The 57,671-nt window shown below is 65.4% G+C and carries 50 protein-coding genes and 1 pseudogene (2 of these 51 only partly in view); 27 read left to right on the top strand and 24 right to left on the bottom strand.

The features are described 5' to 3' along the window. From B0E47_RS03815 to B0E47_RS03795, 5 genes are all read right to left on the bottom strand, one after another. On the bottom strand, positions 1–5,422 hold the 5' portion of the coding sequence (locus B0E47_RS03815; protein WP_077512674.1) for an Hpt domain-containing protein. It extends 515 nt beyond the left edge of the window; only the first 5,422 of its 5,937 coding nucleotides appear in the window; it begins with the start codon at positions 5,420–5,422; its stop codon lies off the left edge, out of view. A gap of 103 nt (positions 5,423–5,525) precedes the next feature. Then, positions 5,526–7,556: a methyl-accepting chemotaxis protein gene (locus B0E47_RS03810; protein ID WP_077512712.1), complete on the bottom strand. Its 2,031-nt coding sequence runs from the start codon at positions 7,554–7,556 to the stop codon at positions 5,526–5,528. Between the two features lie 145 nt (positions 7,557–7,701). Then, positions 7,702–8,241, bottom strand: a complete 540-nt coding sequence (locus B0E47_RS03805) for a chemotaxis protein CheW (RefSeq protein ID WP_077512673.1) — start codon at positions 8,239–8,241, stop codon at positions 7,702–7,704. Beyond that, a complete protein-coding gene (locus B0E47_RS03800; RefSeq protein WP_077512672.1) occupies positions 8,238–8,609 on the bottom strand; it encodes a response regulator in 372 nt (123 codons plus the stop codon). The genes B0E47_RS03805 and B0E47_RS03800 overlap by 4 nt, the downstream gene beginning before the upstream one ends. 22 nt (positions 8,610–8,631) lie before the next feature. Next, the gene (locus tag B0E47_RS03795) at positions 8,632–9,042 is read right to left on the bottom strand and encodes a response regulator (RefSeq protein WP_217318892.1); all 411 of its coding nucleotides are present in this window, start codon (positions 9,040–9,042) and stop codon (positions 8,632–8,634) included. Between the two features lie 367 nt (positions 9,043–9,409). On the opposite strand from B0E47_RS03795, the gene gshB reads away from it, so the two are divergent. From gshB to B0E47_RS03760, 7 genes are all read left to right on the top strand, one after another. Beyond that, entirely contained in the window at positions 9,410–10,387 is a 978-nt protein-coding gene (gene gshB, locus B0E47_RS03790; protein WP_077512671.1) for a glutathione synthase, read from the top strand. Further along, complete coding sequence (locus B0E47_RS03785; protein ID WP_077512670.1) at positions 10,384–11,253, top strand: energy transducer TonB; 870 nt, start codon at positions 10,384–10,386, stop codon at positions 11,251–11,253. Before gshB ends, B0E47_RS03785 begins: the two co-directional genes overlap by 4 nt. Positions 11,254–11,292: 39 nt before the next feature. Further along, complete coding sequence (locus B0E47_RS03780; RefSeq protein ID WP_077512669.1) at positions 11,293–11,862, top strand: YqgE/AlgH family protein; 570 nt, start codon at positions 11,293–11,295, stop codon at positions 11,860–11,862. Next, positions 11,859–12,308: a Holliday junction resolvase RuvX gene (gene ruvX / locus B0E47_RS03775; RefSeq protein ID WP_077512668.1), complete on the top strand. Its 450-nt coding sequence runs from the start codon at positions 11,859–11,861 to the stop codon at positions 12,306–12,308. The genes B0E47_RS03780 and ruvX overlap by 4 nt, the downstream gene beginning before the upstream one ends. A gap of 43 nt (positions 12,309–12,351) precedes the next feature. Further along, complete coding sequence (locus B0E47_RS03770) at positions 12,352–13,278, top strand: aspartate carbamoyltransferase catalytic subunit (protein ID WP_077512667.1); 927 nt, start codon at positions 12,352–12,354, stop codon at positions 13,276–13,278. Positions 13,279–13,393: 115 nt separating this feature from the next. After that, positions 13,394–15,184: a hypothetical protein gene (locus B0E47_RS03765; protein ID WP_254422787.1), complete on the top strand. Its 1,791-nt coding sequence runs from the start codon at positions 13,394–13,396 to the stop codon at positions 15,182–15,184. Between the two features lie 238 nt (positions 15,185–15,422). Next, positions 15,423–15,842 carry a BON domain-containing protein gene (locus B0E47_RS03760; RefSeq protein WP_077512665.1) on the top strand — a complete coding sequence of 140 codons (420 nt, stop codon included), beginning with the start codon at positions 15,423–15,425 and terminating at the stop codon, positions 15,840–15,842. An 80-nt stretch (positions 15,843–15,922) separates the two neighbouring features. On the opposite strand, the gene B0E47_RS03755 is transcribed toward B0E47_RS03760, so the two are convergent. Together B0E47_RS03755 and B0E47_RS03750 are read right to left on the bottom strand one after the other, a co-directional pair. Continuing rightward, positions 15,923–17,092, bottom strand: a complete 1,170-nt coding sequence (locus B0E47_RS03755) for a PilT/PilU family type 4a pilus ATPase (protein ID WP_077512664.1) — start codon at positions 17,090–17,092, stop codon at positions 15,923–15,925. 143 nt (positions 17,093–17,235) lie between these two features. After that, positions 17,236–18,273 carry a type IV pilus twitching motility protein PilT gene (locus B0E47_RS03750; protein ID WP_077512663.1) on the bottom strand — a complete coding sequence of 346 codons (1,038 nt, stop codon included), beginning with the start codon at positions 18,271–18,273 and terminating at the stop codon, positions 17,236–17,238. A gap of 368 nt (positions 18,274–18,641) precedes the next feature. Here B0E47_RS03750 and proC point away from each other — a divergent pair, with 368 nt between their 5' ends. The 5 genes and pseudogenes from proC (at position 18,642) to B0E47_RS03730 (ending at position 23,955) form a co-directional block, all read left to right on the top strand. Next, positions 18,642–19,466, top strand: a complete 825-nt coding sequence (proC, locus tag B0E47_RS03745; protein ID WP_077512662.1) for a pyrroline-5-carboxylate reductase — start codon at positions 18,642–18,644, stop codon at positions 19,464–19,466. After that, positions 19,463–20,038, top strand: coding sequence for a YggT family protein (locus B0E47_RS03740; RefSeq protein ID WP_077512661.1), 576 nt, complete (start codon positions 19,463–19,465; stop codon positions 20,036–20,038). The genes proC and B0E47_RS03740 overlap by 4 nt, the downstream gene beginning before the upstream one ends. A gap of 88 nt (positions 20,039–20,126) precedes the next feature. Beyond that, positions 20,127–20,255: pseudogene (locus B0E47_RS16695) on the top strand (uroporphyrinogen decarboxylase family protein); the annotation flags it as partial. 23 nt (positions 20,256–20,278) lie between these two features. Then, on the top strand, positions 20,279–20,629 hold the full coding sequence (locus B0E47_RS03735; RefSeq protein WP_077512660.1) for a DUF3147 family protein: 351 nt from the start codon (positions 20,279–20,281) through the stop codon (positions 20,627–20,629). A 305-nt stretch (positions 20,630–20,934) separates the two neighbouring features. After that, a complete protein-coding gene (locus tag B0E47_RS03730) occupies positions 20,935–23,955 on the top strand; it encodes a valine--tRNA ligase (RefSeq protein WP_077512659.1) in 3,021 nt (1,006 codons plus the stop codon). A 76-nt stretch (positions 23,956–24,031) separates the two neighbouring features. Here B0E47_RS03730 and rimI read toward each other — a convergent pair whose 3' ends face one another. Genes rimI through pssA form a run of 3 tightly spaced genes read right to left on the bottom strand, consistent with a single transcriptional unit; the run spans position 24,032 to position 25,779 of the window. Further along, positions 24,032–24,514: a ribosomal protein S18-alanine N-acetyltransferase gene (gene rimI, locus B0E47_RS03725; protein ID WP_077512658.1), complete on the bottom strand. Its 483-nt coding sequence runs from the start codon at positions 24,512–24,514 to the stop codon at positions 24,032–24,034. A 3-nt stretch (positions 24,515–24,517) separates the two neighbouring features. After that, positions 24,518–25,000, bottom strand: a complete 483-nt coding sequence (locus B0E47_RS03720) for a hypothetical protein (RefSeq protein WP_077512656.1) — start codon at positions 24,998–25,000, stop codon at positions 24,518–24,520. Next, positions 24,997–25,779, bottom strand: a complete 783-nt coding sequence (pssA, locus tag B0E47_RS03715; RefSeq protein WP_077512654.1) for a CDP-diacylglycerol--serine O-phosphatidyltransferase — start codon at positions 25,777–25,779, stop codon at positions 24,997–24,999. Before pssA ends, B0E47_RS03720 begins: the two co-directional genes overlap by 4 nt. Before the next feature lie 110 nt (positions 25,780–25,889). Between pssA and B0E47_RS03710 the strand changes: the two genes are divergently transcribed. From B0E47_RS03710 to B0E47_RS03700, 3 genes are all read left to right on the top strand, one after another. Beyond that, positions 25,890–26,321 carry a DUF4124 domain-containing protein gene (locus B0E47_RS03710; protein WP_077512652.1) on the top strand — a complete coding sequence of 144 codons (432 nt, stop codon included), beginning with the start codon at positions 25,890–25,892 and terminating at the stop codon, positions 26,319–26,321. Between the two features lie 76 nt (positions 26,322–26,397). Then, a complete protein-coding gene (locus B0E47_RS03705) occupies positions 26,398–28,098 on the top strand; it encodes a proline--tRNA ligase (RefSeq protein WP_077512650.1) in 1,701 nt (566 codons plus the stop codon). A gap of 216 nt (positions 28,099–28,314) precedes the next feature. Continuing rightward, the gene (locus B0E47_RS03700) at positions 28,315–28,635 is read left to right on the top strand and encodes an H-NS histone family protein (RefSeq protein WP_077512649.1); all 321 of its coding nucleotides are present in this window, start codon (positions 28,315–28,317) and stop codon (positions 28,633–28,635) included. A 104-nt stretch (positions 28,636–28,739) separates the two neighbouring features. Here the strand turns inward: B0E47_RS03700 and B0E47_RS03695 are convergent, their stop codons facing one another. The 3 genes from B0E47_RS03695 to B0E47_RS03685 are packed head-to-tail and all read right to left on the bottom strand — an operon-like array spanning position 28,740 to position 31,434. Next, entirely contained in the window at positions 28,740–30,008 is a 1,269-nt protein-coding gene (locus B0E47_RS03695; RefSeq protein ID WP_077512647.1) for a threonine/serine exporter family protein, read from the bottom strand. Beyond that, complete coding sequence (locus tag B0E47_RS03690) at positions 30,005–30,451, bottom strand: NfeD family protein (RefSeq protein ID WP_077512645.1); 447 nt, start codon at positions 30,449–30,451, stop codon at positions 30,005–30,007. Before B0E47_RS03690 ends, B0E47_RS03695 begins: the two co-directional genes overlap by 4 nt. A gap of 17 nt (positions 30,452–30,468) precedes the next feature. Beyond that, positions 30,469–31,434, bottom strand: a complete 966-nt coding sequence (locus B0E47_RS03685) for an SPFH domain-containing protein (RefSeq protein ID WP_077512643.1) — start codon at positions 31,432–31,434, stop codon at positions 30,469–30,471. 188 nt (positions 31,435–31,622) lie between these two features. Here B0E47_RS03685 and phoB point away from each other — a divergent pair, with 188 nt between their 5' ends. From phoB to ppk1, 5 genes are all read left to right on the top strand, one after another. Continuing rightward, the gene (gene phoB, locus B0E47_RS03680) at positions 31,623–32,327 is read left to right on the top strand and encodes a phosphate regulon transcriptional regulator PhoB (protein ID WP_077512641.1); all 705 of its coding nucleotides are present in this window, start codon (positions 31,623–31,625) and stop codon (positions 32,325–32,327) included. Positions 32,328–32,504: 177 nt separating this feature from the next. Further along, complete coding sequence (phoR, locus tag B0E47_RS03675) at positions 32,505–33,626, top strand: phosphate regulon sensor histidine kinase PhoR (RefSeq protein WP_254422791.1); 1,122 nt, start codon at positions 32,505–32,507, stop codon at positions 33,624–33,626. A gap of 300 nt (positions 33,627–33,926) precedes the next feature. Then, a complete protein-coding gene (locus B0E47_RS03670) occupies positions 33,927–35,072 on the top strand; it encodes a glycosyltransferase family 1 protein (RefSeq protein ID WP_077512637.1) in 1,146 nt (381 codons plus the stop codon). Beyond that, the gene (locus B0E47_RS03665) at positions 35,047–35,613 is read left to right on the top strand and encodes a phosphatase PAP2 family protein (protein ID WP_077512635.1); all 567 of its coding nucleotides are present in this window, start codon (positions 35,047–35,049) and stop codon (positions 35,611–35,613) included. The genes B0E47_RS03670 and B0E47_RS03665 overlap by 26 nt, the downstream gene beginning before the upstream one ends. Before the next feature lie 136 nt (positions 35,614–35,749). Next, positions 35,750–37,861, top strand: coding sequence for a polyphosphate kinase 1 (gene ppk1, locus B0E47_RS03660; RefSeq protein WP_077512633.1), 2,112 nt, complete (start codon positions 35,750–35,752; stop codon positions 37,859–37,861). Between the two features lie 335 nt (positions 37,862–38,196). Here the strand turns inward: ppk1 and B0E47_RS03655 are convergent, their stop codons facing one another. Next, positions 38,197–39,444 (bottom strand): porin, encoded by a 1,248-nt coding sequence (locus B0E47_RS03655; RefSeq protein WP_077512710.1) that lies wholly within the window; start codon positions 39,442–39,444, stop codon positions 38,197–38,199. A gap of 609 nt (positions 39,445–40,053) precedes the next feature. Here B0E47_RS03655 and pstS point away from each other — a divergent pair. The 5 genes from pstS (at position 40,054) to phoU (ending at position 44,851) form a co-directional block, all read left to right on the top strand. Then, a complete protein-coding gene (pstS, locus tag B0E47_RS03645; RefSeq protein ID WP_174566946.1) occupies positions 40,054–41,085 on the top strand; it encodes a phosphate ABC transporter substrate-binding protein PstS in 1,032 nt (343 codons plus the stop codon). A 149-nt stretch (positions 41,086–41,234) separates the two neighbouring features. Next, the gene (pstC, locus tag B0E47_RS03640) at positions 41,235–42,242 is read left to right on the top strand and encodes a phosphate ABC transporter permease subunit PstC (RefSeq protein WP_077512629.1); all 1,008 of its coding nucleotides are present in this window, start codon (positions 41,235–41,237) and stop codon (positions 42,240–42,242) included. A gap of 142 nt (positions 42,243–42,384) precedes the next feature. Further along, entirely contained in the window at positions 42,385–43,251 is an 867-nt protein-coding gene (gene pstA / locus B0E47_RS03635) for a phosphate ABC transporter permease PstA (protein WP_077512627.1), read from the top strand. After that, complete coding sequence (gene pstB, locus B0E47_RS03630; protein ID WP_077512625.1) at positions 43,244–44,053, top strand: phosphate ABC transporter ATP-binding protein PstB; 810 nt, start codon at positions 43,244–43,246, stop codon at positions 44,051–44,053. Before pstA ends, pstB begins: the two co-directional genes overlap by 8 nt. Before the next feature lie 60 nt (positions 44,054–44,113). After that, on the top strand, positions 44,114–44,851 hold the full coding sequence (gene phoU / locus B0E47_RS03625; RefSeq protein ID WP_077512623.1) for a phosphate signaling complex protein PhoU: 738 nt from the start codon (positions 44,114–44,116) through the stop codon (positions 44,849–44,851). Here phoU and B0E47_RS03620 read toward each other — a convergent pair whose 3' ends face one another. The 6 genes from B0E47_RS03620 to B0E47_RS03595 all read right to left on the bottom strand — a co-directional run bounded on the left by B0E47_RS03620 (position 44,852) and on the right by B0E47_RS03595 (position 52,652). Then, positions 44,852–46,273 (bottom strand): ATP-binding protein, encoded by a 1,422-nt coding sequence (locus B0E47_RS03620; RefSeq protein WP_077512621.1) that lies wholly within the window; start codon positions 46,271–46,273, stop codon positions 44,852–44,854. It lies immediately after the preceding gene. Positions 46,274–46,304: 31 nt separating this feature from the next. Further along, a complete protein-coding gene (locus tag B0E47_RS03615) occupies positions 46,305–46,646 on the bottom strand; it encodes a hypothetical protein (protein WP_077512619.1) in 342 nt (113 codons plus the stop codon). A 66-nt stretch (positions 46,647–46,712) separates the two neighbouring features. Then, entirely contained in the window at positions 46,713–48,056 is a 1,344-nt protein-coding gene (locus B0E47_RS03610) for a sigma-54 dependent transcriptional regulator (protein WP_077512617.1), read from the bottom strand. A 126-nt stretch (positions 48,057–48,182) separates the two neighbouring features. Then, the gene (locus B0E47_RS03605) at positions 48,183–50,012 is read right to left on the bottom strand and encodes a DUF885 family protein (protein WP_077512709.1); all 1,830 of its coding nucleotides are present in this window, start codon (positions 50,010–50,012) and stop codon (positions 48,183–48,185) included. 91 nt (positions 50,013–50,103) lie between these two features. Next, positions 50,104–51,318, bottom strand: a complete 1,215-nt coding sequence (locus B0E47_RS03600) for an FtsX-like permease family protein (protein WP_077512615.1) — start codon at positions 51,316–51,318, stop codon at positions 50,104–50,106. Between the two features lie 11 nt (positions 51,319–51,329). Next, complete coding sequence (locus tag B0E47_RS03595; protein ID WP_077512613.1) at positions 51,330–52,652, bottom strand: ABC transporter permease; 1,323 nt, start codon at positions 52,650–52,652, stop codon at positions 51,330–51,332. A gap of 143 nt (positions 52,653–52,795) precedes the next feature. On the opposite strand from B0E47_RS03595, the gene B0E47_RS03590 reads away from it, so the two are divergent. Next, on the top strand, positions 52,796–53,029 hold the full coding sequence (locus B0E47_RS03590) for an addiction module protein (protein WP_077512611.1): 234 nt from the start codon (positions 52,796–52,798) through the stop codon (positions 53,027–53,029). Next, positions 53,026–53,328 carry a type II toxin-antitoxin system RelE/ParE family toxin gene (locus B0E47_RS03585; RefSeq protein ID WP_077512609.1) on the top strand — a complete coding sequence of 101 codons (303 nt, stop codon included), beginning with the start codon at positions 53,026–53,028 and terminating at the stop codon, positions 53,326–53,328. Before B0E47_RS03590 ends, B0E47_RS03585 begins: the two co-directional genes overlap by 4 nt. 74 nt (positions 53,329–53,402) lie before the next feature. Here B0E47_RS03585 and B0E47_RS03580 read toward each other — a convergent pair whose 3' ends face one another. The 4 genes from B0E47_RS03580 to B0E47_RS03565 all read right to left on the bottom strand — a co-directional run. Next, positions 53,403–54,635: an FtsX-like permease family protein gene (locus tag B0E47_RS03580; RefSeq protein ID WP_077512607.1), complete on the bottom strand. Its 1,233-nt coding sequence runs from the start codon at positions 54,633–54,635 to the stop codon at positions 53,403–53,405. 82 nt (positions 54,636–54,717) lie between these two features. Next, on the bottom strand, positions 54,718–56,016 hold the full coding sequence (locus tag B0E47_RS03575; protein ID WP_077512605.1) for an ABC transporter permease: 1,299 nt from the start codon (positions 56,014–56,016) through the stop codon (positions 54,718–54,720). Positions 56,017–56,152: 136 nt separating this feature from the next. After that, entirely contained in the window at positions 56,153–57,385 is a 1,233-nt protein-coding gene (locus B0E47_RS03570; protein ID WP_077512603.1) for an FtsX-like permease family protein, read from the bottom strand. A gap of 7 nt (positions 57,386–57,392) precedes the next feature. Beyond that, a protein-coding gene (locus B0E47_RS03565) for an ABC transporter permease (RefSeq protein ID WP_077512601.1) crosses the window boundary here: on the bottom strand, positions 57,393–57,671 show its final stretch. 1,029 nt of this gene lie beyond the right edge of the window; the window shows 279 of its 1,308 coding nt (coding positions 1,030–1,308); the start codon falls outside the window, past its right edge — the gene reads right to left on this strand; the stop codon is at positions 57,393–57,395.

Below are 57,671 nucleotides of genomic sequence, written 5' to 3'. Positions count from 1 at the left end.
CGCCCATGATCGTGGCGCCGAGCAGACCGGGCACCGAACTGATCTGCGGACCCACCGACTTGACCACGATCTCGCGTGAGCCAAGCACCGCGTCGATGCGGATTGCCGCGCGCAGATCGCCCGCACGGGTCAGCAGCAACGGCTGTTGTTCGTCCTCGGTCGGAAGACCGGGCGGCAACCCGAGCAGCTCAGCCAGGTCATGAATGCCGTAATCCTCGTTGCCGTACCGGAACGAGGGCTCGTCCTCGGCCAGCAGCGCGGCCAGATCGTCCGGGTTGACCCGCGCCACGCCCTGCACCGAGGTCATCGGGATCGCGAAGGTGGCTTCACCGATGCGCACCAGGATGGCCTGGGTCACTGCGAGGGTGAACGGCAGACGCAGCACGAAGGTACTGCCCTGGCCCTCCTCGGACTCGATCGACAGCGAACCACCGAGCTGCTTGATCTCGTTCGCCACCACGTCCATGCCGACGCCGCGGCCGGCCAGCTGGGTCACCTTGCTGGCGGTGGAGAAGCCCGGCTGGGTGATCAGCGAGAGCAGCTGGTTGTCGGTGGGCTTGGTCTCGGCGCGCAGCAGCCCGCGCTCGATGCCGCGCTTGCGGATCGCCTCGCGGTTGAGTCCACGGCCATCGTCGCTGACCCGGATCACCACCTCGGTCGCCTCGCGCGCGACCTTGATATGCACCGAACCCTCGGCCGGCTTGCCGGCCTTGCGGCGTTCCGCCGGGCTCTCGACGCCGTGCGCGATCGCATTGCGCAGCATGTGCTCGAACGGCGCCTTGATGCGGTCGAGCAGGTTGCGGTCCATTTCGCCGTGCGCACCGTCCACGTAGAGCTGGGCGTGCTTGCCCTGTTCCTGGGCGGCCTGGCGCAGGGTACGGCGCAGGTTCGGCACCATGGTGTCGAACGGCAGCATGCGCGTGCGCAACAAGCCGTCCTGCAGCTCGGTACTGACACGCGACTGCTGGATCAGCAGGGTCTCGGCCTGGCGGGTCAGCTCATCCAGCATGTTCTGGATCGACACCAGATCGGATACCGACTCGGCCAGCGCACGCGAGTACTGCTGCAATTGGGAATAACGATCGAGCTCGAGCGGATCGAATACCGTCAGGCCCGCCTCGCGGTGCTCGCGCTGGAAGCGCGCGATGATCTGTGCCTCGGTTTCGATTTCCAGCATGCGCAGCTGGCTGCGCAGGCGAGCCACGGTCTGTTCCAGCTCGACCAGGTTGAACCGATACCCGGCCACCTGCTGTTCCAACCGCGAACGATAGATGGCCACTTCGCCAGCGTGGTTGACCAGGCTGTCGAGCAGGTCGGCGCGGACGCGGATCTGCTCCTGCGGCGAATGGACTTCCTGCTCCATTTCCGGCAGCAGCTCGGGCAGATCACTAGCATCGACGGCGACGGGCGTCGCCAGCCGCGGGACATCCTCGAGCGGAGTCGGGGCCGCAACGAATGCCACCTCGGTGTCGTCGCTCAGAGCGGTTTCGCCGGCCATGCCAAGCAGGCGGTCGATCATCGCCTGCGGATATTCCAGTATCTGGCCTTGTGACACCCGCTGCACCAGGGCGTGCAACCGGTCAAAACTCGCCTCCAGCGTGCCAATCAACGCACCGGTCCTGCTGGCATCGCGAATCGGCTTTTCAAGCACGGTCTCGATCGCATGGGCGAGATCGCCCAGCGGTACCAGACCCGCGATCCTGGCGCCGCCCTTCAGGGTATGCAGGTCGCGTTGCAACTCACCCACGCTGGACAGTTCGGTGGGTTCGGCATGCCATTGAGCCAGCACGCCATCGGCATGGTCGAGAATCTCGCGCGCCTCGTCGACGAAGACTTCCAGCAGATCCGCATCGATCTGGCCACTTCCGGCCAGCGCGAAGGCGTGCTCCGGCGTTTCCTCCGACACATCCTGATCGGCCGCAGCTTGCTCAGCGGCGGCTCGCTCTGCTGCTGCGTGCTCTGCTGCTGCGTGCTCTGCAGCGGCGTGCTCCGCCGCCGCACGCTCAGCGGCAGCGCGCTCGGCAGCCGCCTGTTCAGCCGCTGCGCGCTCCGCGGCAGCCCGCTCGGCCGCTGCATGCTCCGCGGCAGCTTGCTCGACTGCAGCCTGCTCGGCCGCTGCATGCTCCGCGGCAGCTTGCTCGGCGGCGGCCCGCTCCGCCGCAGCACGCTCGGCGGCGGCGTGATCGCTGGCGCTATCGACTGGCTCGAACGCACTCAGCGCCGCGGCCATCTCGGCAGCGACGTCAGCATGCCGGTCATCGACCGGAGTGATCGTCGTGTCGATCGGCTCGTGCTCGCCAGATCGCGTCGAAGCGGTCATCCCCTCATCGTCGACGAGGTGCTCCTCTTCCCGGACCGGCTCATCATGCACATCGCCATGCCCGGGCGATTCGTACACCACGTGCGCCACCTGGGATTCCGGATACTCGTCCCGCATCTCGATGATCTGCGCAGTCAGCGCGCTGGCATCCGGCAACCGCGGCTCCACCGCATCGAACTGGCTCATGACGCGATCGACCACATCGACCGACTGGCCGAGCAGGCGTACGCCCACCGCCGAGAGTGACTGGCCGGACGCACGCAGACGCTTGAACAAACCCTCCAGCGGTGACAACAACTGGGTCAGCAACGGGATGTCGACCATCGCGATCGCGCCGTGCAAGGTATGCACCGCGCGCAACAATTCCTCGCTGATCGGCAGTTCGGTGTCGCTACGCTGGATCGCGGCACGAATGGTCTGCAGGTATTGCGCCACTTCGCTGCGCAGGATCTCCAGCAGCACCGGGTCCACCGGCGGCATCACCGGCAGCGCGATCCCCGGCTCATGCATCTCCGGCGCGGGCGCCGCGGCTGCGGTCGCCGCATCGGTGAGGCCAGCCTGCGGCACCGCTTCCGCTTCGACGCTGGCGCGCGGCACACGCCGGACTACCGTGCGCGTGACCGTCTCCGTGGCACGCGGCGCCTGGTCTTCCAGACGCGCCGGGTGGCCCGCCGCAAGTTGCTCGGCGGTGTGCATTATCGCGCTGAGCGGCGCGTCCGGAGTGGCCTCGCCCTTGAGCGCGGCCAGCAACTGCGGCAGTGCATCGATGGCATGACGTATCAGGTCCTGCACGTTCTGATTCGGCTCGATCGTGTTGTCGAGCACGCGATTCAGCATGTCCTCGACTTTCCAGGCGAACTCGCCCAGTACGCCAGCACCCACCAGGCGACCGGAACCCTTCAAGGTGTGGAACGAACGGCGGATGCCGACCAGCGAAGAGGTCTGCGTCGGATCGGCCAGCCATGCTTTTTCCGCATTCGCGAGGTTGTCGATTTCCTCCTGCATTTCTTCCAGGAAGATCTCGCGGATGTCGTCGTCGATACCCTCGGCATTGGCATTGAAACGGGTATTCGCAGCGAGCGCGTCGCGAACGGGGGCCTGCTCGACCACCTCTTCCTCGACCTCGATCCAGTCCTCGTCCGGATGCGTCGCCGTGGCTCCCTCGAGAGCCGCCGGTCCGGTTGATTCGGTCTCGGCCAGGCGGAGCCCGTCGAGGTCATGCGGATGTTCGGCCGAGGGCTGCGACTCGCCGATGAACAGCTTGCCCAGATCCTCGCCCGGCAACAGGCTGACCGACTCGGTCAGCTCGGGATGCTGTTCGTGCTCCATGCCGGCGCCGGCATGCGTCGGACCGGGCGCCGGTTGCGCCGGGGATTCCGGTGCGGCGCGCATGGCTGGCAGCGGCCAGTAGCCCAGTTGGCCGAGGCTGTGTTCGGCCACGTCGAGGATGTGCTCCAGGCCGCCGCGGTGTTCGCGTGCCGCCTCGAGGTAATACTCCAGCGCCGCCAGCGCATCGGCCAGGTGATCCATCTGCGCGCCGCTGGGCACGCGACGATCCTGCAACAATTCATTGTCGATGAACCGGCCCACGCCCTGGGCGAGTTCGGCCGGGCGCGGCGACGACAGCATGCGCATGGCGCCGGCCACTTCATCCATCAGCAACGGGGCGCCGGCAAGACGGTCGTGCTCCCAGCCGGATTCCACGAAGGCCACGATGGCATCCTTCACGCCGCCGGTATTCCCGATCGCCTCCTGCATCAAGGTGGACACGACACCCAGCGCCTCGCTGCGCGGCAGGCCCTGCATGGCCTCGTTGGTGGGCTGTTCGTCTTCCGAACCCAGACTCTCGATATGGTCGTCCAGCGAGGCCTCGACGTAGAGCAAGGCGCCAGCCACGTCCAGCAGCGTTTCCTCGTCGGCAGGCCGCAGACGATTGGAGATTTCGTCAAGCACCCGACGCTGTTCGGTAACCACCCGACGCGGGACGGCCAGCGCCAGCATGCCCAGCGTGTCGCCCACCCGCTCAAGCACTTCGCCCTGCGCAGCCAGTTGCGCCGGGTCACCATCCTGCTGGCGCAGGAACAGATCCAGAGCTTCCTTCACGCGCAGCAAGTCATCCTTCAGCGCACGCGACACCGAGTCGAGCAAGGCACGGTTGTGCCCGGCCATCGAGCCGCGCGCATGCTCCAGCTCGCCGGCGTCCGGCAGCAGGTTGTCCAGCCCGTAGGTGATGCGCAACTGCTCCATCTGCGGGCTGCGCTGCTTGGCCTGCGCCACGATGTAGAGCAGCTTGCAGGCCACCTCGTCGGCATCGCCGGCGCGCAGGCTGCCTTCGCCATGCTCGATCAACAGGCGGATGTTGCGGTCGACCTTGCCGATCAGCTGGCGCACTTCGGCGCCTTGGCCCTTGAGCATCCCCTGCTCGAGACCTTCCAGTACACCGGCGGCAATCCACCACAGACGGCGGCCATGCACGTGGTAGCAGCGTGCGGTGATCGCCAGCAGGGTCTTGCGCATGCCGACTAGTTGTTGCGCGGTATCCTGCCCGCGGAACCAGGCCAGCAGCTGATGCTGGAAGCGCAGCCGCAGGCCCGACAACTCACCACGATGGGAGGCGGCATACGTCTCGCTCATTGCGGCGGGCGCCTGCTCGGGCAGGAACGCGTCCAGGTTGGGATGGAACATCGCCGATTCGGGCAGCGGTTCTTCCCCGCGCGTGGCGCGCAGATCGTTGAGCAACGGCAGCAGCACCACCGGCACATCGCGATGGCCGCTGGACAATCGTTCCAGGTAATCCGGCAATTGCATCAGGCCGCGCATGAGGGCGGCGTAGGCCTCCTCGCGCTGGGTGACCCTGTCGTCCAGCAAGGCGCCGACCAGGGTCTCCATTTCCGCGGTGACCGTCGCCGCGCCATACAGCTCGACCATCTTCAGCGTGCCATGCACCTGATGCAGATGATCCGCGCAAGTGCGCATGAAATCGCGCTTGTCGGGATTGTCGACGTAGGACTCCAGTGCCTCGCGGGCGATCGACAAGGTATCGTCGAGCTCCGGCTTGACCCACTGCAGCGTAGTGAAATCGATGTGGTCTTGAAGTCTCATGCGCCTCTCTCAACGGTCGCGCCATGCAGGCATGGCGAAACCAGCGAGACTGCCCCCCGTTTTGTGCTTGTGTTCATCCGGCTGGTATCCGCTCCGACCGACATCATCCCGGCAGCTTGAAGTGCGCCACCGAGCGCCGCAGATCGCTCGCCAGCTGCGCCAGCGTACCGATCGAGTCGGCGGTCTGGCTGGCGCCCTGCGAGGTCTGCGAGGTAATTTCCTGAATCGCGTTCATCGAATGCGAAACATCCGTCGCCGCCGCAGACTGCTCGCGTGCTGCGGTGGAGATGTTCTGAATCAGCGCGGACAGATCGTGCGAGACGCGCTCGATGTCACCCAGCGCGCTGCCGGCATCCTCGGCCAGACGGGCACCGGCCACCACCTCGGCGGTGGTCTGTTCCATCGAGTTCACCGCTTCGTTGGTATCGGACTGAATCGTCTGCACCAGGGTCTCGATACGCTTGGTGGCGCTGGTGGAACGTTCCGCCAGTCGCTGCACTTCGTCCGCAACCACCGCGAAGCCGCGACCCGCCTCACCGGCGGAGGCGGCCTGGATCGCCGCGTTCAAGGCGAGGATGTTGGTCTGCTCGGCAATGTCGTTGATCAGTTCCACGATCGAGCCGATCTCCTGCGAGGATTCGCCCAGACGCTTGATGCGCTTGGAAGTCTCCTGGATCTGGTCACGGATCGAGTCCATGCCGGAGATCGTTTCGCGCACCACTTCGGCGCCGCGCGAGGCGATCTTCACCGAGCGCTCGGCCACGTCGGCCGACTCCGCGGAGTCCTTCGATACCACGTCCATCGAACTCACGATCTGGTTGATCGCGGAGGTCGCCGAACTGATCTGCTGCGCCTGCTGCTCGGCCGCATCGGCCAGGTGGCGGGCGGTGGTCTGGGTTTCCTGCGCCGACGACGAGACCTGTTCGGAGGTCTCGTTGATGGTGGTCACCAACGATCGCAGCTCGTCGATGGCGTAATTCACCGAGTCGGCAATGGCGCCGGTGATGTCCTCGGACACCGTGGTCTTCACGGTGAGGTCGCCCTCGGCGAGCGAACCCATTTCGTCCAGCAGGCGCATGATCGCCTCCTGGTTGCGCTGGTTAAGCTCGGTACTGCTGGCGAAGCGGCGGCGCTGATCGCCGACCAGGGCGATGACCAGCAGCAGCGCGAAGGCCACCGCGGCGATCGCACCGAACAGGCCCCACCAGACATTCGGGAACAGCCGGCGCAGCGGCAGCTTGCCGATCTGGTCGGACAGGTCGTTCGCGCGCAGCAGCACCGTCTGCGAATCCAGCGAGGCCTGGTTGCCGGCGCGCTTCACATCCGCGATGTTGCTGGCGGCCGAGACCAGCTTGGCCACGGGATCTGCCAGCTTGGCCCAGTTGGCGTCCATGTCGGTGAGGATCTTGCGCGCATTCGCGTCGGCGATCGGCCTGACGCCACTGTCGGAATTGCCTTCGATCAGCCCCTTCAGCACGTTGCCGTAGAGCTGCGCATCGCGCGACAGGCCATCGGCGGCCGACTGGGCGTTGTCGCCGCCCTGCAGCACTTCCTGCACGCGGCGGATGATGCGGTCGGCCGACAGCATCTGGCGCGAGGTACCGAGCATCTGCTCGGAGCTGCCATTGCGTTGCTGCAGGATGTTGACCACCTGCTCCATGCTGGAGTTGAGCAAGGGCATCTGCTGCGACAGCGTGGCGGCGCGCTGGCCGGAATCGAGCACGACGGCCTTGTTCGACAGGATCTTGCCGATATCCGCATCCAGCTGCGCCCACGAAGCATCGAGGGCGCTGGCGGCGCGTCCCGCCGGCGTGGCGTTGTTGTCGGCATAGGGTTTCATGCCGCTGGACGGATCGCCCTTGTTCAGTCGCTTCACGGCCGAGTCGATGGCATTGCGGGTGCCTTCGAGCTCCTTGAAGGATTCGACGTTGCCGTCGGCGGATTCCAGCGCGAATTTCGCCGTCTGCTGCGACAGCACCTGGATTTGCGTGGTCAGCGCGCTCGCCTGACGATCCTCGCCGTTCTTCTGGTTGAGCATGAAGAAGTCGAGTGCCGCAAAGCCGATCGCGATCAGCAGCAGGACAATGAGTGCGGTATATCCGCGTTCCCGGCTGACGCCCCCTGTAGTGCTCATGTTCACCTCATCGGTCTAACTGTTATATGCCGCTATGCATCGCCGTTGCCGCATCGCCTGAGGCGGCTACTGGCCAGGGCTGTTCTTCCAAATTTCCGACCCGCACCGGCGCCGGCCCCCTTCACCTGCCGGAGTTACCCTGCCATCACGCCGCGGCCTGACGGAAATCCGGGGCACGCACCAGCCGGCCCATGCTGAAAATCGCCAGTTGCTGCTCGCCCACCCTGCTGTCCACGAAACGGACCAGCCGCGGGTCGTCCTCGTCCCGGGTGTGTTGTCGCTGCTCCTCGTCCACCGTGCGCTGGCCGAATACTTCATCCACCAGCAGTGCCACGTTGCCGCTGCCCTGGCGCACCACCAGCAGGCGGCTGCGATCGGAATGCTGCGTGCGCTCGCCAAACAGGAAGCGCGCAAAATCGACCACCGGCACCAGGTTGCCGCGGACATTGGCCACGCCAAGCAGCCACGGCTGGGTTCCAGGCACCGGCGTGAGCACCGGCACGGCAAGCAGCTCGTTGATCTCGTCGATACCGCTCACCAGCGTCCGCGAACCGACGCGGAAACCGATGCCACGCCACAATCCGGGCGCCTCGAACTTGTCCTGCGTGTCGGAGGCATGCGCCAGCGATAGCCGCTCGTAGCGGGCCAGAATCTCGAACGGGGTACGGTTGACGGACTGGTTCATGTTCCACTCGACAGCAAATCGTTGATGCAGGCCAGCAATTCCTTCTCGTTCACCGGCTTGGTGATGAACGCGCGAGCCCCTTGGCGCATGCCCCAGACCCGATCGGTTTCCATCGACTTGGTAGTGATCATCACCACCGGAACATGCTGGGTTTTCGGGTCGCGTGTAAGCGTGCGCGTCGCCTGGAAACCATTCATCCCAGGCATGATGACGTCCATGATGACCAGGTCCGGCAACGCGGCGCGCACCCGTTCGATGCCTTCCTCGGCGGTGCTCACTGCAGCAACCTGATGTCCGGCCCGCTCCAGCAACGTGGTGAACACGCGTACGTCGGTCGGTGAATCGTCGATGATGAGTATGTTGGCCACAGGTCCCCCTCAGAATCTGCAGTCAGTGGCTCGCAGCAATGCTGACATGGCGATGGATCGCGCCGAGCAACTCGTCGCGCGTGAATGGCTTGGTCAGGTACTGCTCGGCGCCCACGATGCGGCCGCGTGCCTTGTCGAACAGACCGTCCTTCGAACTGAGCATGATCACCGGCGTGGCGCGAAACTGGGGGTTGTTCTTGATCAACGCGCAGGTCTGGTAGCCGTCGAGCCGCGGCATCATGATGTCGACGAAAATGATCGCCGGCTTCTGGTCGGAGATCTTGGCCAGGGCCTCGAAGCCGTCGACCGCAGTCAACACCTCGCAGCCCTCTTTCTTCAGCAGGGTCTCCGCGGTACGGCGAATGGTCTTGGAGTCATCGATCACCAAGACCTTGAGGCCCGCCAAGTCACTAGCACTCACGTTCAAATTCACTTACTCCCCCCTGCGGCCCGCCACGAGCTCAGGACAAGTACCATGGCATGCAACTGTCATGCCGCATGGTACACATATGGAAATTCCGTTGGCCAAACCGTTCGAAACCCGCTTCGTGGCGGTGCCTCCGAAGCTTTGCTGTTTACTGCCTGCCCGGCGAAACTGTCAAGCAATAATCACCCGCACTGCCCGCCGACCGCACAAGTTGACGCATATTGGTACCCCGCCTGTCCGTCGCAACCACGGCCCCATGTCGCCAACGCGCCGGTGCGCCGCCGAACCATCGATCCGCCGTTAGTATAGCCACCTGTCAGCTTGTGCCTGCTGGCGCCAGCGCACAAACCCGGCAACCCACGGAGAAACCGCGATGACCCTCTCGGTCGCCGTGCTGATGGACCCCATCGGTGCGATAAAAGTGGCAAAGGACACCAGCCTGGCGATGCTGCTGGAAGCCGGGCGACGCGGCCACGCGCTGCACTACCTCGAGCAAGGTGACCTGGCGCTGCGCGATGGCGTGCCATGGGCGCGCCTTGCCAAGCTGAGCGTCCGCGACGACCCGCACAGCTGGTACACGCTGGGCCAGCCGCAATGGCGCGACTTGCGCGAACTCGACGTGGTGCTGATGCGCAAGGATCCGCCGGTCGACGCGCAGTTCATCTACGACAGCATGGTGCTGGAAGTGGCCCAGCGTGCCGGCGTGATGGTGGTCAACGACCCGCAGGCGCTGCGCGACTGCAACGAGAAGCTGTTCGCGCTGGCGTTCCCGCAGTGCATCGCGCCAACCCTGGTCGCGCGCGACCCGGCCGAATTGCGCCGGTTCGCCGCCGAGCACGACGAAATCGTGCTGAAACCGCTGGACGGCATGGGCGGCCGCGGCATCTTTCGCGTCCGCCATGGCGACAGCAACCTCAACTCGATGCTGGAAACCCTGCTGGGTGGCGACAGCCATGGAACAGGCCGGCAAATGGCGATCGCCCAGAAATACATTCCCGAGATCAGCGCCGGGGACAAGCGCATCCTGGTGGTCGAAGGCGAGCCGGTGCCGTACGCGCTCGCACGCATCCCGCAAGGCGATGAGTTCCGCGGCAACCTCGCTGCCGGTGGCCGTGGCGAGGGCGTGCCGTTGTCCGAACGGGATCGCTGGATCGTGGCGCAAGTGGCGCCGGAACTGCGTCGCCGCAGGCTGCTGTTCGTCGGCCTCGACGTGATCGGCGACTACCTGACCGAGATCAACGTCACATCCCCGACCTGCGTACGCGAGCTGGACAGCCAGTTCGGGCTTAATATCGCAGGCCAGCTGTTCGACGTCATCGAACGGCACGCCCGTGGAAACCGTACTGCGTGAGTGCAACTGCAACCGTCGTCACCCGCCCCGATCCGATCGGCGCCACCCTGCTGTTCTCGCTGCTCCTGCACGGCGTGCTGCTGCTGGGCATCACCTTTCATTTCGCCAAGCCCACGCCGAGCCTGCCCACGCTGGACGTGGCCCTGGTCAATGTCGCCAACCAGGAGACGCCGGACAAGGCGGATTTCCTGGCCCAGGCCAACAACCGGGGCGGCGGCCAGGGCGATCATGCCGCGCGCCCCTCGCAAGAGTTTTCCGGCGCGTTGCCGCGCCCCGATCCGGGTGTCGCCGCCCAGCCGATGGCGAACACCACGCCGCCGCCGCGCAGCGCCACGCCGACCCGGATGGTCACCACCACCAGCCGCAGCGATTTCAGCGTCAGCAGCGATACCGCGCAAACCGAGGTCGATCCGCAACAGGCCACGCCGACCGCCGCCGACCTGCAGCGCCAGGAGGCGATCGCCCAACTGGCTGCCGAGGTGCGTCGCAAGAAGATGGAGTACGCCAAGCGCCCGAAGGTCAAGTACCTCACCGCGAATACCCGGGAATACGCCTATGCCGCCTACATGCGCGGCTGGTCCGACCGGGTCGAGCGGGTGGGCAACCTGAACTACCCGGAGGAGGCGCGCCGGCGCGGCCTGCACGGCAACGTGCTGCTCACCGTGGTGCTCAACCTCGACGGCAGCATCAAGAGCATCGATGTGATCCAGAGTTCGGGCTACAAGACCCTGGACGACGCCGCGAAACTCATCGTGCGCCTGGCCGCGCCATTTCCGCCGGCTCCCCACAGTGGCGATCACATCGATGAACTCAACATCACCCGTACCTGGCAGTTCCAGCCGAACAACGTGCTGCAGACCCGCTGAGGCCCTGCGCTTGAAGGCGGCTGCGACTACAATGAGCGCATGGCTGCCATGCAACCCTCGACCCTCACCGGGCACTTCCTGATCGCCATGCCGGGCCTGGCCGACCCGCCGTTCTCGCGCGGCGTCGCCTTGCTCTGCCAGCACGACGAGGATGGTGCCGTCGGCCTGCTGGTGAACCAGTTGTCCGAATACCGCTTCGGCGACGTGCTGGCCCAGATGAAGCTGGAGTGCGCAGACAACGAACTGGTCGACGCGCCGGTGCTGATCGGCGGCCCGGTCCAGCAGGAACGCGGCTTCGTGCTGCACCGCGAAGCCGGCGAGTGGGAATCGAGCTATCGCATCAACGGGGACTGGTCGGTAACCACCTCGCGCGACATCCTGGTGGCGATGGCCGCCGGCGATGGCCCGCGCCAGGCGATCATGGTGCTCGGCTATGCCGGCTGGGATGCCGGCCAGCTGGAGCAGGAGCTGATGGCGAATGCATGGCTGACCGCCGAAGCCTGCAGCCGGGTGGTGTTCGACACGCCGCTGGAGGAACGCTGGAGCGCCGCCGCCGGCCTGGTCGGGGTCGACCCGCGCCAGCTGTCCGGCTATGCGGGCCACGCATGAGTTGTGTGCTCGGCTTCGATGTCGGCAGCCGCCTGACCGGTGTGGCGATTGGCAACCGCCTCACCGCCACCGCCCGCGCGCTGACCACCGTGCCGGTGCATGACGACAGACCCGACTGGGCTCGCCTCGACACACTGCGCCGGGAGTGGCAACCCGACATTCTGGTGGTCGGGCTGCCGCTGACGCTCGAGGGTGCCGAACAACCCGCCAGTCGGCGTGCGCGGGATTTCGGCGCACGCCTGCAGCAGCGTTACCGCCTGCCCGTGATCTTCGTCGACGAGCGCCACAGTTCGCAGGAAGCCGCACGGCGGTTTGCCGCCGGACGTGCCGCCGGACTCAGGCGTCGCCGCGACGCGGCTAGCATCGACGCCGAAGCCGCCGCCGTCATCCTCGAACACTGGCTGGCCGAAGCGGCGGTTCCCGCGGACAACCAAAGCCCGGATTGAACGCACACTCCATCCATCCCATCGACCCCAGCGAACCCCGTCCATGAGCCCTCGCCTGCGCCACCTGACCACGCTTGAAAACCTGCCGCGCGAGACGATCGTGCGCCTGCTCGATCGTGCCGAGGCGCTGCGCGACGCCTGCGCGCACGGCACGCGCAAGCTCGGGATCCTGGCCGGGCGCACCGTGCTGAACCTGTTTTTCGAGCCCTCCACGCGCACCCGCACCTCGTTCGAGCTGGCCGCACGCCGACTCGGCGCCGACGTGATCAATTTCGACCTCGGCGCGTCGTCCACCAGCAAGGGCGAGGAGCTGTTCGACACCTTGCACACGCTGGAGGCGATGCATCTGGACGCGATCATCGTGCGCCACAAGCAGTCCGGCACGCCGGATGAACTGGTGCGTCATGCGATGAGCGGCGTGTCGGTGATCAACGCCGGCGACGGCAACCACGCGCATCCCACCCAGGGCCTGCTGGACGCGCTGACGATCCGCCAGCACCGGCCGGACTTCGAGAATCTGAAGGTGGTGATCTGCGGCGACATCAAGCACTCGCGCGTGGCCCGCTCGGATATCCATGCATTCACCGCACTGGGCGTGAAGGAAATCCGCCTGTGCGCGCCAGCCGAATTGATGCCGGATACGGTCGAGGTTCCCGCCGGGCAGCGCCATCACGATTTCGACCAGGCGATCGAAGGTGCTGACGCCGTGTTGATGCTGCGCCTGCAGAAGGAACGCATGGCCTCGATCGACCTGCCCGACGAAGCGGCCTATTTCGCCCATTACGGGCTGGACCAGCGGCGCCTTGCACGCGCCGCCAAAGGTTGCCTGGTGATGCATCCCGGGCCGATCAATCGCGGTATCGAGATTGCCTCCGACGTGGCCGATGGCGCCCAGTCGCGCATCCTCGAACAGGTCGGCAACGGCGTCTTCGTGCGGATGGCCGTCCTGAACGAACTGCTCGCGCGCTGAACCGCCTTCCGCGGCATCCCCACAGGAACCGGACCTTGCCAACCGCCCGCCTCGGCATCGCCTTTGCCAAGCGGGCATAATGGCGCCTGCAGCACTCACTACATCGGGGATCACCATGCGATCGACGACGCGCTATCTCGCGATGGGCCTGGCCAGCGTCATGCTGGCCGCCTGTTCGCACAAGGACAAGGATGCACCGCTGGCGTTCGTGCCGGCCGACACGCCTTACGTGGTGGCCAACCTGGAGATCATGGATGACAGCACCCAAAAAGCGCTGCTCGCCCAGGCCGATGCCCAGTTGCCATCCCAACTGGCCCAGATGGACGCCGCGGCGGACCGCCTGGCGACCAGGGACCCCGATGCTGCGCGCCTGCTGCGCGCGCTGCGCGCCGAATTCAACGGCAAGACGGTCGAAAGCTTCGCCCAGTCCGCCGGACTGGACCTGAAAGGCCATTCCGCGTTCTATGGCCTGGGCCTGGCGCCGGTGTTGCGTTTCCAGCTGAGCGATCCGGCTGCCTTCGAGGCTTTCGTTGGCCGGCTCGAGATCGCCTATGGCAAGAAGCTCGACGTGGCCAGCGAGGGCAAGCAGAGCTATCGCAAGTACGTATCCGCCGCATCGGGCACCGAGCTGATCCTGGCTACGGTCGACAAGCAGGCCGTCGCGGCGCTGCTGCCTGCCAACCCGACACAGGCCATGCTGCGTGAAGCGCTCGGCCTGGACCGGCCGCAGAAGAGCCTGCAGGACGACGGCCGCCTCGCCACCCTGGCCAAGGCCAAGGGCTACAACAAGTGGCTGGTCGGCGAACTGGACCTGACCCGCGCCCTACCGCTGGCGTTTGGCGGCAAGGATGCGCTGGTCGGCGCGATCATGAAGGCGCACGCCGTGGCGGAATCGGCCAAGACCGGCGAACCGGTGGCCAACCAGTTGCAGACCTCGCCAGCCTGCAGCACCGATGCCGCGCGCATCGCGGCGCGGGTGCCGACGATCAGCTTCGGTTACACCCGGCTCGACGCCAAACACCAGGATGGCCGCATGGACATCGCCCTGGCGGACGACATCAGCAAGGCCTTCGTCGGCCTCAAGGTCGATCTCCCCGGACTGGGCAACACCGGCACGGCGCCGTTCGATCTGAGCCTGGCCCTGCCGGTTTCCAACCTGCGCACGTTCTGGCTGGCACAGGCAGACGCGGTGGCGGCCAAGCCGTTCGCCTGCCCGGCCCTGACCGATCTCAACGACGGCTTCGCCAAGCTCGGTCCGGCCATGCAGAAAGCGGCGATCCCGCCGTTCGGAGACCTGCTCGGCGTGCGCATCGCGATGGATTCGCTGTCGCCGAACGCAAACTCCAGCCTGCCGAGCTTCAGCGGCCGGCTGGTGCTGGCCACCAGCAATCCGTCCGGCCTGCTCGCCATGGGCCAGATGATGGTGCCGGCGTTGGCCCAGCTGAAACCGTCGAACGATGGCAAGCCGGTGGCGCTGCCGCAACAGATGGCCGGCATGCTGGGACAGCCTGCCTGGGCAGCGATGGGCGACAAGGCGCTCGCGCTCGGCGTGGGCGCCGGCGAAGATGCCAAGCTGGCCGATACGCTGAAGGAACCCGGCGGCAGCGCCGGCCAGATGAGCCGGATGCACCTGAGCGGCGCCATGTACCTGGAGTGGGTGCAACTGATGGCGCAGAAGGTCGACAGCCTGACCGCCGCCGCGAACGCCATGAGCAAGAGCGACGAAACGGCCACCGACAAGACCGACAGCGACGACAGCACCAGGCAGGCTGCCGCCATGGCGGCGCGTTCCAAGGCGCAGTTTGCCGCCATGAAGCTGCAGGCCGAGCGCATCGACAGCATTGATGCGGAGATGCACGTCGACGGCAGCGGCATGGTGATCACCAGCCAGACGGTGCTGAAGTAATCCGATGGTTCATGAAAAAGCCGGGGCGCTGCGGCGCCCCGGCTTTTTCATGCGCGCACGGAACGCTCCGACAACATTGTCCTGACGCCCTCTTCGCAAACCCCGTTGCCGGCTGAATCGGCATGGCTGCCGCCGACACCAGGTTCACGCGGCACCTGTTGCCATCGCGTCACGGACACCGGAGTCAACCCGTCCCGGCTGTCTTCATGACAGCCCTCTTTCCCACAAGGAGATCGCCATGCACAAGCATTCCCCGATTCGCCGCAGCATGATCGCCGCCGGCATGATTCTCGCCTTCGCCGCCGTGCCCTTCAGTCAGGCCATGGCTTCGCAGAGCGGCGAAGCCATGCAGAAATCGTCGGACAACCAGACCGTGCCGGACAAGGCCGCCGATGCCTGGATCACCACCAAGGTGAAAAGCGAATTCGGCACCACCAAGGGCGTGCACGCCACCGAAATCTCGGTCAGTACCAGCGATGGCGTGGTGACCCTGAGCGGCACGGTAGGCAGCGCAAGGGAGAAGATGCATGCCGTCCGGGTGGCGAAGAAGGTCAAGGGCGTGAAGAGCGTCGATGCCTCGGGCCTGGCCGTGGACACGATGAAATCGCACGACATGAAGTCGGACAGCATGCCCTCGTCCAGCATGAGCAGCCACTGAGCCGCAAGCGCGGCAGATGCCGACGCACACGAGAAAAAAGGAGCCTCACGGCTCCTTTTCTCTCGTGTGCGACATCGACTTCAGCGATTCAGCAGATTGCTGCCGCCGAAGTTCTGCGAGTCGCGGGTTTCCTCGAGCTCCACCCCGTCCAGGCCCTGCGACAGGGTGTGCGCATCACCGCCCTGGGCCAGCTTGATGCGCAGGCGTACCTCGTTGGAACTGTCGGCGTAACGCAAGGCGTCCTCGTAGCTGATCTCGCCGGCGTGATATAGCTCGACCAGCGCCTGGTCGAACGTCTTCATGCCGAGCAGGGTGGATTCCTTCATCAGTTCCTTCAGCTTGTGGATCTCGCCCTGGCGGATGTAGTCCTGCGCCAGCGGCGTGCCCAGCAGCACTTCCACCGCGACCCGGCGCGCCTTGCCATCGGGGGTGGGAATCAGCATCTGCGCCACGATGCCCTTCAGGTTCAGCGACAGATCCATCAGCAGTTGCTGGCGGCGATCCTCCGGGAAGAAGTGCAGGATGCGGTCCATCGCCTGGTTGGCATTGTTCGCATGCAGCGTGCACAGCACCAGATGGCCGGTTTCGGCGAACGCAATCGCATGATCCATGCCTTCGCGGGTACGCACCTCGCCGATCATGATCACGTCCGGCGCCTGGCGCAGGGTGTTCTTCAGCGCGTTGTCCCAGCTGTCGGTGTCGATGCCGACTTCGCGCTGGGTGATGATGCAGCCCTCGTGCTTGTGCACGTATTCGATCGGATCCTCGATGGTGATGATGTGGCCGGTCGAATTGAGGTTGCGGTAGCCCACCATCGCCGCCAGCGAGGTGGATTTGCCCGAGCCGGTGGCGCCGACGAAGATGATGATGCCGCGCTTGGTCATCGCCAGTTGCTTGATCACCGGCGGAAGGTTCAGTTCCTCGGTGGTGGGGATCCTCGACTCGATCCGGCGCAGCACCATGCCGACGCAGTTGCGCTGGTAAAAGCACGAGACGCGGAAACGGCCAACGCCCTGGGCGGAGATCGCGAACTGGCACTCGTGGGTCTTCTCGAACTCCTCGCGCTGGCCCGGCGTCATCACGTTGAGCACCATGTCGCGCGACTGCTGCACGCTGAGCGGGCTCTGCGTGATCGGCACGATGCGGCCCTGCACCTTCATCGATGGCGCCACGCCGGCCGTGATGAACAGATCGGATGCCTTCTTGTGCACCATCAGTTTCAGGAACGATGTGAAATCGAAGTCGCTCATGGCGTTACCTCAGGGATTCGGAATGACCAGACATTCGTCTGTTGAAGACCGGGATGCGGGACTCGTCGAAAAGGCTGCTGTCGGAAACCGAACCCGGGCTTTGGCACTTGCCAATCCCGAATCCCGACTCCCCAACCCCGGCTTCACTTGAAGCTGTCCTTGTTCTTGGCGTAGCTGGACGCCTGCTGGCGCGTGACCAGGCCGCGCTTGACCAGGTCCTGCAGGCACTGGTCCAGCGTCTGCATGCCGAACTGCTGGCCGGTCTGGATCGACGAGTACATCTGCGCCACCTTGTCCTCGCGGATCAGGTTGCGGATGGCCGGGATGCCGACCATGATCTCGTGCGCCGCGATGCGGCCGCCACCCACCTTCTTCAGCAACGACTGCGACACCACCGCACGCAACGACTCGGACAGCATCGAGCGCACCATCGGCTTCTCGCCGGCGGGGAACACGTCGATGATGCGGTCGATGGTCTTGGCCGCCGAGCTGGTATGCACGGTGGCGAACACCAGATGGCCGGTTTCCGCCGCGGTCAGCGCCAGCCGGATCGTCTCCAGGTCGCGCAACTCGCCAACCAGGATGAAGTCAGGATCTTCGCGCAACGCCGAGCGCAAGGCTTCGTTGAAGCCATGCGTATCACGATGCACCTCGCGCTGGTTGACCAGGCACTTCTGCGAGGTGTGCACGAACTCGATCGGATCCTCGATCGTCAGCATGTGACCGTATTCGTTCTTGTTGATGTGATCGACCATCGCCGCCAGCGTGGTGGACTTGCCCGAACCGGTCGGGCCAGTCACCAGGATCAGACCCTGCGGCTGCTCGATCAACTCCTTGAAGATGCGCGGGCAACCCAGATCTTCCAGCGTCAGCACTTCGGACGGAATGGTCCGGAACACCGCACCGGCACCGCGGTTCTGCGTGAACGCGTTGACGCGGAAGCGGGCAAGGCCGGGAATCTCGAACGAGAAGTCGGTCTCCAGAAACTCCTCGTAGTCGCGCCGCTGCTTGTCCGACATGATGTCGTAGACCAGCGAATGCACCTGCTTGTGTTCCAGCGCGGGGATGTTTATCCGACGGACATCGCCGTCGACGCGGATCATCGGCGGCAGCCCGGCCGACAAGTGCAGGTCGGAGGCCTTGTTCTTCACCGAGAAGGCAAGCAGTTCGGCAATGTCCATGAAGTCGTTCCCCTCAACCGATCGTCTGGATGGCATGAATTTGGATGCCACATCCGGGGTTCGGCGCCGTTGCCTCCGGCCGGCGCCAGGCGACGCCTGATCGGCGCGCCACGGCCCCCGGACAAGCAACCCGAATCCCCCTGCAGCGACGTCGATACTACTCGGGCAACTGGCTGTGCGGCCAGTCTTTCCCGCTCATCATGCCGAAACTGTCGATCCGGTTTGTGCGTCCGGTCGAAAATCATGCAACCCACGCTGGCCAGCGATCGTCGGGAGCTCGCGGGAGCACCGCGAACATCGCAAGCGCGTCTGCGCCACCGGGCGGGATTCCGGTAAGGTACGCGGCTGGAACCATCGAGGATCCCCGCATGACACGACTAGCCTTCATCGGCGGCGGCAACATGGCACGCAGCCTGATCGGCGGCCTGCTGAAAACCGGGATTGCCCCCGCCACGGTCAGCGTCGCCGAACCCAATGCCGAGGGGCGCCAGGCACTGGGGCGCGATTTCGGCGTGGCCTGCTATGCCGACAACCGGGTGGCGGTGGCCGAAGCCGAGGTCATCGTACTGGCGGTCAAGCCGCAGGTGATGCCGGCCATCCACGGCGAACTGCACGACATCCTGCATCGCAACCGGCCGCTGCTGATCTCGATCGCCGCCGGAGTTCGGCTGGACCAACTGGAACGCTGGTTCGGCAGCACCCTGCCGATCGTGCGCTGCATGCCGAACACGCCGGCGCTGATCGGCAGCGGCGCCACCGGCCTGTGCGCGAACAACCGGGTCAGCCCGGCGCAGAAAGCGCAGGCCCAGCACATCCTCGACGCCGCCGGCCTCACCCGCTGGATCGACAACGAGGCCCTGATGGATACCGTGACCGCGATTTCGGGTTCGGGACCCGCATACTTTTTCGCCCTGGTCGAGGCGCTGGAGGATGCCGCCGTGGCGCAAGGCCTGCCCCGCGACAGCGCCCGGGCGCTTGCCGCGCAGACCTGCTTCGGCGCCGGGCGCATGCTGATCGACAGCGGCGAGGATCCCGCCGTGCTGCGCCAGCGTGTCACCTCACCGCATGGCACCACCCAGGCGGCGCTGGAGAGCTTCGGCGCCGACGGGCTGCCGCGCATCGTGGCCCGCGCAGTCGCTGCCGCCACCCGACGCGGCGCGGAACTGGCCGCTGAACTGGACAGGCAGTCGTGAGTTATCTGCTGCAGGCATTGTCCTTGCTGATCGACCTGGCCTTCGATGCCGTGGTCGTCATCCTGCTGCTGCGCGTGCTGGCCGAGGCCTGCCGCGCGGACTTCAACAATCCACTGAGCCAGTTCCTCTACCGCACCACCAACCCGGTGCTGGCGCCGATCCGGCGCGTGCTGCCGAACTGGCGCCGGATCAACCTGGCCGGCCTGCTGCTGGCGTGGCTGGCGATGCTGCTCAAGCGCCTGCTGCTGTTTGCGCTGGTCGGGATGCTGCCGAGCCTGCCGGGGCTGCTGGTGTTGTCGCTGGCCGAACTGCTCGATTTCACCCTGCTGTTCTACATCGTGGTGATCTTCGGCTGGTCGCTGCTCAGCATGTTCGCGGTGGATCGCCGCCAACCGGTGCTGCGGCTGGCCGGCAGCATCGTCGCCCCGCTGCTGCGGCCGCTCGACGGCAAGCTGGTGTTCGGCCAGATCGACTTCGGCCCGATGGCGGTGATGATCGTGCTGCTGCTGGCGCGCATCCTGATCGCGGCACCGCTGCTGGATCTCGGGGCGAAGCTGGCGCTCGGGGCCTGAGTTTTCTCTTGGGGTGGCCGCTTTGGCCGATACCCTTTTTTGGAGCAATATCTCAAGAGATTTCGTGCGCCTTCGGTGCCCAGGGCACAGCTACGGCAACCATCCGGGCCACCTGTTCAACCTCGCCCACGGCATCACCCCGGAAGTCGATCCGGTGCATGCGAAAGTGTTGATGGACGAAGCACACGTGTACGGACGCATTCCGTACGGCAATTAAGCGACGCTCCAGGGAGTCGACCGATGGGATGGCTCGTCACCAAGTACCTGATCACCGCGGCCGTCGTCGTGCTCGTCTCCGAGGCCGCCAAACGCAGTGACCGACTCGGCGGCCTGCTCGCCGCGTTGCCATTGGTCACCGTGCTGGCACTGATCTGGCTGTACGTCGAACGCCAGCCGCAATCGAAAATCGCCAACCACGCCTGGTACACGTTCTGGTACGTGGTGCCGACCCTGCCGATGTTCCTGGCCTTTCCCCTGCTGCTGCCACGCCTCGGCTTCTGGCCGACCCTGCTCGCCTGCGTGGTGATTACGGTGGTGTGTTTCTGGCTGTTTGCGCTGCTGGTTCGGCGGTTTGGGATCGAGTTGCTGTAACTCGGTCGCCAAAGGCGATCGAACGCGCTTCGATCTAGCCAATCGCAGAGAGCAAGAGCATCGCGACTGAAGTCGCTCCTACATTGGATGCGGCGTGAACCGGTACCAGCATCCCACAAGCCCCAAGCCTTCACCATGCCAAAAGGGGGCTCCCTTCGGTTACAGACCCCTCCCAGTAGGGAAAGGGGACAAAACTGGCCACGCTGCAGCCACGATTTTTGGCAGCCCAGCCCCCTCCCCGTACAATGACCCGCTTATCCCAAGACAAAGCGTGCGCCCTGCGCGCGCCACCGAGCCCAATCCCGATGGAAAAGAGTTTCGAACCTGCCCAGATCGAGTCGAAGTGGTACGAGCGCTGGGCAGCCAGCGGCGCGTTCCAGCCGTCGGGCAAGGGCGAGCCGTATTGCATCCTGCTGCCGCCGCCGAACGTCACCGGCACGCTGCACATGGGCCATGCGTTCCAGCAGACGGTGATGGACATGCTGGTGCGCTACCAGCGCATGCGCGGCATGAACACGCTGTGGCAGGTGGGTACCGATCACGCGGGCATCGCCACCCAGAAGATCGTGGAGAACCAGCTCGCCGTCGAGGACAAGACGCGGCATGACCTGGGCCGCGATGCCTTCGTCGAGCGCGTGTGGAAGTGGAAGGAGGAGTCCGGCTCCACTATCACCAACCAGATGCGCCGCATCGGCGCCGCCGCGGACTGGTCGCGCGAGCGCTTCACCATGGACGAAGGTCTGTCGGCTGCGGTGCGCAAGGTGTTCATCGACTGGTATCGCGCGGGGCTGATCTACCGCGGCAACCGGCTGGTGAACTGGGACCCGGTGCTGGGCACCGCGGTGTCGGACCTGGAAGTGAACAACGTCGAGCGCGACGGCTCGATGTGGTACATCTGCTATCCCTTCAGCGATGGTCCCATTGACGGCCTGGAAGGCATGACCATCGCCACGACGCGACCGGAGACCATGTTGGCGGATGGTGCGCTGGCAGTGCATCCGGAGGACGAGCGTTACAAGCACCTGGTCGGCCGTTATGTCGACCTGCCGCTATGCGATCGGCGTATTCCGATCATCGCCGACGAATACGTCGAGCGCGATTTCGGCACGGGCTGCGTGAAGATCACCGGCGCACACGATTTCAATGATTACGAAGTCGCCAAGAGACACAACATCGAGCTGATCATCATCATGACGCTCGACGCCCACATGAACGAGAACGCACCGATCGCCTATCGCGGCCTTGATCGTTATGACGCGCGGAAGGCGGTGGTGAGAGATCTTGAGCGCGACGGCTTTCTGGTCAAGGTCGAACCGCACAAGCTGCAGGTCCCAGTGAGCGATCGCTCGGACGCCGTGATCGAGCCGATGCTGACCGACCAGTGGTTCGTCGACCTCACCTCCGACACGCTGGCCGATGGACGTCCAGGCGGCCGCAAGGCGATCACCGAACCAGCGCTGGATGCGGTGCGTTCTGGTGAGATCAAGTTTGTGCCGGAGAACTGGTCGACCACGTACACGCAGTGGCTGGACAACATCCAGGACTGGTGCATCAGCCGCCAGCTGTGGTGGGGCCATCGCATCCCGGCGTGGTACGACGAGGCCGGCAACATCTTCGTGGGCGAGGACGAGGCGGATGCGCGCAAGTCCGCCACCACGGCGCCGGTCGGCGCGCTGCGCCAGGACGACGACGTGCTCGATACCTGGTTCAGCTCCGCGCTGTGGCCGTTCTCCACGCTCGGCTGGCCGGCGAACGGCCCGGTGAAGAACGAACGCGGCGAGATCGTCGCAAACTGGGAGCAGGACAAGATCTTCCTGCCCAGCGCGGTGCTGGTCACCGGCTTCGACATCATCTTCTTCTGGGTCGCGCGCATGGTGATGGCGACCAAGTACTTCACCGGCCAGGTGCCGTTCCGCGAGGTCTACATCAACGCCATCGTGCGTGATGCGGAAGGCCAGAAGATGTCCAAGTCCAAGGGCAACACGCTGGACCCGCTGGACCTGATCGACGGCATCGAGCTGGAACCGCTGGTGGCGAAATCCACCAAGTCGCTGCTGATCCCGCAGGTGCGCGAGAAGGTCGAGAAGCGTGTCCGCAAGGATTACCCCGACGGCATCCCGGCGATCGGCACCGACGCGTTGCGCTTCACCTTCGCCGCGCTGGCCAGCTACAGCCGCACGATCAACTTCGACATCAAGCGCGCCGAAGGCTACAAGGCATTCTGCAACAAGTTGTGGAATGCGGCGCGGTTCGTGCTGATGAATGTTGAGCCCCCTCTCCCTCTGGGAGAGGGTTGGGGTGAGGGTTCGGGCGGAGCGCAATCTTCCAGCACATCCGAACCCTCATCCGTCGCTTCGCGCCACCCCGGATCGGGTCCGGGGCAGGCTCTTCTCACCCGCAAGGGGACTCCCTCGGGGTCGCCGAAGGGAGAAGGGAGGCAGCCAGTCACCGAGGCTGAGCGCTGGATCCTGACGCGCCTCAAGCAGACGCTCGGTGAAGTCGAACAGCATTTCATCACCTATCGCTTCGATCACCTCGCGCAGGCACTCTACGAGTTCACCTGGAACGAGCTGTGCGACTGGTTCCTCGAACTGTCCAAGCCGGCACTGAATGGCGACGACGCCGTAGCTGCAGCATCAACGCGCCATACGCTGCTGGTGGTACTGGAAAGCGTGCTGCGCGCGCTGCATCCGATCATTCCATTCATCACCGAGGAAATCTGGCAGGAGTTGCCTGCGCGCTCCTCCCTGAGCGCAAAGAACAGACCGGCATCCATGCCGGACTCTTCAAAAGAGCAGCTCATCCTTGAATGCGCCTATCCACGCGCCGACGACTACGATGCGGACGAGAACGCCACCGCTGAGATCGAGTGGTTCAAGAACGTGCTGAGCAGCATTCGCCGGATCCGTTCGGAGATGAACATCTCGCCGGCCAAGATGATCCCGCTGCTTTTTGCCGACGGTGATGCCGGCGATCGCGCCCGGGTGGCGAAATTCGCCGCGCAGATCAGCTTCCTCGCCCGCACCGAAACGCCGCAGTGGATCGACAGTGGTGCCGACGAACCCGCCGCTGCCGCTGCGGTGGTCGGCACCCTGCGCGTGATGATCCCCCTCGCCGGCCTGATCGACCTCGGCGCCGAAAAGGCGCGTCTCGCAAAAGAAATCAGCCGCATCGAAGTCGAGATCAGGAAGTGCGAAAGCAAACTCGGCAACGCCAACTTCGTCGCCAACGCCCCGGCCGAAGTCGTTGTCCAGGAGCGTCAGCGCATCACCGACTGGAACACCACGTTGACCGCGCTGCGCGAGCAGGCGCAAAAGCTGGGGTGACGTTCGGTATCTCGTGGGTTTGCTGACTACACGTTCCGCCCCGTCGTCCGGAGTGGAAGATCAAGAGCGTCTTTACCTATTTCTCGATATGGCCTGCGGCCATATCGAGCACCATCACGATCGCATCCTCGCGCCCGTCCCGCGCCGGGTAGTAGCGCGGGCGCAGGCCGATCTGCCTGAATCCCACCGATTCGTACAGGGTTTTCGCCAACGGGTTCGACGGGCGCACTTCAAGGAAAATACGCTCGGCGCGGTTCCACTTCGCGATGTCGAGCAGTCGCCCCAGCAGATGCCGACCCAGACCGCGGCCGCGATGTTCCGGCCCGACGCACAGATTCAGCAGGTGTGCCTCGCCTGCGCCGGTCGACAGGATGCCGTAGCCGGCAACCACTCCGTCCACGCACAACACCCAGCACGAATGGCCGGCTTTCACGCAGTCGCCGAAAACCCCCGATGACCACGGAAACTCGTAGGAAAGATTTTCCAGGGCGCTCACCGCGGGCAGGTCATCCAGCCGCATCCCGCGCACCTGGATTGCTGGCTTGATCACCGCGACCATGGCTCAGTCTCCTGTCGTGGCCAGGGCGCGGCGCAAGCTGCGCGTCGCGCTCCACAAACGGCGCTTCGCGGCGGCACTGCCCAGCACCAGGCTCGGCTCGTCAGCCAGCACGATGAGCGCCTGGTTCATCACCGTCGCAGGCAGAACCCGCCCCAGCGCATGTGCCTGCGCCTCGCCGAATACCAGGTACGCCTGCGCCACCGGCACGTCGGCGGCCAGCTGGCCCGCTTTCACGCGAAGGCGTGCCGCACGCGCCAGCCACGCACCGCCGGCGCTGAGCGCACGACCCAGCAAGTCGAGTTCGCGCGCGCTGCACTGCTCCGGCAGCACCACCACGCAGGCCACGCCGGTGCCGTTCGGCGCGGGCTCCACTTCGAACGTCGGTGCGGCCGTGGCCGCCCGGCGCACCCATGGCGTCAGCCCCAGTGCCCGTAGCACGCGGATCCGGTGCGCCGAGGCCACTCCCGCAGCCGAACTTGCGCTCATGTCGCCTGACGCCGGCCACGGCGCCGATGGGCGAGCCGCGCCCAGATCGTCCATATCGGTCCGGACAGCAGGTACAGCGTGAAGCTCACCAGCAGCACCTGCGCCGGGGCCAGGTACAGCAGCGCCAGCAGCAGCACCACAATCACCATCCAGGCGAACGGCACGCTGCCGCGATCCCCCATAGGCAACGACTTGAAGCTGAAATACCGAAAGCGGCTGACCATCAGCAGGCCGGTGACCACCACGATCGCGGCACTGGCGAAACACAGCTCGCTGCCGGACCAGCCGGCTTTCTCCATGGTCCACACGAACGACATGTTGACCGCCGCCGCCGCGGGACTGGCCAGGCCCTGGAAATAGCGTTTGTCGGCCACCCCGGCCTGGGTATTGAAACGCGCCAGGCGCAGCGCGGCACAGGCGGCGTAGATGAAGGCGCAGGCCCAGCCGAACTTGCCCCACAGCGGCCCGAGATCGCGCAGGGCCGACAGCGACCATGTATACATCACCAGCGCCGGGGCCAGGCCGAAGCTGACCAGGTCGGAGAGCGAATCGTACTGGACGCCGAACTCGGTCTGGGTACCGGTCATCCGTGCCACGCGGCCATCCATGCCATCAAGCAGCGCGGCAAGGAAAACCGCCACCGCCGCCTCGGTGAAATGGCCACCGATGCTGGAGATAATCGCGTAGAAGCCCGCGAACATCGCTCCCGTGGTAAACAGGTTCGGCAACAGGTAAATGCCACGGTGTCGGGGCGGGCGGACGGGCATGGATTCGCTCATGAATCAGGATCGTGACGGGGTGCTCGCAGTGTAAACCATTGCCCGCTTGAGTCCGGGCCCCCGGAGTGTTAACAAGAGACGTCTACTTTTCCTCAGATTTGGAGAACCCCATGCACCGTCTGCTGATTGCCCTGGCGCTGTTGCTGCTGGCCCCGCTGGCCACCGCCCAAGTGTACAAATGGACCGACGCCAGTGGCACCGTGCATTACTCCGAAGCGCCGCCGGCACAGGGCACCAAATACAGCAAGGTCACCACCACCGGCACGGTGGAGCCCTTGGCCAAACCGGCGCACCAGGCCAACACGGAAGACGGCAGCGGTGGCAGCAACGAGCCCACGGCCGCACCCAAGGCAGTCGCCGATACCCCCGAGAATCGCAAATCCCTGTGCGAGTCGCTGAAGTCCAATCTGGCCGCCCTGCAGGGCAGCGGCCCCGTGGTCATGGAGAAGGACGGCAAGCCCAGCGCACTGGATGCGGCGCAACGCAAACAGCAGGTCGATACCGCCCAGGCCCAGTACAACCAGTATTGCCAGGGCAAGTAATCGACAGCCCTGGCACTCCGGCGCTTGCGGCGCGCGGCTACAATGGCCGCTTTATCCTTACGCCGGAATTGCACGCATGCGCCTCAGCCAATTTCACCTGGCCACCGTCAAGGAAGTTCCCGCCGACGCCGAAATCGTCAGCCACCGGTTGATGCTGCGCGCCGGCATGATCCGGCGGCTTGCTTCGGGCCTGTATACCTGGAGCCCGCTGGGCCTGCGCGTGCTGCGCAAGGTGGAGGCGATCGTGCGCGAGGAGATGGACCGCGCCGGCGCCATCGAAATGCTGATGCCGACCATCCAGCCCAAGGAGCTGTGGGAGGAAAGCGGCCGCTGGGCGAAGTTCGGCCCCCAGCTGCTGAAGATCAAGGATCGCAAGGAGCAGGAGTTCTGCTACGCCCCCACCGCGGAGGAAGTGGTCACCGATTACGCCCGCAACGAGCTCAAGAGCTACAAGCAGCTACCGGTCAATTTCTACCAGATCCAGACCAAGTTCCGCGACGAGATCCGCCCGCGCTTCGGCGTGATGCGCGCGCGCGAATTCCTGATGAAGGACGCCTATTCCTTCCACCTCGACCAGGAATCGCTGGCGCAGACCTATGCCGCGATGTACCAGGCCTATGTGCGCATTTTCACCCGCCTCGGCCTGACCTTCCGTGCCGTCCAGGCCGACACCGGCGCGATCGGCGGCAACGCCAGCCACGAGTTCCAGGTGCTGGCCGATTCGGGCGAGGATGCGATCGCGTTCTCCGACGGTTCCGACTACGCCGCCAACCTGGAAAAGGCCGAAGCGCTGGCACCCGTGGCCAGCCGCCCCGCCGCCACCGCCACGCTGCAGAAAGTGGATACCCCCACGCAGAAGACCATCGCCGACGTCACCACCTTCCTCAAGGTATCGCCGCAGCAATGCGTGAAGACCCTGCTGGTGCGCGGCGTCGATGGCCTGGTCGCGTTGTGCCTGCGCGGCGACCACGAAATCAACGAGGTCAAGGCCGGCAAACTGGCCGAGCTGCCCGGCGTTTCGGTGCTGGCCAGCGAGGAGGAAATCCTTGCCGCCTGCGGCACCCGCCCCGGCTTCATCGGCCCGGTCGGCCTGCCCGACTCGGTGCCGGTGATCGTCGACCGCGACGCGGCGGTGCTCGCCGACTTCGTCTGCGGCGGCAACGCCAACGGCACGCACTACACCGGCGCCAACTGGGAGCGCGATGCCCGCATAACGCGCATCGCCGACCTGCGCAACGTGGTCGAGGGCGATGCGTCGCCGGATGGCAAGGGCATCCTGCACCTGGCGCGCGGCATCGAGGTGGGCCATGTATTCCAGCTCGGCCAAAAATATGCCGAGGCACTCGATGCCACCGTCATCGACGAAAGCGGAAAGGCCCAGCTGATGACCATGGGCTGCTACGGCATCGGCGTCAGCCGCATCGTCGCCGCGGCGATCGAGCAGCGCCATGACGACGTCGGCATCATCTGGCCCGAGGCGATGGCGCCATGGCGCGTGGCGGTCTGCGTGATCAATCCGAAAAACGCCTCGGCGGCGGTCAACGAAGCGGCCGCGGCGCTGTACCAGGCGCTGAGCCAGCGCGGCATCGAAACCGTGCTGGACGATCGCGGGCTGCGTCCCGGCAACATGTTCGCCGACATGGAGCTGATCGGCATTCCGCACCGCGTCGTGGTGAGCGAACGGGGGCTGGCCGCAGGCACCCTCGAATATCGCGGCCGCGCAGAAAGCGAAAGCCGCACGGTCAGCCAGGACGAGCTGTTTGCGCTGCTCGCCTGATTCACCGGCCCACGGTTATTGGACAGTGGCATATTCCTGCGCACGCGATCACTTGATAATCGTGCCGAATAAGAACTCCCGCGTATCGGGATGATTTCCTGACTTTACAAATATTTGTTGAATCGGCGAGAATCACGGACGAATCCGCATTCAGTGCGTCCGTATCGTCCCCATAATCGCGACGCAATTTACCGCCCCACACCCGGAGTCCATAACATGGCCGTCGATATCAAGAGCCTCAACCACAACCAGCTCAATGACCTGATCAGCAAGGCACAATTGCGTCAGGACGAACTGCGCAAGGATAAGGTCGTCAAGCTGCGCCAGAAGGTCCACGCGCTGATCAAGGCCGAGGGCTACACCTTCGAGGACATTTTTGGCGCGGCCCGCAAGGCCAAGCGCAGCGGCGGCAAGGTCGCCCCGAAATATCGCAACCCGGCGAATCCGGCACAGACCTGGTCCGGCCGCGGCAAGCGTCCGCATTGGTTCAGCGACGCGCTGAAGGCCGGCAAGAAGGAAAAGGATCTGACGATCTGATTGCCGTTGCTCCGCAGCGAATGAAAACGCCGGCCCAGGGCCGGCGTTTTCGTTTTCGATGCCCCTCGATCACGCAGGGCCCGGGACGCCAGCGGTCTCTTGCTTTACAGGGATCGCCGCGGGGACACCAGCAATTCACCGAACAGCAGGCCGGCAACCAGCGACACCAGCAGGGTAAGCAGCAGCAGGGCCGTATCCATGCCCAGCGACGTGTCGCGATCCAGCAGGAAGGACACGCTGCGAAAGCCGACGCTGCCCGGCACCAGCAGCAGGATGCCCGGCTCGCGGATCACGGCGCCCGGACGCTTGGCGATGCGCGCATACAGGTTGGCCAGCGCGCCCACCAGCAGGCCACCGATGAAAACGCCGACCGGAGCGCTCGGCAGGCGGCCGGGAATCTCGCCGCCCCAGCGTGTGGCCAGGTAGCCGGCGATCACCGCCACGATCACCGCCGGCCAGTCGCGCCGCGCCGCGCGGAACAGCATGGCGAACGCCACCGCCGCCACCAGCAGCGCCGGCCAGTCGGTCCACGAGGGCAGTGGTGGCAGCGTGAAATCGCGCGCCACGATGCCGAGCGCGGCGCAGACCTGGGTGGCGGCCACCGTGCCGAACGTCAGCTTGAGCAGGGTCGCCGTGGCGCCGCCCAGCCGGGCCATGCCGGAAACCAGATGGCCGCTGGACACTTCGCGCACCGCCGTGGTCAGCGACATGCCGGGAATCAGCACGATCAGCGCCGCCAGTACCACCGGCTTGATCGCCAGCGGCACCACGAAGGCGCTCACCACGATGGCCACCGTCGTCGCCACCATCGCGCAGATCGCGTCACTGGCCACCGCCAGCCGCGGCCGGGTGGCGGAAAGAATCGTGATCCAGCCGATCAACAGGCCGATGAACCCGGCCACCAGCAGATCCACCCACGAACTGTGCAGGAACAGCGCGGCGATACTCGCGGCGGACAATCCGTAGCTGAGCACCGTGGTGATCTTCGCGCGGCGCGTATCGGGTGCGCCCAGCGCGCGCAACAGATGGAAACCCTCGCGCAGATCCAGGTCACCCGCGATGACCCGGTCGGCGATCTCGTCGGCGGCGCACAGCCGCGCCAGGTTCACGTCGCCTGGCGGCAGCCGCATGACCTGGGTCTGCGCCAGGCCCTCGTCAGCCTGCCCGAGTTCGGCGAACGAGATGATGATCGCGGTGGGGCTGGACCACACATCCGCCTGCACGCCGAGTCGCCGGGCGGCACGATGGACCGCCACCTCCAGCCGCGGCGCCGCGGTACCGTATTGGTGCAGCCGCCGCGCCAGTTCCAGCAGGAACGCGATCCGCGTGGTCAGCGCGGCGGTCGCGAAAGGCGGCAACATGGCCTCACTCATGCGGCCGCGCGCACCTTCAGGGTGGTGCCATCGACGGCGATCACTTCCACCGTGCTGCCCAGCGGCAGATCCGGGCCACTGACCAGCCACTGACCATCGCCCACGCGAGCCTTGCCGCGACCGTTGACGATCGCCTCGATCAACTCGTAGCGCTGACCGATCATCTGTTCGGCGCGCCGGTTCAGCCGCGCACTGCCCGGCGCGCGTCGCTCCAGCTTCGGTCGCAGCCAGCGCGCATAGGCGAAGCACGCGGCGAACGCGAGCAGGCCGAACAGGATCGCCTGCGTCAGCAGGCTCAAGCCGGGCGCGACCCACAGCAGCACGCCCATCAGCGCCGCCGCCACGCCGATCCAGAGGAGGAAATAGCCGGGCAGCAGCAGCTCGCCGGCGATCAGCAGCAGGGCGAGGATCCACCAGAGATAATGTGTCGACAATTGCCACATCGCAGGATGCTCCCGACTCAACGCAAGGGTGGCTGGCCGAGCGGGGGCTGGATCGCCACCGACCGCTGCTGCTGACCCAACGATTCCTTCGCCAGCTCGGCGATGCCGGCCAGCGAGCCGAGGATGCCGGTGGCCTCGATCGGCAGCAGCAGCATCTTCTGGTTCGGCGACTTGGCCATTTCCTTCAGCGCCTCGACGTAGTTGTTCGCAACGAAGTAGTTCAATGCGTTGACGTTGCCGTTGGCGATCGAGTTGGACACCATCGTGGTCGCCTTGGCTTCCGCCTCGGCCGAACGCTCGCGCGCCTCGGCGGCGCGGAAGGCGGCCTCCTTCTCGCCTTCGGCGGCCAGGATCACCGACTGCTTCTCGCCCTCGGCCTTGAGGATCGCCGCCTGACGGAAGCCCTCGGCATCGAGAATGTTGGCGCGCTTCTCGCGCTCGGCCTTCATCTGCCGTGCCATCGCATCGATCAGGTCGCGCGGCGGCGCAATGTCCTTGATCTCGATGCGGTTGACCTTGACGCCCCACGGATGGGTCGCCTCGTCCACCACTTTCAGCAGCTTCGCGTTGATCGCGTCGCGCTGGCTCAGGGACTCGTCCAGATCCATCGAGCCGAGCACGGTACGGATATTGGTCATCACCAGCGCCAGCGACGCCTGCTCGAGATTGGACACCTCATACGCCGCCTTCGACGCGTCCAGCACCTGGTAGAACACCACGCCGTCGACGCGCACCACCGCGTTGTCCTTGGTGATCACGTCCTGCGAGGGCACGTCGAGCACCTGTTCCATCATGTTGATCTTGCGCCCGATCGCCTGGTAGATCGGGATCAGGAAATGCAATCCCGGGCTCAGGGTGCTGGTGTACTTGCCGAATGTCTCCACCGTCCACTCGAAACCCTGCGGCACGATGCGCACCAGCTTGACGATGCCGATGATGACCACCACCACGACAACCAGCGCAAGCAACTGTCCGAAACCCATGAAACTCTCCCCATGCCCGTGAAGCCGCCAGTATAGGGGAGTGCACGCCGGTCGAGCAGCGCATGGGACGCGGCTGGCCACAAGCCGGGTTCGCGCCCGGAACGCCGTCTGGCGCAGCGCCACGGCCACTGTCATCCTCGCGTAATATTACCGTGCTGCCATAGTTCGCATAGTCCAATGAGCGACCCATGCAAAAGCGCATCCTGATCATCGAAGACGAGGCCCCGATCCGCGACATGGTGGCGTTCGCGCTGCGTAAGGCGGACATGTTGCCGGTCACCGCCGGCGATGCCGGCGAGGCGCAGCTGGCGATCGCCGAGAAGATTCCCGATCTCATCCTGCTTGACTGGATGCTGCCGGGCATCAGCGGCATGGATCTGGCGCGGCGCTTGCGCCGGGACGACCTGACCCGCGAACTGCCGATCATCATGCTCACCGCGCGCGGCGAGGAGACCGATCGCGTCGCCGGGCTCGACGCCGGCGTCGACGACTACGTCGTCAAGCCGTTCTCCGCGCGCGAACTGGTGGCACGGATCAAGGCCGTGCTGCGCCGCAGCCACGGCGAAGACAGCTCGGGCATGATCGACCTCGGCGGCCTGCGCATCGACGGCCTGGCGCATCGGGTGTACGCCGGCGATCAGCAGGTCACCATCGGGCCGACCGAGTATCGCCTGCTGCATTTCTTCATGACGCACGCCGAGCGCGTGTATTCCCGCGCCCAGTTGCTCGACCACGTCTGGGGCGGCAGCGTGTACGTGGAGGAGCGCACCGTCGACGTGCATATCCGCCGCCTGCGCAAGACGCTGGAAGCCTGCAACCTCGACACCCTGATACAGACCGTGCGCGGCACGGGCTACCGGTTTTCCGCCCACCCCGCGCCCGCGCGCGCCTAGTCGCGAAGTCCGCGCATGCGTCACGCCAATCCGGGGTTTCCCACTGGGCCTGCTGCCGTCCTGGTCGCCACCCTGGTGCTGGCTGCCGTGGCGACGGCGGTGTGGGGGCTGAGCTGGTGGTCTTTCGGCGTGGTTCTCGGCGGACAGATCATCACATTGGCATGGCTGGTTGTGGACATGAAGGCGACGGACCGCGACGCGAAAAATGTGCCGCTCCCCTCCCCCGACCAGAGACAGAAACGTCGTCGTCTGGTGGCCCAGCTGCATGACGTACGTGATGCGGCGGGCGCCCTGCCGGATGCCGTCGTGCTGCTCGATGCCCGGGGAAACGTGCGCTGGTTCAATGCGGCGGCGACCCGCCTGCTCGGGTTGCGCGAGCGACACCCCGAAGGCTCGCTGACCAGGCGACTGGCCGGCAGCGAGCTGGGCACATGGCTGCAGACGGACATGGCCGAGTCGGCCACCGACATGCCGGCCCCGGCGGATCCGTCGCTGCGGTTGAGCGTGACGCTGATGCCGTTCGGCGCGCATCTGCGGCTGCTGCTCGCGCGCGACATAAGCACGCTCAGTCGCCTGGAGCAGGTGCGACGCGATTTCGTGGCCAACGTATCGCACGAGTTGCGCACGCCGCTGACGGTCATCCACGGTTACCTGGAGCTGCTGGATCCGACGGACGTCCCGGAACTGGCTCCCGTGCTCGGCGAGATGCGCATGCAATCGCAACGGATGCGGCAGATCGTCGAGGACTTGCTGACCCTGTCGCGCCTGGAAACCCGTGAAGCCCTGCCCGACGAGGAGGTGGCCATGGTCCCGCTGCTGGAGACGCTGCGTCGCGAAGCCGAGGCACTCAGCCGGGGAAGGCATGGCATCACCGTCGAGGCGAGCAGTCGGGCGCGTTTGCGCGGCTCGATCCACCACCTGCACAGCGCCTTCTCCAACCTGGTCAGCAATGCCGTGCGCTACACGCCCAGCGGCGGCGAGATCGTGATCGGCTGGCGGCAGACCGCCGACGGCGAAGCCGTCTTCTCGGTGCGCGACAGCGGGCTGGGCATCTCCGCGGAGCATCTGGTTCGTCTCACCGAGCGCTTCTATCGCGTGTCCTCCAGCCGCTCGCGCGAGTCCGGCGGAACCGGCCTCGGACTCTCGATCGTCAAGCACGTGCTCAACCTCCACCAGAGCCGCCTGGTCATCGAAAGCGAACCCGGCCGGGGCTCGACCTTCTCCTGCGTGATGGAAGCCTCACGCGTGCTGCCGCCGGAAAACGACGGCAGCAGCCGGGCCGAGGCATCGCCTGACTGAGCCTTCATGCGGAAGGCGCCTGTCGCACAAAAAAATACGGCGTGGAAGGGATCCACGCCGCAGGCCGATTGGGGAGGGGAGAGAGCGGCTTTCTCCAGCTGCCTTGCCATGGAGGGGAGTCACGACAGGCAGAAGCATTGTCACGCTCCAGAATGACAAGCCGATGACATGCATGGGACTGCGCGGAAGCTGCGCCAGGCGCCAGGGTCTGCGCAGGTCGCGCACGGGAGTCACGCCCCCGTCGCGTTGGTGCAATACAACAGCGCGAAGATCCGCAGCAGTCCCGACGGGAGAGCAGCGATGCGGATCACCTTCGTCACGGAAACCTGGCCACCACAAGTGAATGGCGTCGCCCTGACCGTGCGCACGCTCGCCGAAGGCCTGGCCGCACGCGACTGTGAAGTCGAAGTGGTGCGGCCGGGCGCCGACGGTCGCGACGGCAAGGTCGGCCTGGTCTGCGCACGTGGCGTGGCCATGCCGCGCTATCCGAGCGTGCAGTTCGGCCTGCCCGCGGGCAACGCGCTGCGCAGGCGCTGGAACGCACGGCGGCCCGACGCGATCTACATCGCGACCGAGGGCCCGCTGGGCGCATCGGCGATGCGCACGGCCAATGCCCTGGACATACCGGTCCTGACCGGCTTCCACACGCGCTTCCACGACTACGCCGCCCACTACGGCATCGGACTGCTGGCGCCGCTGGTGCGCAACCACCTGCTGGGATTCCACCGCCGCGCGCAAATGACCCTGGTTCCGACCAGGGCCTTGCAGGCCGAACTGATGGACGCCGGCATCGATCACGTGCAGAAGCTGCGCCGCGGCGTCGACACCACCCTGTTCTCGCCGGAACGGCGCGACCCGGCATTGCGCCGGAGCTGGGGCGTGCACGACGACGCCCTGGTGATGCTGTGCGTCGGCCGGATCGCCGCGGAAAAGAACCTCGGGCTCGCCGTGCAGGCGTTCCGGGCCCTGCACGCACACCGCCCCGCCTCGCGCATCGTGCTGGTCGGCGATGGCCCGCAGCACGAGACACTGGCCAGCGCCTACCCGGATGCGTTGTTTGTCGGCACAAAGCGCGAGGCCGAACTCGCCGCACACTACGCCAGCGCGGATCTGTTCCTGTTTCCGAGCCTGTCGGAGACCTTCGGCAACGTCGTGCTGGAGGCGATGGCGTCAGGGCTGGCGCTGGTCGCCTTCGACCATGCGGCAGCGCAGGAGCACGTCGCCAACGGCGTCTCGGGGCTGGTCGTGCCGCCGACGGACGCGCGCGGTTTCATCACGTCGGCCTACCAGCTCGGCCTGGATCCCGAGACGCGCCGGCTGCTGGGCGCCAACGCGCGACGCGCCGCCCTGCGTTGCCCGCCGGATGCGGTGATCGCCGAGTTCGAGAAACTGCTGACCTCACTGGTACGCGGATATCCCGATGACCATCTCCGCGCCGTCGCCTGAGCGAACAGGCCGGGCCCTGGATCCCCGCCTGTGCCTGCTGGCCAGCCGCTGGGCTGAACATCGTGGCGTGCATCGGACGTTCGGCGCGGTCAGCCGCCTGGGCGACGGCTGGCTCTGGTATGGACTGATGGCTGCGCTGGCGACCTGCGCCGGCAGGCGCGGCCTGCATGCCGCCCTGCAAATGCTGTGCACCGGCATCGTTGCGTGGCTGCTGTACCGGACACTGAAGCGCCGCACCCGCCGCTTGCGGCCGTTCCGCGTGCACTCCGGCGTGGTCGCGCGTGCGCCACCACTGGACGAATACAGTTTCCCGTCCGGGCACACGCTGCATGCCGTGAGCTTCGGCATCGTCGCCACCGCCTGGTTTCCCGTGCTGGCCCCGCCGCTGGCCCTGTTCGCCGTGCTGGTGGCGATGTCGCGGGTGATCCTTGGCCTGCACTATCCGACCGACGTGCTCGCCGGCGCAGCGCTCGGCGCGCTGCTCGGCGTCGGCTCGCTGTGGCTCGACCCCCTGCTGCTCGGCGCACTCGCCGCCGTTTGAAACCACCCCGTTGAAAACTCCCGCCGACTGTCATCGGGATGTCATGCAGCGGCGCTCCAATCGCGGATAGACCGACCTGCATGTTGCGGCGTGCGCCCCTGCGCCGCCGGCGGTTGCCGCCAACCAGCCCGAGCCCATGACGAATCCCGCGACCGCACCGCAAGACGCCGCGTCAGAGCCGGCCGGCATGGACTTGCGGGCGCCGGAGCTCTACCTCAACCACGAACTTTCCGCGCTCGAATTCAACTTCAGGGTACTGGCACAGGCGCGCACCGCCACGGTGCCGCTGCTGGAACGGCTGCACTTCCTGTGCATTTCCGTGCGCAACCTCGACGAATTCTTCGAGGTGCGCGTGGCCAGCCTCCGGCACTGGATCGCCTATGGCGACGCGCGCCCGGGCCCGGACGGCATGCCCTTGAGCGAGGTGCTGGCACGGGTACGCGAAAGCGCCACCCGGCTGATGCACGCCCAGTACGAAACATGGAACGACGAACTGCGTCCGGCGATGGCCCGTGAAGGCATCGTCTTCAGCGACAGCACGCAATGGTCGCCGGCGCAGACGCGCTGGGCGCGCGAACTTTTCCAGCGCGAGATCCTGCCGGTGCTGTCGCCGCTGGGGCTGAATTCGGCCCATCCATTTCCGCGGATCCTCAACAAGAGCCTCAACGTCGCGGTGGTGCTGCACGGCGAGGACGCGTTCGCACGCGAGGGCAATGTCGCCGTGGTGCGCGCACCCCGCTCGCTGCCGCGCGTGATCCGCATGCCGCCGGGCGTCGCCAATGTGCCGCACCAGTTCGTGTTTCTCTCCACCCTGCTCGAGGCATTCGCCGACGCGATGTTTCCCGGCATGGCGATCCGCGGCGCCTGCCAGTTCCGCGTCACGCGCGATTCCGAACTGGAACTCGAAGACGACGATACCGAGAATCTGGCGCGCGTACTGAGCGTGGAATTGCGCGATCGCGGTTATGCCGAAGCGGTGCGGCTCGAACTCGGCGAGGGTTGCACGCCGGCGATACGACAGATGCTGCTCGACAACTTCGGCCTGACGGATGCCGACGTGTATCTGTGCGGTGGCCCGGTCAATCTGCATCGCGTGTCGGCGGTCTACGACATGGTCGATCGCCCGGACCTGAAATACCCGCCATTCGTGCCGACCGTGCCGCGGCCGTTCACGACCGACGCCGGCATTTTCGAGACCATCGCCCAGGGCGACCTGCTGCTGCACCATCCGTTCGAATCCTTCACGCCGGTGCTCGAACTGCTGCGCCAGGCCAGCGTGGATGCCGATGTGCTGGCGATCCGGCAGACGCTTTATCGCGTCGGCGAGGATTCGCCCCTGATCGGATACCTGGTCGATGCCGCCAGATCCGGCAAGGAAGTGACCGTCGTCATCGAACTGCGCGCGCGCTTCGATGAGGAAGCGAACATCCGCCTGGCCGACCGCCTGCAGGAAGCGGGCGTGCAGGTCGTGTATGGCGTCGTCGGCTACAAGACCCACGCCAAGATGCTGCTGATCGTGCGCCGCGAACGGGGCGTGCTGTGCCGCTATGCCCACCTGTCCACCGGCAATTACCACCAGGCCACCAGCCGCCTGTATACCGACATCGGCCTGATGACCAGGGACGCCGGCATCTGCGCGGACGTGGGCAGGATCTTCCAGCAGCTGTGCAGCCTCGGGCCGGTGGTCGAGCTGGAACACGTGCTGCAGTCGCCCTTCAGCCTGCACCGCGGCCTGCTGGCCCTGGTCGAGCGCGAGATCGCGCAGGCGCGCGCGGGGAACCCGGCCCGGATCGTCGCGCGCATGAACGCACTGAACGAACCTTCCATGGTCGAGGCGCTCTATGGCGCCTCCTGCGCCGGCGTCGAGATCGACCTGATCGTACGCGGCTCCTGCATGCTTCGCCCCGGGCTGCCCGGCGTTTCGGAACGTATCCGCGTGCGTTCGGTGCTGGGGCGCTTTCTCGAGCACAGCCGCGTGTACTGGTTCGCCAACGGCGGCGACGCGGAACTCTACTGCTCGTCGGCCGACTGGATGGAGCGCAATCTGCTGCGCCGTGTCGAGGCATGTTTCCCGATACGCGACGCCCGTCTCGCGGCGCGCATCTTCCGGGAAACGCTGCAAAACTACCTGGACGACAACGTGCAGGCGTGGCTGCTGGACGCCAGTGGCCAATACCACCGCGCCACGCCGGGCGACGCGCCCCCGCATTCGGCGCAGCAGTGGCTGCTGGAACAGCTCAGGCCCTGAATCGGGATTCGCTTGCTGCCAGCTCCCGGATCGATGCCGGCACCGGCAACATCCGGCGCCTCCCGATCGCGTGCCATGACCTGCGCTGCTGCCCTTCGACGACGCCCTGCCGGGTTTCCGGATGGACCGACGACCCGCGCGCCTTCCAGTATTCCGGCGCATCTCCGGATGCTTCAACGGACGCTGGGCGAATGCGCCATGTTTCGCACACCGGAAAAAACAAACGGCGGGCCATCCAGGCCCGCCGTTTTCCTTCCGTGGGTGAAACTCCGTTGCGATAAACGTTGCCAACCGTTATCCGGATGACCGCAGTATGCCGCGGCTGTGTGACAGTTTCAGAACGCCACTTCGCCGAACACGCCGATCTCGTTGGTCTTCACGTTCTGCACGTGCGGCGGCACCGGGGTGCCGACCGACTTGTCGGCCTTCTCGTGCTTCCACACACCGGCCAGCTTGAAGCCCTTGGTCACCTGGTACTCGACACCGGCGTTGTAGTAGACATCCTTGTTGGCGCTGTCCAGGGTCTTGCTGAGCTTGGCGTTGTCGTAGCGGGCAAACAGACTCACGCCGTCGGCGATCGCCACGCTGCCCCACACCGAATAACCGTCCGACTTGTCGCTGAACGGGGTCAGCACGTTGTTCCAGTCCTTGGCGGTGAAGTACTCGGCACCGAGGCGGAACGCATCGCTGGCGTAGGCCACCATCAGGTTGCCGCGCTGTGCGGTGTTCGGTGCGCTGGTGGTTTCGGTCTCCTGACCGCGATGGCCGCTGTAGCCGCCGATCGCCACGATCATGTTCTCGAATGGCACGAAGCCGATACGGCCCTCGAAATCCACACCCTTGCTGCGACCCGGGTTCTTGTAGCCATTGCCGTTGACCACCGACACCGCGTAGTTGAACGACTTGCTGGCACCGATGTCGCCACCCAGGTGCAGGCCCCAGTCGGCCGAGTTGCCGTACTTCAGGCGATCGGTCAGGGTCGGCTCGACATAGCGGAAGCCGTAGTACTTCTCGGCGAACGGGATCCACGGCATGTCGGCCGAACCGACGCGGAACACGGCCGCCTGGTCGAACTTCGCCTGCAGGTAGGCCTTCTTGACGAACAGGTTGGTTTCACCGTCGTTGCTGACGTAGTTGAAGTCGGTGGTGAGGTTGGCCGACCACACGTCGTTGAACTTGTGGTCGACGCCGAGGTAGAAGCGCTTCACGTCCAGACCGAGGCCGGATGCGCTGGTCTTGCCCGTGTCGCTGTTCTTCTGGTCGATGCCGGTGAAGTCGAAATACATCTTGCCGGACAGCGTGGTGTTGTTGATCGCCTTCTCCAGTGCCGCGAGCTTCTTGTCGCTGGCCGCCGTCACATTGGTGGCTTTCTCCACCGCCTGGCCGGTGCTGACGTTGATGTCGGACTGGGCATCGGTGCGCTGCTCCAGTGCATCCACCTTGGCCTGCAGCGCAGCCAGCTGCGCCTTCAGCAACTCGACTTCGCTGCTGCTGACGACTTGCTGTGCCGGCGCAGCGGCGGCCGTGAAACTGGTAACGCCGAGGCCGGCGACGATCGCCAACGCAATCAATTTGAAACGCATGTAATTCTCCGCAAGTTGGGTTGGATACATATCGACTGCCCCTCGATCCGACGGCCGGCTAGCGATTCGTTAACAAGTCTGCCGAGGCTTTTTTACGACTGGATGCATCTTTCGTGACAAATTCGAGACAGCGCGCAACGAAGGCACTCGATGCGCCGACATGGGTGACTGAACCTGCGTCGCGGACGGAGACCATCGGCAGCAGCTGCTGCGCCTCGCATGGCCAGAGGTTTCCGCGATTTTCGGACCGTCATGGTGGACGTGATCAGCGGTTGTTCCGATGCTGAATGCGATGCCCCGCAGAAAATCGCAGCTGTGCTGCCGGCCGCACCTTCGACAGCCACGAGGTACCTTCGGCGCTGTACGATGCCAGACGCACCGCCAAGCTGTTCTGCGGCGTGGTCAACCGCTGGCTTCCTGGAGCTGTTCGAACAGGCACACAGGGGCCTCGACGCGGCCAGAACTGCGGGTGCGGCGGGCGCTCCGTCAGCGGCAGATGACAATTCGCGTGGACTGTCATCTGTCTGAAACATTCATTTCATCCAATAGCAACACGAAGGACCTGAAATGGCGTGGTCGCATCCGACTTCCCCCCAAGGAGCTACCGTGTTGACCCTCAACAAAAACCCGATTCGATTTGTCGCCGTCGCCGCGCTCGTCGTGGCCTCGACATTCGGCGTGTCCGCGCAAGCCACCGACATCACCGGCGCCGGTTCCAGCTTCGTCTATCCGGTCATGTCCAAGTGGTCGGCCGCCTACGCCGAGAAGACCGGCAACCACCTCAACTACCAGTCGGTCGGTTCCGGCGCCGGCATCGCGCAGATCAAGGAAGGCACGATCGACTTCGGCGCCTCCGACGCGCCGATGAAGGCCGAGGACCTGCAGAAATTCGGTCTGGGCCAGTTTCCGATCGTGGTCGGCGGCATCGTGCCGGTGGTCAACATTGCCGGTGTGCGGGCCGACCAGATCAAGCTGGACGGCACCACCCTGGCCGACATCTTCCTGGGCAAGATCAGCAACTGGAACGACCCGAAGATCGCCGCACTGAACGCCGGCCTGAGCCTGCCCGCCGGCAAGATCACCGTGGTGCATCGTTCGGACGGTTCGGGCACCTCGTTCAACTTCACCAATTACCTGTCCAAGGTCAACCCGACCTGGGCCAGCCAGGTCAAGTTCGGCACCGCCGTGGAATGGCCGACCGGCGTGGGCGGCAAGGGCAACGAAGGCGTGTCGCAGTACGTTCGCCAGATCAAGGGCTCGATCGGCTACGTCGAATACGCCTACGCGGTGAAGAACAAGCTCGCCTGGGTCGACCTGAAGAACGCCAGCGGCAACTTCATGAAGCCCAGCGCCGATGCCTTCGCCGCGGCCGCTGCCACCGCCGACTGGGCCAGCGCCAAGGACTTCAACCTGATCATGACCAATGCACCGGGCGCGCAGGCGTGGCCGATCACCGCCACCACCTGGATGATCATGTACAAGACGCCGAAGAACGCCAACAACAGCAAGGTCGCCTTCGACTTCTTCAAGTTCGCGCTGGAACATGGCCAGCAGTCCGCCAGCGAGCTGGACTACGTGCCGCTGCCGAATGCACTGGTCAGCAGGATCGAGGCGTACTGGGCATCCGAGTTCAAGCACTGATCGTTTAACCGAACGGTGGGATCTCCCCACCGTTCGCCCTGAGCGTAGACCCGCAGGGTTGAAGTCGAAGGGCAGCCCTTCGACTTCGCTGCGCTACGCTCAGGGCGAACGGTCAATGAAAATTTCGCAAACCGAACCATAGAGTTCTCATGCCCGTTGCCACCCCCACCGACATCCTCGAACAGCGCAGCCGCCGCGACGTCCGTCACGAGCGGCTGTTCCGCTGGCTGTTGAAGGGCTGCGCGCTGATCGTGCTGGCGGCCCTGCTCGGTGCCGCCGGCGCCACGCTGTGGGGCGGTCGCGACGCATTCGCCACGTTCGGCTGGCACTTCCTGGTCAGTTCGTCATGGGACCCGGGCAACGATGTCTACGGCGCACTGGTACCGGTCTACGGCACCATCGTCACTTCGTTCATCGCGCTGCTGATCGCGGTACCGATCAGCTTCGGCATCGCACTCTACCTTTCCGAGGTGGCACCGACCTGGCTGCGCACGCCGGTCGCCTCGGCGATCGAATTGCTCGCCGGCATCCCCTCGATCATCTACGGCATGTGGGGCCTGTTCGTCTTCGCCCCGTTCTTCGCCAACCACATCAAGCCGTGGCTGACCAACAACCTTGGCAACAAGCCCGACGACGGCAAGCTGTCGTGGGTGGCCGAACACGTGCCATTCGTGGGCAAGCTGTTCGGCAGCGACTATCCGTTCGGCGCCAGCATCCTGGTCGCCGGCATCGTGCTGGCGATCATGGTCATCCCGTTCATTTCCTCGGTGATGCGCGAGGTGTTCCAGACCGTGCCGACGCGCTTGAAGGAATCGGCCTATGCGCTGGGCTCCAGCACCTGGGAGGTGTCGTGGGACATCGTGCTGCCGTACACCCGCTCGGCGGTGATCGGCGGCATCTTCCTCGGCCTCGGCCGCGCGCTGGGCGAGACGATGGCAGTAACCTTCGTGCTGGGCAACGCGATGCAGCTGTCCGCGTCGCTGCTCGATCCCGGTACCTCGATCGCCTCGACCATCGCCAACCAGTTCAGCGAAGCCTCCGGCCTGCAGAAGTCCTCGCTGATGGCGCTGGCGTTCCTGCTGTTCGTGGTCACCTTCATCGTGCTGCTGATCGCGCGACTGATGTTACGCCGGCTGGCCAGCAAGGAAGGCCGCTGATGAATCGCATCATCACCCTCGCCGTTGCTGCAGGAGCCCGCTCGCGGGCGATGCTTTTGCGAATCCCAAATCCCGAATTCCGAATCCCGGCACAAAAGCATCGCCCGCAAGCGGGCTCCTACGGGTTGCCTGGGGCCAGCGCATGAATACCTTGTACTTGCGCCGCCGTATCACCAACGCACTGGCGATGACGCTGAGCATGCTGGCCACCCTGGTCGGCCTGGCGTTCCTGGCCTGGATCCTGTGGGAAACCCTGCGCCAGGGCATCAGCGCGCTGGATCTGAAACTGTTCACGAAAATCACCGCCTATGGCGAGGACGGCGGCCTCGCCAACGCGATGGTCGGCAGCCTGGTGATCAACTTCATCGGCATCGCGATCGCCACCCCGATCGGCGTGCTCGCCGGCACCTGGCTGGCGGAATACGCGAACCGTACCAAGCTGGGCGAATCGATCCGCTTCCTCAACGACATCCTGCTGTCGGCACCGTCGATCGTGATGGGCCTGTTCGTCTACACCATCATCGTGCTGCCGAGCACCGCCCTCACCCATGGCTCGACCACGTTCTCCGGTTTCGCCGGCGGCGTGGCGCTGGCCCTGATCGCGCTGCCGGTGATCGTGCGCACCACCGACGAGATGCTGCGGCTGGTGCCGTCCACCCTGCGCGAAGCGGCGCTGTCACTGGGCGTGCCGCAGTGGAAGCTGACCCTGCAGATCCTGATCCGCGCGGCGCGTTCGGGCATCATCACCGGCGTGCTGCTGGCGCTGGCGCGGATCAGCGGCGAGACGGCACCGCTGTTGTTCACCGCCTTCGGCAACAACTATATGGCGATCAACCCGATCGAGAAGATGTCCAGCCTGCCGCAGATCATCTACCAGTACGCCAACGATCCGGGCGACGCGATGCATGCGCTGGCCTGGGCCGGCGCGTTCGTGATCACCATGTTCGTGCTGCTGCTCAGCCTCGGCTCGCGCCTGATCCTTTCTCGCACCAAGGTGTCCCATGACTGATTCCGCAATCGCCACCAACCCGACGCCGGTGGCGGCCGCAGCGGCGGTGCCTCCCAAGCTCGCCGTGCGCGACCTGCACTTCTACTACAACGGTTTCCATGCGCTGAAAGGCATCGACATGGACATCCCTTCGATGCAGGTCACCGCGATCATCGGTCCGTCCGGCTGCGGCAAGTCGACCCTGCTGCGCATCTTCAACCGGATCTACGCGATCTATCCGAAGCTGGAGGCGAAAGGTTCGATCGAGCTGGACGGCGAGAATATCCTCGACCCCAGCTATTCGATGAACCGCCTGCGCAGCAAGATCGGCATGGTGTTCCAGAAGCCGGTGCCGTTCCCGATGACCATTTTCGAGAACGTCGCCTACGGCATCCGCCACCACGAGAAACTGCCGAAGGCGGAGATGGAGAACCGCGTCGAGCAGGCGCTGCGCAGTTCCGCGCTGTGGAACGAGGTGAAGGACAAGCTGAAGCAGAATGCGCTCGGCCTCTCCGGCGGCCAGCAGCAGCGTCTGTGCATCGCCCGCGCGATCGCGCTGAAGCCGGAAGTATTGCTGCTGGACGAGCCCACCTCGGCGCTCGACCCGATCGCCACCGGCCGCATCGAGCAACTGGTGGAAGAACTGAAAAGCCAGTTCACCATCGTCATCGTCACCCACAACATGCAGCAGGCCGCGCGCGTCTCCGACCTCACTGCCTTCATGTATCTGGGCGAACTGATCGAGTTCGCCCAGACCGAAAAGATCTTCACCAAACCGGACAAGAAGCAGACCGAGGACTACATCACCGGTCGCTTCGGCTAATCAATGACTCCCCTCTCCCGCGGCGACCGCAGGGAGAGGGAAACAGAACAGAGGCATCGCATGACCACCGACAAAGACCACATCATCAAGAGTTACGATACCGAACTGACCCGGCTGACCGGCGAAATCGTGCGCATGGGCGAGTTGTCGGTGAAGCAGCTGGAGGCGGCGATCGACGTGGTCGAGCGCCGCGACGAACGCGCCGCCCAGCGCGTGGTCGACAACGACGACACGATCGACCGGATGGAGCAGGATGTCAGCCACGATGTCGTGCGCCTGCTGGCCTTGCGCGCGCCGATGGCGGGCGATCTGCGCAACGTGTTTGCCGCGCTGCGCATCGCGGCCGATATCGAGCGCATCGGCGACTACGCCGCCAACGTGGCCAAGCGCGCGATTCCGCTGTCGATGGTGGCGCCGGTGCGACCGGCCGCCGGCCTCGAACATCTGGCCACACTGGCCGCGACCGGGGTGCGCGACGTCCTCGCCGCCTACCAGGATCGCGACGCCGAACGCGCCCACGCGGTATGGCAGAACGACACCGTGCTGGACGAGGCCTACACCGGCTACTTCCGGCAACTGCTGACCTACATGATGGAAGACCCGCGCAACATCACCCCATGCACGCATCTGCTGTTCATGGCCAAGAACATCGAGCGCATCGGCGACCACGCGACCAACATCGCCGAAAACGTGTGGTTCCAGGTCACCGGAGAACCTCTGCAGGCACCACGCAGGAAGCTCGACGAAACGGCCAGCGCGGATTTTTCAGGGCTACCGGTCAAGCCGGACAGGCCCTGATCAACCTCGCTCCTGGCGGATGACCGTCGGCAGGAACAGCGTCACGCGCAGACCGCCACCCTCGCGGTTTGTCAGCGCGATGCGCCCGCCATGGGCCTCGGTGATTTCCCGCGCCAGCGCCAGCCCCAGGCCGGTGCCGGAACGCTTGGTCGAATAGAACGGCAGCAAGGCCTGCGAAAGCACCGTCTCGCTCATGCCGGGGCCGCGGTCGGCCACCTCGATGCGCACCTCGCTGGCCGCTTCCACGATGGACAGGGTGACCTCATCGTCCGCGCCACCGGCCTCGTGCGCGTTCTTGACCAGGTTGATCAGTACCTGCTCGATCTGTGCCGCATCGAACCGCGCCGGCCGCTTCGGCATCGATCCGGTGAACCGGTACCGGCAATGCAGCGCCAGGCCATCGAGGAACGCCGGCCACTCCACGTTCGCCAGTTGCGGCGTCGGCAGCTTGGCGAAACTGGCGTAGCCGGCGATGAAGCCGTGCAGATGGCGTGCGCGTTCACCGATGGTGGCGAATACGCTGGGCAGCCGTTCGACGTCGCCGCGCCGCGCCAGCTCGGCACCGGAATGCGCCAGCGAGGAGATCGGCGCCAGTGAGTTGTTGAGCTCGTGGCTGATCACCCGGATCACCCGTTTCCAGGTCGCCACCTCCTGCCTCGACAGCTCGCGCGTCATGCGCCGGAACGACTGCAGCCGGTGCGGCCGGCCCTGCAGCCGGAACGCGCGCTGTGACAGGTGGAACGTTTCCTCGCTGCCATCCATCTCCACCGTGAGCAGCGCGTCTTCGCCGCTGTCGACGGCTTGCCGCAGCAAGTCCGGCGCGCCGGCCAGCAGTTCGGCGAAGTCGAGCCCGATCAGGCTGCGACCCTCGTTGAACAGGTGCCGCGAGGCGATGTTGGCATAGGCGACCCGGCCGCTGGCGTCGGTCAGCACCAGCGCCACCGGTGTGTTCTGCACCACCGTGTCCAGCAGCAATTCGCGCTGGGCCAGGTGCTGGCGCTGCTCGCGCAAGGTATGGCCCAGGTCGTTGTGCATGCGGATCAGCTCGCCCAGCTCGTCGCGGCGACTGGCCGAGATCGAGAAACTGAAATCGCCATCGCGATAGCTGGCCACCGCGCCTTCCAGTGCACGCAGCAGGCGGCTGACCGGGGCCATCGCGCGACCCGCCAGCCAGATCGCCGCAAGCAACAGCAGCACCAGCCCGATCGCCAGCGCGGTGTAGATATCCAGATGCGGCATGGGCGCCGGTTTGGCCGGCAGGATCGTCGCATCGGCTTTTGCGGTCAGCAGCTCATGCAGCCATGCCAGCGTCTGCGGCAACGGCCACTCGGTGACTCCGGCGTAGATCAGTGCACCAGCCACGCCGGCCGCCAGCAGCAGCAGGCTCAGTCGCGCGCGCAGCGAGTTCAGCAGCAGCCACATGCTTCACGGCCTCCCATCCCGAGCCAACTGCTCAGTGGCATGCGGGATCTCTCGGATCCACCGCGCAGTCCACCGGCGGCCGTCCGTTCTGCCATGGCCGCGGCTTGCCCATCACGGCCGCCTTGTCATTGGCCTCGGGCGGTGGCGCATAGGCCGGGCCACGGGTGACCGGCTGCTTGAAATGGAATGGGCTGTGATCGGTGCTCCCGCTGCCCGGCAGCGAGTGATCGGTCCGATACGTCGATGAACTGGCCGCAGGCGGTACCGCGTCCCAGCGATCGTTCTGCGTCGTCTGGCCCGGCGCGGCGGTCTGGGCGGCGAGCCCGCCGGCAAACAGCACGGCGCAAGCCATCAGCGAACCTCGGAAAACCATGTTGCACCTCCTCCGTTTCGATGGTCCATCTTTGTACCTCGGGGGCGGTGCGACAAGTGCTCGAGCTCAGCTCGCTGTCGCCAGCCCGTAACGCTCCATCCGCCGGTACAACGCCTGCCGCGACAGGCCGAGCTGGCGTGCCGCGCGGCTGACCACGCCGCCGGCCTGTTGCAAGGCGTCCTCCACCACTTCGCGGCTGGGCTCGTCGAGATCGCGGTTGGCGATCGAGACATGGTGCGGCAGGTTGAGCAACTCCGGCGTGATCGGATTGCCGCCGGCCAGCAGGGCGGCGCGCTCGATCGCGTTCTTGAGTTCGCGCACGTTGCCCGGCCACGGATAGCCGAGCAGGGCCTCGCGTGCGGCGTCGCCCAGCTCGGCGCGACCGCTCAGGAAAAATTCGGCCAGCGGCAGGATGTCGTCGTTGCGTTCGGCCAGCGGCGGCAGGTTCACCTCGATCACGTTGAGCCGGTAGTACAGATCCTCGCGGAACGTGCCGGCGCGGATCATCGCCTTGAGGTCGGCATTGGTCGCGCTGAGCACGCGCACCTTGGCCTGGCGCGTCTTGCCGGAGCCGAGCCGCTCGAACTGACCGGTTTCCAGCACCCGCAGCAGCTTCATCTGGCCCGGCAGCGGCAGGTTGCCGATCTCGTCGAGGAACAGCGTGCCGCCGTCGGCCAGTTCGAAGCGCCCCTCGCGCGCCTTGTTCGCGCCGGTGTAGGCGCCGGCCTCGGCGCCGAACAGTTCCGCCTCGATCAGTTCGCCTGGCAGCGCGCCGCAATTGACCGCGATGAACGGGCCGCGCGAGACCGCCGAGTTCGCATGCATGATCGTGGCGATGCGCTCCTTGCCGGTGCCGTTGGGGCCGGTGATCAAGGCCGACACGTCCGAGCGGGCAATCTGGCAGGCCAGATCCAGCGTGCGCGCCATCGCCTCGGAAGCGAACACCAGGCCGTCCAGGTCGTACTTCTTCTGCAGCGCCTCGCGACGCTGGCGGCGCTCGCGCCGGCTGCGGCTGATCTCGCGACTGGATTCGGACAGCTCCAGCAGGTTCTCCACCGTGGCCAGCAGCTTGTTGTCGTCCCACGGCTTGGCCAGGTAATCGGCCGCGCCGGCCTTGACCAGTTCCACCGCGGTCTCCAGGTGCGTCCACGCGGTGAGCAGGATGACTGGCAAGTCCGGGTGGCGTTCGCGAATCGCACGGAACAGCACCACGCCCTCCTTGCCCGAGGTGGTGTCGGCGGTGAAGTTCATGTCCTGGATCACCACGTCGACCGCCTCGCGCTCCAGCACCGCCAGCCCCTGCTCCGGGGTCAGCGCCGTCAGCGGGCGGATCTCGTGCAGCGACAAGGCCAGCGACAGCGCCTCGCCCACGGACGGGTTGTCATCGATGATCAGTACGGTACGGGTCATTCGTTTTCTGCACATGTGGACATGGATGCTTCTCCTGCCCGCAAGGTTGCCATGACTAATGAACTATTGTGCTAATTCCCCATGAGGCGAGCTGCCGCCGCGGGGCGACCGCGGCGGCAACGGCGCTCAGATCGCCACCGGATGCGCCGCCGCCGTGCCGGCCTTCACCGCTGCAATCCAGTGGTCGACCCGGGTTTCCAGCACGTCCAGCGGCAGCGCACCGCCGCTGAGGATCTCGTCGTGGAAGGCGCGAATGTCGAACTGGTCGCCCAGCGCCTTTTCCGCCCGCGCACGCAGTTCGAGGATCTTCAGCTCGCCGGTCTTGTAGGCCAGCGCCTGGCCCGGCCAGGTGATGTAGCGATCCGTCTCGGCCTGCACGTCCGGCTCGTCCTCGCTGGAATGGGCGTGGAAGAAGTCGACCATCTGCTGGCGCGTCCAGTGCTTGTAGTGCACGCCGGTATCCAGCACCAGCCGGTCGGCGCGCAGCAGTTCGTCCGAGAGGCGGCCGTAGTCGGACAGCGGGTCCTTGTAGAAGCCGACTTCCTTGCCCAGCTGTTCGGCATACAGCGCCCAGCCCTCGATGTACGCGGTGTAGCCGGCCTGCTGGCGGAACGGCGGCAGCTTGGGCAGCGTCTGCGCGATCGAGATCTGCAGGTGATGGCCGGGAATGCCTTCGTGATACGCGGTCGACTCGATGGTCAGGATGCTGCGGTTGGCGAAGTCGCCGGTGTTGACGAAGATCTGCCCGGGCCGCGAACCGTCGGGCGTGCCGGGATGGTATTCGGCTGCCGCAGCCTCCTTCTCGCGGAACTTCTCCACCGGCATCACCACCACCTTGGTCTTCGGCAGCAGGCCGAACAGCTTCGGCAGCTCCGGCTCCATGCCCGCGATGAAGCCGCGATAGCGGTCGAGGATGTCCTCGCGCGAGGTCGCGTGCGTCTTCGGGTTGGTCTTCAGCGAGGCGCGAAAGCTGGCCAGATCCTTGTAGCCCTGCGCTTGGGCGATCTTCGTCATCTCGCCCTCGATGCGCTTGACCTCCGCCAGGCCGATCTGGTGGATCTGTTCAGGCGTCTCGTTGGTCGTGGTCATCTGCTCGACGTCGTAGCGATAGATCGCATCGCCGTTCGGCAGGTCCCACGCGCCCGGCTGGCTGCGCCCGTGCGGTGCGTAATCGTCGGCCACGAACTTGCCCAGCTTCGCGTAGGCCGGGCGGACATCGTCGTCGATCGCGGCGAGGATGGCATCATGCAGGCGCTTCTGGTCCGCCGCCGAGACCGACTTCGGGAAATGCTTCAGCGGCTCGGCGAACACGCTGTCCATGCCGGCAGGTTTCTCGATGCTGCCGATCTGCGCGACGACTTTTTCCAGCAGATACTTCGGCGGCATCATCTTGTCGGCCATGCCTTGCCGCGCCACCGCGGTCACTTGGTCGAACAGCCTGGGCACCGCCTTCAGGCGCGCCAGGTAGTCATCGTATTCCTTCGTGTTGTCGAACGGGATCGAGCTGACGAAGCCCGCCAGCGCGATGTGCACGCCGCTCATCTGGTCCAGCGGCATCTCATTGAGCTTGAGCTGGTAGCCGCGCAACTGGTCCTTCAGCTGGCGCACCATCAGCTGCTGGTTGAGCTTGTCGCTGTCCGCGAAACCACTGGTGTCGATCGCCTCGAAACGCTTGAGGAAATCCTCGGTCGCCCGCCGGTCGGCCGCCTGGTGCGCCAGCGAGGCATCCGTCCAGCGGTCGTTGTAGCGCAGGTCGCCCAGCGTGGTGGCGAACTCCGGGCTGTTCTTCAGGTTGTACTGCCACTGCTCGGCCAGCAGCGCGTTCAGCGCCGCCACCCGGCTCGCCACATCCACTTTCGCGGCGGGCTGCGTCGCCAGGGCAGCATGCGCCACACCCGAAGCAATGGTCACCGAGCCCAGCAGGGCCGCACAGATCAGCAATGGCAAGGCTTTCATCAACACAGGATCCTTGAGTTGTAGGAGGGGTACGGACCCCATGATTGTGCACGTCGCCAGCCGCGCCCTCCCGTGCCAGATAGCACGGTTCTTACACCGACCGCGTCGCCACCACCGGCGGCACCGCCGCCGCGCGCAACGCCGGGCCCAGCACCGCCAGCTGACCCAGACCCCACAGCGCCAGCGCGCCAATCGGCAGGTAATACAGCGGCAGGCGCGGCAGCTCGTAGAACTTCATCAGCGTGATATTGAGCGCAAACGCCAGCACCATCCCCAGCACGATGCCGCCGGTGACGATCAGCAGGTTCTCGGTCTGGAAATAGCGCAGGATGTCGCGCCGGGTGGCGCCGATGGCGCGGCGGATACCGATCTGCCGGCGCCGCTGCTGCACCCAGAAGCTGGCCAGGCCGACGATGCCCAGAGCGGTGACCAGCAGCATGGCGGTGATCACGCCGACCAGGATGCCGGCCATGGTGCGGTCTTGCTCGAAAAATTTTTCGCGCAGGCTGGCCACGCTCTGGCTGGCGGTGGTGTCCAGCACCGCGTCAGGTGCGATTCTGGCGATGGCCACGCGCGCGTCACGAAGCACGCGCGGCAATTGCTCGGGCGACGCGCGCAAAAGGTAGGTGCCGGCGAAATGCGCGCCGGGCTGGGACGGCACGAACACCGACCAATCGATGGTGGAAGGGCCGCCCTCGCCTGGAGATGGCCGCGCCAGATTCGCCACCACGCCAGCCACCCGGAAATGGGGCTTGCCAACCCAGAACTCCTTGCCGAGCGGATCGACACCGGGCCACGCGTGATCGGCTAGCGACTGCGTAATCCATACCAGCGCATCGTCGGGCACGAAGTGAACCACGGGCTGATAGTCACCTTCCTGCGGTGCGCGTCCCGCGATCAGGTGAACGCCGAGCGCCTTGAAGCTACCCGGCCCGCCCGAGTAGAAATTCACCACGCCGGCAAATTGCTTGCCCTCGGCATCCGTGGTGATGCCGGCGTTGTTGGGAGAACCGCTGAACGGGACGGCGCTGATCACGCTGACCGATTGCATGCCTGGGATCTTGGCCAGGCCGTTGAGCACGCGGGCATTGAGATCGACGCCCCGGTCCTCATCAAAGCCGGTGAGCTTGATGGCAGCCAGTGCGCCCTCATCGACGCCGCTGTGGATATGGCTCAGCTGCACCCGGTTGACAATCAGGAAGCAGGCGTTGCAAAGCACGGCGCAGGCCAACGCGATTTCCATGGAGATCAGAAAGGTTGCAAGACGATGCTTGCGCAGGGCGGCGAAAATGGGGCGGATCTGCATGACAAGTGTCCTCAAGTGATCTTCAGCTGCAGGCCGGGCGCCATGCGGCTGGCGCGCAGCGCAGGCAGCAACCCGGCCAGCAGGCTGGCGGCGATCGCCAGCGCAAACGTGAGCAGGAACATCGCCGTATCCAGGTGCACCAGGTCGGCATAGGCCACCGGCTGGCGACGCACCAGCCACAGTCCCAGCAGGGTGAGCAGCAGACCGCCGATACCGCCCAGCAAACCGATCAATCCCGCTTCGAACAGGCACTGCGCCAGTACCGCCGCACGACTGGCACCCAACGCACGCCGCACCCCGATCTCGCCGGCACGGCGCAGGAACTTCGCCAACAGCAGGCCTACGGTGTTGAACAGGCAGATCAGCAGAAACGCGAAGGCCGCCCACATCTGCAGGCGCACATCGCTGGGTACCACGTGATTGAAGTCCAGCCATCCCATCAGGCTGCGCAGTTGCGTGTTGTCGGCGCGAGCGAAACGACCGAGCGATTTCTGCTGGGCGGCATAGTCGGCCACGAATTGACGATAGCTGCGAACCCTGGCGGCGCTGTCCAGTTGCACCCATAGCGTCATCCACACACAAGGGGATGTCTGCAGGGTCCCAGTACTTTTTGGCATGCTCCAGCAGGTAAAGAAGGTGAAGCCGGCAGGATTGATATCCGACGAACTGCTGAACGGCATGAAAACATCCTCCGGACGGCCGTAGAAGTCGCCGGTCTGACCTTCGGCGAAGCGCCCGCCGGCCACGTCATAGAATTGCGGCGACGGGCGCCATGCATCCAGCACGCCGATGATGCGCACATCCGAGTCTTTCAGCCGGAGCGTGCGACCCACACTGTCGGCGCCGTTGAACAGCTTGTTGTTGAGGTCCGAGGAGATGACTGCGACCCGCGCGCGGCTTGCATCGTCCTGCTCCGACCAACCATGGCCGTAGCGAAACGGTACATCGAACATCGGAAAAAATTCGCTGGTGGTGGAAAGCACCTGCGCCATCAGCGGCGGCAGGTTCACCTGCGGTGCGGTCAGCTTCAGCTGACCGTGCGCGATCAGCGCCTGCCGATCAGCGCGATGCGCACTCCACAAATCCACCGCCGACCGGTAATCCATCATGTCGTAGGGCAGCGACGGCCCATCCGAATAAGGATTCGGGTCGACCTGCGGATAGAACAGGGTGCCGCTGCGCGTGGGCACCGGGTCACCGGACAACAGGCGCATCACCGTCAACGTGGTCATGCTGGCGCCGATGCCCACCGCGATGGCGACGATCATCAGCGCGGTCAGCATCCTGTTGCGCTTGAGGCTGCGCAGCGCGAGGTCGAGGTAGTAACCGAACATCACGTCACTCCTTCGGAGTAGGAAATAAAGAATGGGAAAAGCACTGGCACTCCAGCCATGCCCCTTTCCCGGCTTGCTGCCTCGGGACCGGAGACCCGATGACGCGAGTTGAGCGCGGCTCAGCGCCCGCGTATGCTTTCCCCATGGTCATCACCGTCGAACAACTCACCGAAGCCGCGCTGTCGCTACCCAGCGACGCCAGGGCGTTGCTGGCCGACCGGCTGGTGGAGAGCCTCGATCCGGCACACGACCGGAAGATCCAGGAACTTTGGGCCGCCGAGGCGGCGCGTCGCCGCGATGAGGTTCGCAGCGGCGCGGTCGAACCCGTCGCAGGCCCCGAGGCTCTGGCGCGCGTGCAGCGCATCGTCACCCGATGACGTTCAGGTTTCACCCCGAGGCTCTGGCGGAGTTCGAGGGGGCGACACGCTACTACGCGGCCATACAAAACGAACTTGCGCAACGCTTCGTCAGCAGCGTGGAAATCGCCATCGAAGAGCTCGCCGAACAGCCCCTGGCCTTCGCCCTCATGGCGCACGACGTTCGCCGCTGCCTGACCCGTGTGTTCCCCTACGCGGTCCTGTACACCATCGAAGTGGATTACATCCTGATCGTGGCCGTGATGCATTGCCATCAGGAACCTGGCTATTGGCGGCATCGCACGACGCCCCAAACCTGAGTGGCCAATGCGGGAGGCCTGTGCCTTCCCGTTTCGTCCCGCTCCGCACGCTCTGTTCTCGACTCCCTGTTTCATCACACGCTCCTCGTCGCCACCACCGGCGGCACCGCCGCGGCGCGCAGCGCCGGGCCGAGCACGGCGAGTTGACCGATCAGCCACAGCCCGATCGCGCCGGCCGGGAAATAGATCGCCGGCAACCGCGGCAATTCGTAATGCAGCATAAGGAACAGGTTGATGGCGTAGGCCAGCAGCATGCCCAGCGCGATGCCGAGCGTGGCCAGCAGGAAGTTCTCGGTCTGGAAGTAGTGCAGGATGTCGGCGCGGGTGGCGCCCAGCGCGCGGCGCACGCCGATGGTGCGGCGGCGCTGACCGACCCAGAAGCTGGCAAGGCCCGCGATACCCAGCGCGGTGACGATCAGCAGCGCCACGATGACACCCACCAGCATGCCGGCCATGGCGCGATCGTTCTGAAAGGACTCATGACGCAGTTCGTCATACGTGCGTTGCTCCAGCACGATGCGATTCGGATCGAGGCGCTTGAGCGCAGCAAGGGCGAATTTCAGCACCTGCTCGCGATCCTGCGAGGTGGTGCGGATCAGGTAGCTTCCGCCCTCCGTCGCGGTCAGGCGTATCGGATACACGATGCTGTACTGGGCGCCCATCTGCAGCATGTTCGGCCGAGCCAGTTGCGCCATCACGCCGACCACCTGCAACGGTATGTCGTTGCCAACGTAGATGGTCTTGCCCAGCGCACTCTGCCCTGGCCACAGACGTACGGCGACTGCCTGGGCAACGATCACGGCGTGCGGCAGGTTTTTCATGTCGTTGCTATGCAGCGCGGGCATGGCGGTTTTCAGGTCGATCAGTTCATCGGGCTGAAAATCGCGTCCCGCAATGATTCGTACACCCAGCGTCGCCAGCAGGTTCTGGCCGTAGTAGCTCGCCACCTCGAGCGAGTTCTGCCGCTGGTGGGGGCGCAGCTTGATGCCGCTGTTGGACATGGCGTCGCCACTGAGCGGCAGCTGGTTTACCAGGGCCACCGCCTGCACTCCGGCGATCTGCTGCAGTGTCGCCAGATCGGTTTGCGCCTGGGCGTAGGCATCCGGTCGATCGCCGATATACGCAAACTTGATCTGCAGCAGATCGTGCTCGGCGATGCCGCTGGGAATATCCATGCGCTGCAGGCGTTGATGGATAAGAAACACCGCGTTGCACACGATGGCGCAGGTCAGCGCAATCTCCAGGATCAACAGCCATGCGGTGATCTTGTGTCGGCACAGGGTGGAGAGAATCGGTCGCAGTTCCATGTTTGCCTCTTGCTTCGATCGAAGCGGGTTTTCTTGAGGAGTGCGGCCATGGGTGGCCGCTTCCACGCACAAGGAAAGCGCACTAATTACTCTTCAGTTGCAGGCCGGGGGTGACGCGGCAGGCGCGCCAGGCCGGCAGCACCCCGGCCAGCAGGCTGGCACCCACCGCCAGCAGGAGTGTCATCAACAGCATCGCGCCATCCAGATGCGCCAGCGGCGCGTAGTCCGCCGGCTGTCGACGAACCAGCCACAGGCCGAGATACGCCAGCAGCAGGCCACCCAGGCCACCGGCCAGCCCGACCACGCCTGCTTCCACCAGCAACTGGCTGAACAGCGCACGCCGCGACGCGCCCAATGCGCGACGCACCCCCAGTTCGGCGGAACGACGCAGGAACTTGGCCAGCATCAGGCCCACCGTATTGACCAGACACACCAGCAGGAAACCCAGCGCCAGCCAGCTCTGCAATTGCACGTCGCCAGGCACCACCCGCTCGTAGTCCAGCCACTGCATCAGGTTGCGCAGGCGTACGTTGGGTGGACGCTGAAAACGGCCCAGCGTTTTTTGCTCCTGCGAGTAATGGACCAGAAACTGCCGGTATGCGGCTGCCTTGGCCGGTGTATCCAGTTGCACCCAGAACTGCAGCCACACGCAAGGTGCCGTGTGCGTCGCATCGTTGCCGCCATTGCCCCAGCAATCGGCGCCGCCGAGATGCGCCAGATGCAGATCCTGCGAGGTGGACAACGGCAGGTAGACGCCTTCGTCCGCGCCGTAGTTCTTCACGTTGAGATCATAGAAATGCGGATTCGGCCGCCAGTCGCCCAGTACGCCGATGATGCGCAAGGCATGGTTTTCCAGGCGCATGATGCGACCGGTACTGTCACGACCACCGAACAGCTTGTCGTTGAGCTTGCTGCTGATCACCACCACGGCGGCACTGGCGGCATCCTCGCTCGCGCCCCATGCATGGCCATACCGGAACGGTACGCCGAACATCGGAAAGAAATCGGCCGTGGTGTAACGCGCCGTCTGGTAAAACGGATCGAGGGCGGACTGCGCCGGCTGGATGGCCACCGAACCCCCTGTCATCAACGCCTGGCGATCCGCCCGCTTCGCCTGCAACAGGTTCATGCCGTCGATCCAGGTGACCTGATCCAGCGGCTCGGCCCGGGGCCGATAGCCAGTCATGTCGCGCGGGTCGAGCTGCGGCGCATACAAGGTGTTGCTCCTGCCCGGTAGCGGATCACCCGACAGCACATGCAGCACGGTCAGCGTGGTCATGCTGGCGCCGATGCCCAGCGCGATCGCCAGCACCATCAGCGCGGTAAGCGCCTTGTTGCGCCTGAGACTGCGCAGGGCCAGCTCAAAATAGTAGGCAAGCATTCGTGGTCCCCTCAACCAAAGTTGCCGTGTGGCCACGCGAGAACCCGCTCGCGGTCGATGTTCCCGCGATTCGTCCGTGCCGCCGGGAAAGGCATCGCCCGCGAGCGACCTCCTGCGAGTGATTGATACCTCACCATCACACGCTCCTCGTCGCCACCACCGGTGGCACCGCGGCAGCGCGCAATGCCGGGCCAAGCACCGCAAGTTGGCCAATCAGCCACAGCGCGATCGCGCCGACCGGAAAGTAGATCGCCGGCAGCCGCGGCAGCTCGTAGTGCGTCATCAGGAACAGGTTGATCGCGTAGGCCAGCACCATGCCCAGCGCGATGCCGAGCGTGGCCAACAGGAAGTTCTCGGTCTGGAAGTAATGCAGGATGTTGGCGCGGGTGGCGCCCAGCGCGCGGCGCACGCCGATGGTGCGACGGCGCTGCGCCACCCAGAAACTGGCCAGGCCCACGATGCCCAACGCGGTCACGATGAGCAGTGCGACGATGACCCAGACCAGCATGCCGGCCATCGCGCGGTCGTCCTGGAAGAATTTCCTGCGCACATCATCGAAGCTGCGTTTGGTGGTGACCACCCGCGCCGAGTCGACCTTCTTCAAGGCCGCCAACGCCGCCGCCAGCACGTGGGCGCGATCCTGCGGCCGGGTTCGGATCAGGTAACTCTGATCCTTGCTTGCACCCATGCGCAGCGGCACGACCATGGTGTACTGCGCCGTGTTGATGTCGTAGGCATTCGGTCGTGCCAGGCTGTCCAGCACGCCTACCACGCGCAGCCCCACGGTCGGCGTGAGATAGATGAGGCGGCCCAGCGGGTTCTGTCCCGGCCACAGGCGCCGTGCGAGGGTCTGCGTAATCAATGTCACGTGTGGCAGGCCCTTGGCATCACCGGTGCCGAGCGCCTTCATCGCTGCTTCCACGTCGACGAAATCATCCGGCTGCAAATCGCGCCCGGCGATCAGGCGCGTACCCAGCGTGTTCGACAGGTTCTCGCCGAAATAGGTCGTGGCACTTAGCGTGCGCTGCGGCTGGGCAGGATCGAGCCGGATGTTGCCATTCGAGGAAGAATTGCCGAATGGCACCTGATTGGACGACGCAACCGAGATCACCCCGGGTACCTGCCTGAGCGTGGCGATATCCTCTGCCATCCGCGCATAGGGGTTGGCCGGCGTCGTGACATCGGCCACCTGGATCTGCAACAGCTCGTGCTCGGCGACGCCGCTGGGCATATCCATCCGTTGCAGGCGCTGGCCGATCAGGAACACCGCGTTGCAGACAATGGCGCAAGTCAGCGCTATCTCCAGGATCAACAGCCACGCGGTGAGCTTGTGCCGCCGCAATGTCGAGAGAATCGGAAGAATGTCCATGCTCGCCTCAGTTGCTCTTCAGTTGCAGCGCCGGTGCGACCTGGCAGGCGCGCCAAGCGGGCAGCAGGCCCGCCAGCAAGGTGGCGCCGACCGCCAGAGCGAAGGTGATGAACAGCATGCTCAGGTCCAGATGCGCCAGGGCCGCGTAGTCCGAAGGACGCTGCCGCACCAGCCACAACCCGAACAACGCCAGCAGCAGACCACCGACGCCGCCGACCAGGCCGACCACACCCGACTCGATCAGCAACTGCGCGAACAGCGCCCGCTTCGATGCACCCAGCGCGCG

This window comes from Rhodanobacter sp. B05 (assembly GCF_002001085.1).
In the GTDB taxonomy this organism is placed as follows: domain Bacteria; phylum Pseudomonadota; class Gammaproteobacteria; order Xanthomonadales; family Rhodanobacteraceae; genus Rhodanobacter.
This window is presented reverse-complemented; position numbering and strand designations above follow the sequence as displayed.

Excerpts from the sequence above, each read along its gene's own strand:
- B0E47_RS03810 (WP_077512712.1), bottom strand. The coding sequence starts at position 7,556 with ATGAGCACTACAGGGGGCGTCAGCCGGGAACGCGGATATACCGCACTC.
- B0E47_RS03805 (WP_077512673.1), bottom strand. The coding sequence starts at position 8,241 with ATGAACCAGTCCGTCAACCGTACCCCGTTCGAGATTCTGGCCCGCTAC.
- gshB (WP_077512671.1), top strand. The coding sequence starts at position 9,410 with ATGACCCTCTCGGTCGCCGTGCTGATGGACCCCATCGGTGCGATAAAA.
- B0E47_RS03780 (WP_077512669.1), top strand. The coding sequence starts at position 11,293 with ATGGCTGCCATGCAACCCTCGACCCTCACCGGGCACTTCCTGATCGCC.
- ruvX (WP_077512668.1), top strand. The coding sequence starts at position 11,859 with ATGAGTTGTGTGCTCGGCTTCGATGTCGGCAGCCGCCTGACCGGTGTG.
- B0E47_RS03770 (WP_077512667.1), top strand. The coding sequence starts at position 12,352 with ATGAGCCCTCGCCTGCGCCACCTGACCACGCTTGAAAACCTGCCGCGC.
- B0E47_RS03765 (WP_254422787.1), top strand. The coding sequence starts at position 13,394 with ATGCGATCGACGACGCGCTATCTCGCGATGGGCCTGGCCAGCGTCATG.
- B0E47_RS03760 (WP_077512665.1), top strand. The coding sequence starts at position 15,423 with ATGCACAAGCATTCCCCGATTCGCCGCAGCATGATCGCCGCCGGCATG.
- B0E47_RS03755 (WP_077512664.1), bottom strand. The coding sequence starts at position 17,092 with ATGAGCGACTTCGATTTCACATCGTTCCTGAAACTGATGGTGCACAAG.
- B0E47_RS03750 (WP_077512663.1), bottom strand. The coding sequence starts at position 18,273 with ATGGACATTGCCGAACTGCTTGCCTTCTCGGTGAAGAACAAGGCCTCC.
- proC (WP_077512662.1), top strand. The coding sequence starts at position 18,642 with ATGACACGACTAGCCTTCATCGGCGGCGGCAACATGGCACGCAGCCTG.
- B0E47_RS03735 (WP_077512660.1), top strand. The coding sequence starts at position 20,279 with ATGGGATGGCTCGTCACCAAGTACCTGATCACCGCGGCCGTCGTCGTG.
- B0E47_RS03730 (WP_077512659.1), top strand. The coding sequence starts at position 20,935 with ATGGAAAAGAGTTTCGAACCTGCCCAGATCGAGTCGAAGTGGTACGAG.
- rimI (WP_077512658.1), bottom strand. The coding sequence starts at position 24,514 with ATGGTCGCGGTGATCAAGCCAGCAATCCAGGTGCGCGGGATGCGGCTG.
- B0E47_RS03720 (WP_077512656.1), bottom strand. The coding sequence starts at position 25,000 with ATGAGCGCAAGTTCGGCTGCGGGAGTGGCCTCGGCGCACCGGATCCGC.
- pssA (WP_077512654.1), bottom strand. The coding sequence starts at position 25,779 with ATGAGCGAATCCATGCCCGTCCGCCCGCCCCGACACCGTGGCATTTAC.
- B0E47_RS03710 (WP_077512652.1), top strand. The coding sequence starts at position 25,890 with ATGCACCGTCTGCTGATTGCCCTGGCGCTGTTGCTGCTGGCCCCGCTG.
- B0E47_RS03705 (WP_077512650.1), top strand. The coding sequence starts at position 26,398 with ATGCGCCTCAGCCAATTTCACCTGGCCACCGTCAAGGAAGTTCCCGCC.
- B0E47_RS03700 (WP_077512649.1), top strand. The coding sequence starts at position 28,315 with ATGGCCGTCGATATCAAGAGCCTCAACCACAACCAGCTCAATGACCTG.
- B0E47_RS03695 (WP_077512647.1), bottom strand. The coding sequence starts at position 30,008 with ATGAGTGAGGCCATGTTGCCGCCTTTCGCGACCGCCGCGCTGACCACG.
- B0E47_RS03690 (WP_077512645.1), bottom strand. The coding sequence starts at position 30,451 with ATGTGGCAATTGTCGACACATTATCTCTGGTGGATCCTCGCCCTGCTG.
- B0E47_RS03685 (WP_077512643.1), bottom strand. The coding sequence starts at position 31,434 with ATGGGTTTCGGACAGTTGCTTGCGCTGGTTGTCGTGGTGGTGGTCATC.
- phoB (WP_077512641.1), top strand. The coding sequence starts at position 31,623 with ATGCAAAAGCGCATCCTGATCATCGAAGACGAGGCCCCGATCCGCGAC.
- phoR (WP_254422791.1), top strand. The coding sequence starts at position 32,505 with ATGAAGGCGACGGACCGCGACGCGAAAAATGTGCCGCTCCCCTCCCCC.
- B0E47_RS03670 (WP_077512637.1), top strand. The coding sequence starts at position 33,927 with ATGCGGATCACCTTCGTCACGGAAACCTGGCCACCACAAGTGAATGGC.
- B0E47_RS03665 (WP_077512635.1), top strand. The coding sequence starts at position 35,047 with ATGACCATCTCCGCGCCGTCGCCTGAGCGAACAGGCCGGGCCCTGGAT.
- ppk1 (WP_077512633.1), top strand. The coding sequence starts at position 35,750 with ATGACGAATCCCGCGACCGCACCGCAAGACGCCGCGTCAGAGCCGGCC.
- B0E47_RS03655 (WP_077512710.1), bottom strand. The coding sequence starts at position 39,444 with ATGCGTTTCAAATTGATTGCGTTGGCGATCGTCGCCGGCCTCGGCGTT.
- pstC (WP_077512629.1), top strand. The coding sequence starts at position 41,235 with ATGCCCGTTGCCACCCCCACCGACATCCTCGAACAGCGCAGCCGCCGC.
- pstA (WP_077512627.1), top strand. The coding sequence starts at position 42,385 with ATGAATACCTTGTACTTGCGCCGCCGTATCACCAACGCACTGGCGATG.
- pstB (WP_077512625.1), top strand. The coding sequence starts at position 43,244 with ATGACTGATTCCGCAATCGCCACCAACCCGACGCCGGTGGCGGCCGCA.
- phoU (WP_077512623.1), top strand. The coding sequence starts at position 44,114 with ATGACCACCGACAAAGACCACATCATCAAGAGTTACGATACCGAACTG.
- B0E47_RS03620 (WP_077512621.1), bottom strand. The coding sequence starts at position 46,273 with ATGTGGCTGCTGCTGAACTCGCTGCGCGCGCGACTGAGCCTGCTGCTG.
- B0E47_RS03615 (WP_077512619.1), bottom strand. The coding sequence starts at position 46,646 with ATGGTTTTCCGAGGTTCGCTGATGGCTTGCGCCGTGCTGTTTGCCGGC.
- B0E47_RS03610 (WP_077512617.1), bottom strand. The coding sequence starts at position 48,056 with ATGACCCGTACCGTACTGATCATCGATGACAACCCGTCCGTGGGCGAG.
- B0E47_RS03605 (WP_077512709.1), bottom strand. The coding sequence starts at position 50,012 with ATGAAAGCCTTGCCATTGCTGATCTGTGCGGCCCTGCTGGGCTCGGTG.
- B0E47_RS03600 (WP_077512615.1), bottom strand. The coding sequence starts at position 51,318 with ATGCAGATCCGCCCCATTTTCGCCGCCCTGCGCAAGCATCGTCTTGCA.
- B0E47_RS03595 (WP_077512613.1), bottom strand. The coding sequence starts at position 52,652 with ATGTTCGGTTACTACCTCGACCTCGCGCTGCGCAGCCTCAAGCGCAAC.
- B0E47_RS03590 (WP_077512611.1), top strand. The coding sequence starts at position 52,796 with ATGGTCATCACCGTCGAACAACTCACCGAAGCCGCGCTGTCGCTACCC.
- B0E47_RS03585 (WP_077512609.1), top strand. The coding sequence starts at position 53,026 with ATGACGTTCAGGTTTCACCCCGAGGCTCTGGCGGAGTTCGAGGGGGCG.
- B0E47_RS03580 (WP_077512607.1), bottom strand. The coding sequence starts at position 54,635 with ATGGAACTGCGACCGATTCTCTCCACCCTGTGCCGACACAAGATCACC.
- B0E47_RS03575 (WP_077512605.1), bottom strand. The coding sequence starts at position 56,016 with ATGCTTGCCTACTATTTTGAGCTGGCCCTGCGCAGTCTCAGGCGCAAC.
- B0E47_RS03570 (WP_077512603.1), bottom strand. The coding sequence starts at position 57,385 with ATGGACATTCTTCCGATTCTCTCGACATTGCGGCGGCACAAGCTCACC.